This window comes from Brevundimonas sp. (assembly GCF_027484365.1).
Taxonomy (GTDB): Bacteria; Pseudomonadota; Alphaproteobacteria; order Caulobacterales; family Caulobacteraceae; genus Brevundimonas.
In genome coordinates this window covers 1-55465 of the sequence record NZ_JAIXTC010000030.1, presented here as the reverse complement: position 1 = coordinate 55465, position 55465 = coordinate 1, and the positions used below count along the sequence as shown (strand labels likewise).

The window sequence follows — 55465 nt, the reverse complement described above, 5'->3', positions numbered from 1 at the left end:
ATAGACCCGTGCGGTCGAGGCGTGGCCGCTCATGCATTATTCCCCTTGGCGCGCGCGGTCAGAGTTCGGACGCTGTTGTTGCGCCGCACCATTCCGGCACTCTCGTTCACTCTTCCGCGATTTTCAATCACGGAATGGTGATAACGGCACTTTTTGTTGCAAATGCGTTGTCGCGGCGCGCCCGGTCTCAGCGGACGAGGGCGCGTCTCAGGAGATGGGCCGCCACGCCCACCCAGCCGACCAGAACGATCGCAAAGGCGCGCTCCCAGTAGCCGACGTTGAAATCGTTCACCGTTCCGGGAAACACGAGATGTTTGGTCAGGACGGTCAGCACCGCCATCATCACGAAAACCCCGACCAGGAAGCGCTTCAGACGGGTCAGCTCAAGGCTCTGCCGCAGTCCGACCAGCAGGAAGACCGGCGCCAGCTGAATCCCCAGCCCGAGATTGATCGCCATGTGTCTGGGGTCAGGCCAGGGATAGAGGCTCGACATCACCAGCCCGATCCCGGCCAGAATGAACAACAGGCCGACCAGCACGGCTGACACCGGCGAGCGGGTCAGGATCACCACCGCCAGCCCGAATCCGATCCCCGCCACTCCGGTCATGACGCCGGCGGTCAGCACCCCGAAATTGAAGATCCAGGGATGGGCCGCCGTCTCGCCGCCCAGTTCGCTCAGGTACTGACGCGCGTGGTCGAACCCGGCATAGGACACGGCCGCGATCAGCACAGCCACGAGGGCGAGGATCGGCGCGGCGACCCCGACGAGCAGCAGCCCGCGCGCCGCCTGTCGCAGTTCGGGCCGGGCCAAATTCATGCGGGGTCTCCGCGCTCCGCGGCCGGCAGGCCCGGGGGCGCGGCCGGCCTGGCCTTCAACGGTTTCAGGCCCCAGATCGGCCGGATCAACGGGATGCGCCGCACGATCTCATAGATCAGCAGACTGCCGCCGATGGTGATGACGGTCAGGACCGGGGCCTCGACGAGCGCGGGCCAACCCCGGTCCTGGATCAGCCAGACCGCCACCACCAGGATGGTCTGGTGGGCGAGATAGCAGGTGAAGACCGCGTCGCTGAGGTAGTGCAGCACCCGACTGTCGGCCCGTCGCAGATACAGGCTGCCGAAGCCGAGAATGGCCGTGATCACGGCCCACTGGTCGATCGCGAACACGACTCCCCGGGGGATGCCCCAGAAGGCGCCGCCGCCCGGGTGGGCGGTCTGCATCATCATGATCGGCAGGGCGATGACCGCCAGGATCACGCCAACCCAGCGGTAGCGCTCCAGATCGCGCCAGATGCTCTCCTGGCGCACGATCAGGAAGCCGAACAGGAAGGCGCCCAGCGACAGGGCGTGGTTGTACCAGTCGTGGGTCAGCCGGTTGGTCAGGCCGAACATCGGAAACAGGGTCAGACGGATCAGGATCAGATAGACGATCGGGACCGCGATCACCCTCCAGCCCGACAACAGCCGCGTCAGCCCCGCCTCGGCCCGGTCGAGATCCGCCGGTCGCAGCATCAGCAGCACCGCCACAGCACTGTAGACCGCGATGTAGATGATGAACCACAGGTGGTTGACCGGCACCCCGTTCGAGAGGCCCGAGAGGCTGAACTCGTGCCACCACCAGCCGGGCAGCCCGCCGCTCCAGCCGCCCTTGTCCATCGCCTCGATCCACGACTGGATCGGCACCAGCACCAGGGTCCCGAAGATCAGCGGCGGAATCAGACGCTCCGCCCGCGCCCTGGCCACCTGACCGGCGGTCCGGCGCGCGGTCATGAAGCGCAGCGCGGCGCCCGAGACCAGGAACAGCAAGGTCAGCCGCCAGGGATTGGTGACCAGCACCCCCTCGCGCATCCATTCGAAGGTGTGGGTGCTGTGCATGTGCCAGTCGTAAGGCGCATAGACCAGGCCCACATGGTACAGGATCAGCAGGCCGAACGCCGACAGCCGGATCCAGTCCAGATCGAGGCGACGAACGGGACCGGAAGCGGTTTGCACGGCGCGTCTATGATCGACAGAGAGTTGTCTGTCCACGCCTCTTCCCCACCGCCGCGAGAGGGTTAGGATCAGGCCATGCCCCATCGCCCGCACGTTCTGATCATGCCCTCCCTGCTCGGGCCGCTCACGGGGTTTCTGGAGAGCGCCTACAACGTCCACCGGCTTTGGGAGCATCCGCCTGTCGCGGCGCAGGACCTGATCGAGGCGGTGGTGGTGGCAGGCGAGGATCCGCTGGACATCGCGGTGCTGGAGCGCTTGCCGAACCTCAAGCTGATCGCCTGTTTCACCTCGGGCTATGACGGCATCGATCTGGACTGGTGCGAGGCGCGCGGCCTGCCGGTGACCCATGCCCCGGCGGTGAACCACGAGGATGTGGCCGACCATGCCCTGGGACTGCTCCTGGCGGCGTCGCGCCGGATCGTGGATGGCGACCGGACCCTTAAGGCCGGCCAGTGGTCCATGGACGCGCGGCTGATGACGCCGTCGATGAAGGGGCGCCGCGTCGGGATTGTCGGCCTCGGCCTGATCGGCGAGGCCGTGGCGAAACGGGTCGAGGCCATGGGCTGTCCGATCGCCTGGTGGGGGCCTCGGGCGAAGGACTCGCCCTGGCCGCGCGCCGGATCGCTGCTGGAACTGGCCCGGGATTCGGACGTGCTGGTGGTGGCCTGCCGGGCGGACGGGAGCAATCGTGGACTGATCTCGGCCGAGGTGATCGAGGCGCTCGGGCCGACCGGCCTGCTGGTCAATGTGGCGCGCGGGTCGCTCGTGGACGAGGACGCCCTGATCGAAGCCCTGAAGGCCGGTCGGCTGGGTCAGGCGGCGCTCGACGTGTTCGAGACCGAGCCGACGCCGGCGGCGCGCTGGGCTGACGTGCCCAATGTCGTCCTGACGCCGCACACTGGCGGCGCGACCTCCGAGGCGGTGCAGGGCATGCTGATCCTGCTGATGAGGAACCTGGCCGCCGCCGTGTCGGGAGAGCCTCTGGTCACGCCGGTCGTGCAGAGCGCCTGAAACCGGCCTTGCGAAGGCCGTGGTCGTCGCGGCAGGGTGCGGCCGCCCCACACGAGACCCGCTCTTGACCGATATCGCCGCCCGGACTGAATCCTCCGCCCTGACGCTGGAATGCTATCCGATGCGGGACGACCCGCCGCGCATGGTTCCGGGCCGGCCCGAGCGCGACTGGATGGACGAATTCGCGGGCCGCCATCCCTATCGCTGCCTGCCCCTGACCATGGCCAACACCACGGGGTGGGAATTGCTGTGCCCCTTCGGGTTCGAGGCCGAGTGGGACGGACGGATGGGGGCGGATTCCATCGCGTTCCGGCCCGATGACGACGCCACCTTCTTCGAGCATTTCGCCGCCTCTCACTTCACCGAGGGGGTGCTGACCTTCCACACCGGCTGGCTGTTCCGGACCCCGCCCGGCTGGGCCATGCGGGCCTCGGGCGTGCCGAACCGGTTCAAGCACGGGATCCAGGCTCTGGAGGGTCTGACCGAGACCGACTGGCTGCCCTACCCCTTCACGATGAACTGGCGTTTCACCGCGCCCGGCGTGATCCGGTTCGAGAAGGACGAGCCCTTCTGCTTCCTGCAGCCGGTTCAGCATCACCGGGTCGAGGCCTTCGTCCCGGTGCGGGCCTCGATGGACCCGGACGGCGACCTGGCCCTGCAGTACCGGAAATGGTCGGAGGTGCGGACCGACTTCAACACCCGCATGGCCGCTGGAGACCCCGAGGCGATCAAACAGGCGTGGCAACGGTTCTATTTCCGCGGCGAATTCCCCGACAGGATCGCTGAGGCCCCGGCCGAACACGTCAACAAGCGCCGTCTCGCCCCCCTGCCCGATGCCCCTTCGCCGGAGCCTGCGCCGCCGTCGAAGGCCCATGTCGGCTTCCGGACATGGACCGCTCAGACAAAGGCCTGACCGGCCGTTTCCTTCTTCACATCATATAAGGATATCCTTATATGATTATATCATGTCGCTGACCGCCGATCAGACAGTCGAAGCCCTGCGCGCCGCGGGCGAGCCGACGCGCCTGCGCATCCTGTCGCTGCTGGCCGGCGAGGAGCTTTCGGTGATGGAACTGAGCCGTGTGCTGGAACAGAGCCAGCCGCGCGTCTCGCGCCATCTGAAGCTGATGGCCGATGCTGGTCTGATCGAGCGCTTCCCTGACGGCGCACGCGTCTTCTACCGTGTGTCGCACGAACCTCTGGCGCGGCGGCTGATCGACACCGTTCTGGACCTGCTCGACGACGCCGAAGGCGAGGCGGATCACCGTCGGCTGGACGCCGTGCGCGACGAACGCGCCACTGCGGCCGCCGCCTATTTCGAACAGGTCGCCCCGAGCTGGGACCACATCCGGTCCCTCTATGTTTCCGAGACGGCGGTCGAGAGCGCCATCGAACGCGCCGCCGGACCGGGTCCGTTCGAGCGCGTCGTCGATCTGGGCACCGGATCGGGGCGGATGCTGACCCTTCTGGGGAAGAAGGCGAAGATGTCGATCGGCCTCGACCTGTCCCAGAACATGCTCAACATCGCCCGGGCCAATGTCGCCAGGGCCGGGCTGGAAAAGGTCGAGCTGCGCCACGGCGACATCTTCGCCACTCGCCTGCCCGCCCAGTCGGCCGATCTGGTGCTGGTGCACCAGGTGCTGCACTACCTCGCCGATCCCGGCGCCGCCCTGGCCGAAGCCGCCCGCGTCGTCAGCCCCGGCGGCAAGCTGCTGATCGTCGATTTCGCGCCGCACGACCTCGAGCGTCTGCGCGAGGAGCACCAGCACCGCAGGCTGGGCTTCGCCGACGACGAGATCGGGCGCTGGCTCGTCGAAGCCGGTCTCGACGCCTCCGCCTCCATCGCCCTGCCCCCCGACCAGGCAGGGCTGACTGTCACCATCTGGACCGCGACCCGCCCGCAGACGCTGGCCCCTGTCGCATCAAGGAGCGTCGCCTGATGGCCGCCAACGCCACCTCTCTCGCTGAAGCCCGCGCCCTGCTGCTGTCGCCGTTGGGGCCGGTGGCTCGTGCGGGCCAGAACGCCAATCCGGTCCGTGTTTCGTTCGAGTTCTTCCCGCCCAAGACCGACAAGGCCGAAGAGACCCTGTGGGAGGCCGTGCGTCGGCTGGAGCCGCTGAACCCCGAGTTCGTCTCGGTGACCTATGGCGCCGGCGGATCGACCCGTGAGCGGACCCACCGGACCGTGCAGCGGATGCTGACCGAGACCACGCTGAAGCCCGCCGCCCACCTGACCTGCGTCGACGCCAGCCGTGACGAGGTCGACGAGGTCATCCGCGACTACAAGTCGATCGGCGTGAACCACATCGTGGCCTTGCGCGGCGACCCGCCCGGCGCCGCCGGGATCGGCGGCGTCTATCAACCCCGCGCCGACGGCTACGCCAACGCCACGGAACTGACCCGGGCCATCAGCCGCGTCGGCGGCTTCGACGTCACGGTCGGCGTCTATCCGGAACAGCATCCGGAGAGCCCGTCGATCGACCACGACATAGACGTGCTCAAGGCCAAGATCGACGCCGGCGCCACCCGCGCGGTCAGCCAGTTCTTCTTCGACATCGACGCCTTCCTGCGCTTCCGCGACCGGGTGCGGGCTGCGGGTGTGACTATCCCCCTGATCCCCGGGATCATGCCCGTGTCGAACTTTGCCGGTCTGCAGCGCATGTGCGGATCGTGCGGCGCCTCTGTGCCCGACTGGCTGGCGGCCCATTTCGAAGGCCTCGACGACGACCCGGAGACGCGCAAGCTGCTGGCCGCCTCCGTCGCTGCCGAGACCTGCGCCCGACTGCAGGAAGAGGGTTTCTCCGACTTCCACTTCTACACCCTGAACCGCGCCGACCTGGTCTATGCGATCTGCCGCGTCCTTGGTGTCCGCGAACAGAAGGCTGACTGATGACCCGCGCCGAACGCATCGCCGCCCTGCACAGGGCCGCCGCCGAACGCATCCTGGTTCTCGACGGATCCTGGGGCGTGATGATCCAGCGCGTCGGGCTGGAGGAGGCCGACTTCCGTGGCGACCGCTTCGTCGAAGCCAATGGCTACAACGAAAAAGACCAGATGAAGGGCAACAACGACATCCTGTGCATCACCCGCCCGGACGTCATCTCTGACCTTCACGACCAGTATTTCGGCGCCGGCGCGGACATCTCCGAAACCAACACCTTCTCCGGCACGGTCATCGCCCAGGACGACTACAAGCTCGACGAACAGGCGGTCTGGGACATTAATCTGGAAGGGGCGAAACTGGCCCGCGCCGCCGCCGACCGCTGGACCGAGAAGGAGCCGCACAAGCCGCGCTTCGCCGCCGGTTCGATCGGGCCGCTGAACAAGATGCTGTCCATGTCGTCGGACGTGAACGATCCCGGCGCGCGTCTGGTCACCTTCGACCAGGTCTATGAGGCCTATCGCCATCAAATCCGCGCCCTGAACGAGGGCGGGGTCGACCTCTATCTGATCGAGACCATCACCGACACGCTGAACTGCAAGGCGGCGATCAAGGCGATCAAGGACCTCGAGGACGAGGGCATGGAAGCCCTGCCGATCTGGATTTCCGGCACCATCACCGACCGTTCGGGCCGGACCCTGTCGGGCCAGACGGCGGAAGCCTTCTGGAACTCCGTGCGCCACGCCAAGCCGTTCGCCGTCGGCTTCAACTGCGCGCTTGGAGCGGACCTTATGCGGCCCTTCATCGCCGAACTGAGCCGCGTCGCCGACACCCTGGTCGCCGCCTATCCCAACGCCGGCCTGCCCAACGCCATGGGCCAGTATGACGAGGAACCGCACCAGACGGCCCACTTCATCGAGGAATGGGCGGCTTCGGGCCTGGTCAACATCGTCGGCGGCTGCTGCGGCACGACGCCCGACCACATCAAACACACGGCCGAGGCCGTCGCGAAACTGCCGACGCGGGAAATCCCCGAGCGTCCGGTGGCGATGCGGCTGTCCGGGCTGGAACCATTCGAACTGGTAGCCTGATGCGTCCCACTTTCATCAACGTCGGCGAACGAACCAACGTCACCGGCTCGGCCAAATTCAAGAAACTGGTCGTCGAGGGCGACTACTCCGCCGCCCTGACCGTCGCGCGCCAGCAGGTCGAGGCCGGCGCCCAGATCATCGACATCAACATGGACGAGGGCCTGCTGGATTCGAAGCAGGCCATGATCACCTTCCTCAACCTGATCGCCGCCGAGCCCGACATCGCCCGCGTGCCGGTGATGATCGACTCCTCCAAATGGGAGGTGATCGAGGCGGGCCTGAAATGCGTCCAGGGCAAGCCGATCGTCAACTCGATCTCGATGAAGGCGGGCGAGGCCGAGTTCCGCGAACAGGCCGTGAAATGCCTGCGCTACGGCGCTGCCGTCGTCGTCATGGCTTTCGACGAGGTCGGCCAGGCCGACACCGCCGCCCGCAAGATCGAGATCTGCACCCGCGCCTATCGCATCCTGGTGGACGAGGTCGGGTTCCCGCCCGAGGACATCATCTTCGACCCGAACATCTTCGCCGTGGCGACGGGGATCGAGGAACACGACAACTACGCTGTCGACTTCATCGAGGCGGTCAAGGTCATCAAGGCCACCCTGCCCTACGCCCGCATCTCGGGCGGGGTGTCGAACGTCTCGTTCAGCTTCCGCGGCAACGAGCCCGTGCGCCGGGCGATCCACTCGGTCTTCCTTTACCACGCCATCGCGGCGGGCATGGACATGGGCATCGTCAACGCCGGCGACCTGCCGGTCTATACGGACATCGACCCGACGCTGCGCGAGGCCGTCGAGGACGTGATCCTCAACCGGCCCCAGCGGACCAATGTCTCCAACACCGAACGCCTCGTCGACATCGCCCCCAACTACAAGGGCGACAAGGGGGTGGCGCGCGTCGTCGACCTGAAGTGGCGCGACCAGCCCGTCGGCAAGCGGATTGAACACGCCCTGGTCAACGGCATCACCGAGTTCATTGACGCCGACACCGAAGAGGCCCGACTGTCGTTCGACCGGCCGCTGCACGTCATCGAGGGCCCGCTCATGGACGGGATGAACGTGGTCGGCGACCTGTTCGGCTCGGGCAAGATGTTCCTGCCCCAGGTGGTCAAGTCCGCCCGGGTGATGAAACAGGCCGTGGCCTGGCTGGAGCCCTTCATGGAGGCCGAGAAGGCCGGCAAGCCGCGCGAACAGGCCGGCCGGATCCTGATGGCGACCGTGAAAGGCGACGTCCACGACATCGGCAAGAACATCGTCGGCGTCGTGCTGCAATGTAACAACTACGAGGTCATCGACCTCGGCGTCATGGTCCCGGCCGACCGGATCCTTGACGCCGCCGTCGAGCACAAGGTGGACATCATCGGCCTGTCTGGCCTGATCACCCCTTCGCTCGACGAGATGGTCTTCGTCGCCCGCGAGATGCAGCGGCGCGGGTTCGACATCCCCCTTCTGATCGGCGGGGCGACCACCAGCCGGACCCATACGGCCGTGAAGATCGAGCCCGGCTATTCGGCCGGGTCGACCACCTATGTCGTCGACGCTTCGCGCGCCGTGGGCGTGGTCTCCGGCCTGCTGTCAAAGACCGAACGGGCAAAGAACGAGGCCATCACCCGCGACGAATACATCCGCATCCGCGAGCAGTATGCGCGCGGACAGGAGGTCAAGGCGCGCGCCACCCTGCCCCAGGCGCGAGAGAACCGGTTCCGGATCGACCCGGCCCAGCCCATGCCCGGCAAGCCGTCCTTCCTCGGGGTCAGGGCGTTCGACAGCTGGGACCTTCAGGACCTGGCCGACCACATCGACTGGACGCCGTTCTTCGCCAGCTGGGAGCTGATCGGTCGCTATCCCCTGATCCTCGAGGACGAGATCGTCGGCGAGGCGGCCAAAGACCTGTTCGCCGACGCCCAGGTCATGCTGAAGCAGATCATCGACGAGAAGTGGTTCACGGCCAAAGGCGTGGTCGGCTTCTGGCCCGCCAACGCCGTCGGCGACGACGTGGCCGTCTATGCCGACGAAAGCCGCACCGAAGAGATCGCCCGCTTCCACACCCTGCGCCAGCAGATCCGGAAGTCGAACGGCAAGCCGAACCTGGCCCTATCCGACTTCGTGGCCGAGACGGGCCAAGACCATATCGGCGCCTTTGCGGTCACCACGGGCCACGGCGAGCTGGAAGCCTCGAAGCGGTTCAAGGACGCCGGCGACGACTACTCCGCCATCATGGCGGCGGCCCTGGCCGACCGTCTGGCCGAGGCCTTCGCCGAGCGGCTGCACAAGGAGGTCCGGACGCAGTTGTGGGGCTATGCGGCCGACGAGGTGTCGACACCCGATGAGCTGATCGCCGAACAGTACCAGGGCATCCGCCCGGCTCCCGGCTATCCGGCCCAGCCCGACCACACGGAAAAGGCCACCCTGTTCCGCCTGCTGCAGGCCGAACAGAACGCGGGCATGGCCCTGACCGAAAGCTTCGCCATGACCCCGCCGGCCTCGGTCTCGGGCCTCTATTTCGGCCACCCGGGCAGCCACTATTTCGGTGTCGGCAAGATCGATCTGGACCAGATCGAGGACTACGCCGCTCGCAAGGGCTGGGACGTGGCGACCGCCGAACGCTGGCTCGCGCCGATCCTCAACTACGAGCCGGGCGCAGCGGAGCGCGTGGCGGCGGCCTGATCGGGTCTCCTCCCTGCGCCGCAGGCGTGGGGAGGTGGCTCGGAGCGCAGCGGAGAGACGGAGGGGTTCTTGCCGCCGTCAGAGCCCCTCCGTCTGCTCGCGAAGAGCTCGCACCCACCTCCCCATCGCTAAGCGACAGGGAGGAGACTGCAAAACCTACTCCGCCTTCGGTACGCCGACCTCGTCCAGACCGGCCTGATCGAGCGTCACCGGCGGGGTCGTGATATTCTCGCGGACCCGGCGGGCGGCGTGTTCGCAGCGGCCGGGCAGGCCGAAGAACAGGCCGAAAGCCTCACTGCGGGCCCGTTCGTCTTCCTGGGCCTGCAAGGGCAGCCATCTGGCGGCGGCGTCCGCCTCTGCGGCGCGGGCGGCGGCGAGGGTCGCAGGCGTCTGGCGGCCCTGACCGGCGCGGAGCGCATCGCGGAAATCCGCCGCCTCAAGACCACCCAGACGGATGATGTCGCGATCCAGATCGTCGGCGGTCGTCAGGCTGCGGCCGAGCGCGATATGGCCCTCCACGAGAGCGGCGCACCAGGCCACCAGCGGATAGTCCTGTTCCGGCGCACCGCGCGGCAGCGGTGTCTCATAGGCGATGGCCTCGCGCGCCCGCAGCGAGTCTGTGCTTTCGCCGGCGTCCCGGGCCGTGACGACCGGGCCGTCGTCCTGGCGAGCGAGGGCCGGGGACTGGGCGGCGAGGGCCAGGACGAAAAGAGAGGCGGCGAGACGAAGGCGCATGGACAGTCCGTGATCTGTTTCGGGGAGTTCACCCCACCCAACGCCTGAAGCGTCCCAATGGTTTTTCTGCGGCGCCGATTGCCCAAAGAAAAGGGCGGCGGATCCGGAGATCCGCCGCCCAGTTATGCTCATGTCGTCGTCAGTAAAGGTCTAGAACTTGATCGAGGCGCTCAGACGGACGAAGCGGGGTGTCTGATAGGAGCTGACCTTGCCATAGTTCGGGTCAATATCGCCCGGACCGGGGTAGCGTTGAACGTCGATCTCACCGAACTCGTTGAAGTCGAGCTCGTTTTCGGAGTTGAAGACGTTGAACACGTCGGCCCGAAGGGTCACGCCTTCACCGGGGATGCCCCAGCGATCGGAGATCGTATAGGCGAACGTCAGGTCGACCTGGGTCAGCCAATCGCTTTCGAACACCGTGCCGCGCGGGGTGGGCAATGAGTTGAGCACACCGTCATTCGTCCGATCACAGTACCACGATGCCGCGCCGTAGAAGGCGGCGAAATCGTCGTCCAGCGAGTTCGGATCCGTCTGCGGGTGGACGCCCTGGCAGCCGAACTGGCGGGGGGACTGCACGATGATGTTCGTCCCGATGTTGAAGGCTGGAGTGACCTGCCAGTTGCCATAGGCCTTGAACGAGTGTTCGCGGTGGTTCGGCAGCTTGCCGGAGGCACCGTCGGCCAGACCGGGAACGTCATAGTCCTGGGTCAGGCCGGGGTCGGCCTGGCCGTTGTCGGACTTCAGAGCGCCTTCGTAGTTGCCCTCGTTATCCGACCAGACGTAGCTGACGCGTCCGCCCCAGACGCCGTCGAAGGCGCGTTCGAGGGTGAATTCGGCCGCCGTGTACTCGCGGACGGGTTTCGGGAAGCGCAGGGCATCGGCCGACAGGGTGACCTGACGGTCCTGGGTGATGCGTCCGCCCGAAGCCGCCGCCAGGTCGGAACCGGCCAGGGTCACGGTCACGTCCTCACCGGGGTTGGCCAGAACGTACTGGTGGAAGCCCGACCAGACCGAGTAGCAGCTCGCCGCCGTCAGACCGCCGCCGGCAGCGGCGCAGTAGGCCTGCAGGGCGCTGTCGATGGCGATGTCGTCGATCGCGCGACCCAGGTCACGATAGGTGCCCGTGACGCTGGCGGTGAAGTCACCCCAGCTGTTCGAGAACTCCTGCGAGTAGCCGAGGATGAACTCGTCCACGTACATCGGCTTCAGCTCGGCATCCACCTGGGTGTTGGTGGGGCGGGTAGTTCCGTCGGCAAACGTCGTGGCGCTCCCCGGCCGCGGCGTGCCAAGGATCGGCTGATCGTTGTCGTCGCGAATGCCGTCCTGGTTGGCGTCGATCGTCAGGTTACCGTTCGTACGGTTCAGATCGTACAGGTCGCGGAAATACAGTTCACGGCCGGCCAGACGCTGGTTCGTGTTGACCGCGACGGGCAGGAAGTAGCGGCCATATGAGCCAAACAACTTGGCGGTGCGATCGCCGAACACATCGTAGGTCGCACCCAGACGCGGAGCGATCTGGTCCTGGATGTCGACGAAGACGTCACCGGTGATGTTCGAGTTCTCGAAGCTTTCCGAACGCACGCCCAGGTTCAGGGTCAGACGGTCGGTGACCTGCCAGCTGTCCTGGATGTAGTAGGCGTTCTGGGTCGATTCCCAGGCCCCGTCGTTGTTGTAGACCTCGACGCGAACGCGGGTCGGACGGCCGAAGGCATCCGGCGTCTGGTAGCGATAGGCGACCCCGCCGGTCCGCGTTCCCGAGCACAGCAGGGCGTCAGCCCCGACCGCGCGGTTGATCGGCTGGCCGCTGTTACGGCAGATGTTGAAGCCTGAACCCGAACGCGACAGCGTCTGCGCGCCCGTAAGGTTCTCGTTGTCGATGCCGGCGCGGATATGGTGAGCGCCGAACAGGTTGAAGTACATGTCGACGTCGAAGCGCAGCATTTCGCGCTTGTCGTCATTAGTGCCCGGCGAGCCGACCAGCCAGTTGCCCCGCTGGGCACCCAACGGTGCAACAACATCCAGGGTGCCGTCGTTGTTGTAATCGAAGCCGGTGATGTCCGTGATGACCGGGTTGCCGTCTTCCGAGGAGGACGACTCAGAGTTGTTGTTCGTCTCTCCATAGGCCAGCGAGGTCGTCAGCCAGTCGGTCCACTGACCGGTGTAGCGCATGACCCAGTTATCGCCGCCGTTCTTGACCTGATAGGTGCCGTCGTCGCGCGATCCACCCGTCGTGCCGGCGAAGAAGGTGCGCTGGTTGATGTCGGTTTCGGTGGCGTCCGAGAAGTAGGTGCCTTCCAGGCGGTGGCCATCGGCGATAATGAAGTCGACCTTGCCGCCGTAGATCGGGCTGTCGTCCTCGTTACGGAACCCGAGGTTCGAGGCGCTCTGGTTATAGGTTTCGCGGTAGCGCTGGTTGTACAGGCCGTACACGAACAGGCGATCCTCAATGATCGGGCCGCCGGCTTCCAGGATGACGTCCCAGCTTTCGACGCTGTCGAACTCGTTCAGCGCCAGATAGGTGTTCGGCGAATAGTTGCGGAGCGATTCCGGCTCCCAATAGGTGGTCAGGCCGAATTCCCACTCGTTGCCGCCGGACTTGGTCGTGGCGTTGACCACGCCGCCGGTGCCACGGCCGAACTCCGCAGAATAGCCACCAGTCTTGGTCTCGAAGGTCTCGTAGAACTCGAACGGGACGGTCGCGCCGCCCAGGAAGCTGACGAAGTCAGTGGTGTTCAGGCCGTTGACGAAGAAGGTGTTTTCACCCGCCGACGAACCCGAAATCGACGGGATGCCGCCGAAGGCCGCGTCGCCCGCGGTCACGCCGGGGGCCAGCAGGGCCAGGGCCGTGCCGTTGCGGGCCAGAGGCACGCTGGCGGACAGGGTCTCGACGTCGACGCTCAGGCCGGTCGTGGTCGTGTCGAAGTCCGACACGGCGGTACGGACACCCACGACAACGATTTCGTCGACGTTGGTGGCCGACGAGTCACCTGCGCGTCCAACGGTGAAGACGGCCGAGGTCGTGCCGCCCACGCCGACGGTCACGGAGTCGGAGAAGGCGTCGTAGCCGCTCGCAGTGATGGCGACAGTGTAGCTGCCGGGAGGCAGGGCGACAGCGCGGAAGTTGCCGGACGAGTCCGAGGTCAGAGTGCGGCTGAAGCCCTGGGCGTTCGAGGTGACGGTGACCGACGCGCCGCTTACCGGAGCACCGCTCTGGCTGCTGACAGTCCCCGACAGGGCGCCCTGGGTCGCCGAGGCCTGGGCCATCGCTACGCCAGGAACGGCCATCAGGGCCAGGGAAGGAACCATGGCTGCAGCGAACAGCGCGGCTCCACCGATCATGGTCGACGCCAGCAGGCGCCCACGGACGGTTTCAACTTTCAAGGTATAGTCTCCAGCTGCGCAAACGGGCCCTCCCGCGAGGTCCACCCATTGCTCCGTCGCAATGCAACATCGCGACTCCCTGACAGAACTGTAATCTTCACATCGATTACGTCCACGTAAATGCTTCGGCAGGGCCACATTCCGGCCTCACCTGTCACCATAGCGCCACATCCTTGATACGCGGGCGTAAAGGTAAGATGGGTGCTGACCATCACCGGATTCCCGCGCGGGACAGGAAACGCTCCTTGTTGAACATTCGCCCCACCCTGTCGCTGACCCCGGCTGATCACGTGAATGCGGCCCTGGCGGCCTTCCAGCGGAGAGATCGGGACGCAGCGGCCGCCCATCTCGCACATGCGGTAAAAACCGACGGCGATTTCGGGGCCAAGTGGGGCGCAGTCTCGCGGCTGGCATCGACCATCGGCGCCATCTCCGTCGCCCTGACCGCGGCCGAGCGCTATGCGAGGGTCAACCCGGCAGACCCCGGCCCTCGGCTGGCGTTTGGGCAGATGCTGGCGCTGCACGGACGGGTCCAGGCCGCCTGCGACGTGGGGCGCGCCCTGACCATCGAACAGCCAAAAAACTCTGCAGGGTGGCATTTCCTCGGGACCTGTCTTGCCCAGATCGGCGATACCGAGGCGTCGAACGCCGCGCTCCGTCATGCCATGTCGCTGCACACCGATGCCTCGGCCATGGCCTGGTCGTGGCAAGCCCTGGCCGAGTCCAAGAGCTTCGCGGAAGGCGACCCCGATCTGCAGTCGATGCTCGACCTGCTGCGGCAGCTCCCGAGCGGGCCGGCGGGCGAGGAAGCGCGCAGCGTTCTGAAGTATGCACTGGGCAAGGCCTGGGATGATCTTGGCGATATCGACCGAGCCTTCGCGGCCTATTCCGAAGGCGCTGCGGTCATGCAGAGACTTCGTGGCTACAAGGCCGCAGATACGGATGCCTTTGTTGAGCAGGTGATCCAGGGCTGGACCCCTGATTTCGCGTCCCGTCTGCCCGCCGTGGAGGCCCGGTCGAAGAGGCCGATCTTCGTGTTCGGCCTGCCCCGCTCGGGCACCACCCTGATCGAACAGATTCTGGTCAGCCACGCAGACGTGGCCGACGGCGCCGAAATCAATTATTTCAGCACGGCGGCAATGCCGATCCAGGGTTTCACCCCGGCGGCAGTGGCGACCTTCGCGGCCTCACAGGGCGCCGCAGGCTTCGAGGCCATCGGCCGCGCCTATCTGACGATGCTTGACGAACGGTTCGGTTCCGCAGGCCGTATCGTGGACAAGACACTGAACCACAGCCGCTACCTGGGGCTGATCCGACACGTCCTGCCCGATGCGCGCTTCATCTGGCTGAAACGATCTCCCGGCGCGGTGGCCTGGTCCTGCTTCCGAACGCGTTTCTCGCAGGGCGTGGACTGGAGCTGGTCGCAGGAGGATATGGGTCGTTACTTCCGGGGCGAGGACCGCCTGCGGGAACACTGGGCGGACCAGTTGGGCGACTCCGTTCTGACGGTCCCCTACGATGAGTTGGTGGGCGACATAGAGCCGTGGATTGACCGGATCATCCATCATGTCGGCCTGCCTCCCCAGGCCGGCCTCAGCGACTTCCACAAGACGAAGCGCGCAGTCACGACCGCCAGTTTCGCCCAGGTGCGAAAACCGCTCTACACCAGTTCGCGGGAAGCATGGCGGCGCTATGAGAGCCACCTGGAGCCCTTCTTCAAGGCCTATCAGGGCTGAACGCCTTCGCAGGAACGCTCGCATGACCACTCCCTACCGGACCCTCGACGACAGGACGCTTGTCGCGCCCCAGATCACCCTCGACAGCCTCGCGGGGTTCGCCGACGCCGGTGTCGTTATCGTGATCAGCCATCGTCCGGACGACGAGGAACCCGGTCAGCCCTCGGCCAATGAGATGGCCGCAGCCGCGGAGGCTGCGGGCATGCGGTTCGTCCATGCCCCCGTGACGGGCCTTCCGGATGCGACGGCGGTGACAGCGACGGCAAAGGTCCTGGCGGACCTCGCACCTGAGGACCGGGTCCTGATGTTCTGCCGCTCGGGCACACGGTCGACGGTGACCTGGGCGCTGGCGATGCGGGCTCTGGATCGGGCCGCTCCCGACGAACTGCGCGAGGCGGCGGCGAACGCCGGCTACGACCTCAGCCGGTTGCCGCTCTGAGGTTGGCCCGGCCTAGCGCTGGATCGCGACACGCGTGGCATAGGGTATGGGTTCGGGATCACCGCAGGACGCAAGGACGAGTTGCGCCGCCATGAGACACAGGATGGCCGCCGCGATGGGCTGGAGCCGATTTGAGACACTGAAGGCGATGCTGCGGGCCACGAGGTACGCTCCGGACGGGATTTACCTTTCGTTAAGGCAAGGATCGCGCCGGATTTCGGGGACGCGCGCATGATTCCCTTCGTCCGTGCGTTCGATTTTGCCTACGGCCGCCGCGACCAGGTCTCGCCCCTGATCCAGCGCGTGATCTGCGACAATCCCGGCCCCTTCACCTTCACCGGCACGGGGACCTATATCGTCGGGCGTCCAGACAACGGCGCGGCGGTCGCCGTGATCGATCCGGGCCCCCTCGATGACGCGCACCTGCAGGCGCTGCTAGCGGCGGTGAACGGACGAACGGTCAGCCATGTGCTGGTGACCCACACCCACCGCGACCACTCTCCCCTCGCCCGCCCGTTCGCGGACCGGGTCGGGGCTCCCGTCCTGGCCATGCGCCCGCCCACCCGCCAGACCCACGCTTCGGGACCGCTCGATGAGGAGGAGGACGAGGTGTTCGCGCCGGACACGATCCTGTCCGGCGGGGAGCGGATCGAGGGCGACGGCTGGACGTTCACGGCCATGGCCACGCCGGGCCATGCCTCCAACCACATGGTTTTCGCGCTGGAGGAGGAGAATGCCCTGTTCTGCGGCGACCACGTCATGGGCTGGTCGACCACCGTGGTCGCGCCACCGGACGGGAATATGTCGGACTATATGCGCAGCCTCGACGCGGTGATCGCCGCCGGGTTCTCGACCCTGTGGCCGACCCACGGGGCGCCCGTGACCGAGCCCGAACCCTTCCTCACCGCCTATCGGGCCCACCGGCTGGAACGGGAGGCGCAGATCCTGTCACGGATCCTGACGGGCGACCGGACGATCGCCGAGATTGTCCCGGTCCTCTATGCTGCGGTCGATCAACGCCTCTGGCCGGCCGCCGGCCTGTCGGTGCTGGCGCACCTGATCAAGCTGGTCGACGAAGGCCGCGTGACCGCGAACGAACCACCCGGCCTCGCCTCTTCCTACGGCCCCGTCTGAAGCGCGGCGACCAGTCGGGCGGCGATCTTGCAGGTGGCGCCGCCGTCGGTGTGGTCATAGCGCGCTACGACCCGGACGTCGGTGCGGTCCGGACGGATGCGAACCACGGCCTCATGGCCCATGCCGAACCAGAAGCCGTCCCGAACGCCGCGTGAGCGGAACAGCTGCGACTCTGTGACGGAAAAGCCCGCTGCCTGCAGCGCCTCTGTGGCTTTGGCCGGCGCGACCTGGGTCAGGACGGCCGGCACGCCCTCACAGGCGACGGGCGCACCCGTAGCGCCGGGCACTGCCGGCGGCTCCGTCAGGTCGGTCGAGACGTCCATCGGCCCCGCGAGCGCGATCGTGCGGGACTGAACGAAAAAGGCGCCCGCAACGGCGGCGCAGATCACGACGATGGCGATACTGACGAGGCCCAGCCGACCGAACTGCGGCAAGGCCAGCACCAGTGACAGCAGGGCGAATCCCAGCGCCACCCAGGACACGATCTGGGCGATCTGGATCGTCAGCAGGTCCAGTCCGGTGTCCAGCGACACGATCCCGTTCCGCGTCAGGAGGACCGCGATGAAGGTCATCAGCGGCGCCAGGACGGCCAGACCTGCGGCGATCCGCACCTTGCCCATGCCGGTCTTCACCCGCGAGCGCGGACCGCTGGCCATGCCTCAGCCCCGCTCGGGCGAAACGGCCGTCGGCAAGGTGTAGTCCTTGAGCCGCTCGCGCAGCAGCTTTTTGTCGATCTTGCCCGTCGCGCCGAGCGGAATGTCGTCCACGAAGACCACATCGTCGGGCATCCACCATTTCGCGATCTTGCCGACCAGGAAGTCTAGGTGCTCCTGCTTGTTCTCCGTCTCGCCGGGCTTCAACTTGATGACCAGCACCGGCCGCTCGTCCCACTTGGGATGCGCGGCACCGATGACGGCGGCCAGCTCGACCCTGGGATGGCCCACGGCGATGTTCTCGATCTCGATCGAGGAGATCCACTCGCCGCCGGACTTGATCACATCCTTGGCGCGGTCGGTGATCTGCATGAAGCCGTGTTCGTCGATGGTCGAGACGTCGCCGGTGTCGAAGAAGCCTTCGTGGTCGAGGATGTCACCACCCTCGTCCTTGAAATAGCCCTTGGCGATGGTCGGGCCCTTGATCATCAGCCGGCCGTAGGTCGTCCCGTCGTGCGGCATCTCCTGACCGGCGTAGTTCTTCAGCTTCAGCTCGACGCCCAGGGGCGGAATGCCCTGTTTGATCCGCCACTTCATGCCCTCGTCATAGGGCAAGGCCGCCAGTTCCGGCGTCAGATTGCTGAGCGTGCCGATCGGCGAGGTCTCGGTCATGCCCCAGCCCTGGAGGACCTCGATGTCGAACTCGTCGTGGAAGGCCCGGATCAGGCTCTCCGGCACGGCCGAGCCGCCGATCAGGACTTTCTTGACCGTCGGGATCTTGAGGTTGTTCTCGCGCAGGTGCGTGAGCAGGCCCTGCCACACCGTTGGCACGGCGGCCGAGAAGGTCACGCCTTCGGACTCGATCAGTTCGTAGATGGCCGCCCCGTCCATCCGGGCGCCCGGCATGACCAGGCGCGCGCCCGAAGCCGGGCCGGCGAAGGCGATACCCCAGGCGTTGGCGTGGAACATCGGCACCACCGGCAGGATCACTTCGGCAGGCGACGGAGCCAGCACCGTGGCCTGCATGCCCAGCAGGGTGTGGATGAAGTTCGAGCGGTGGGAATACAGGACCCCCTTGGGGTTCCCGGTCGTGCCCGAGGTGTAGCAGAGGCCGCACGCCGTCTGTTCGTCGAACCCGCCCCAGACGACATCGTCCGACACGCCCGACAGGACCTGTTCGTAGCATTCCGCCTTGGGCAGCTTGGTCGCCGGCATATGCCATTCGTCGGTCATGACGACGACGCGCTCCACCGACGGGCAGTGCGGCAACACCGCTTCCAGCAGAGGCACGAAGGTCAGATCGACGAAGATGATCCGGTCTTCGGCGTGGTTGATGATGTAGATCAACTGCTCGGGGAACAGGCGCGGGTTCAGGGTATGGCACACAGCGCCCATGCCCATGATGCCGTACCAGACTTCCATATGGTTGCCGGTGTTCCAGGCCAGGGTCGCGATCCGGTCGCCCGACTTCACGCCCCAGTCCTTGAGCGCGTTGGTGACCTTGCGGGCCCGACTGTGAATTTCGCCATAGGTTGTGCGGACGATCGGTCCCTCGACCGAGCGTGTCACGACTTCGCGATGACCGTGCCAGTTTCTGGCGTGGTCCAGGATCCGATCGACCGTCAGCGGCCAGTCCTGCATCAAACCGAGCATTGCATTCCCTCATTGCCCCGGCTGGATGCGGAGCTTGGCGTCAGGCTAGCCGAGGTGACCGCTGATAAGCAACGTGACGCTAGGTCACTGTAGGGCCGTTTCAGGCTTTGCCGTTGCGTCCCCATGGCTTTTGCCGTCTGTTCCGCTGCCTGAGACATCGAAAAGGACGCCCGGTCATGCGTATCGCCATCCGCACCGCCCTCGCCTTCGCCGCCCTGACGGTGCTCGCCTCCTGCGATCGAACCGCGACGCCGCCGGTCCCCGCCGAACCCGCAGCGCCGGCTGCCGCGCCCGCGGAAAGCGCACCGGCCCAGTCAGCCGGCGGACTTGCGATCGAGGGCGAAGGTCTGAGGCTGTTCGACGCGACGGGTGCGGCCCGCGCCATCCCGTTCGGCACCCCCCAGGCCACGGCCATCGCTGCAGTCGCCGCCTCGGTCGGCGGCGCCGCGCCGCAGGTCACCACCAACGAGGAATGCGGGGCCGGCCCCATTCAGTTCGCCGAGTTTTCGAACGGCCTGCAGCTGCTGTTCCAGAACGAAACCTTCCAGGGCTGGTTCATCGACAAGGCAGGCCTGACCACGGCGGACGGCATGGGCGTGGGATCGACACGGGCCTCGGTCGAGGACTCCCGCACGATCGAGATGGTCGCGGATTCGACGCTGGACGGCGAGTTCAGCTCGGGCGACATCGGCGGCTTCCTGACGGCTGCGACCCCGCAAGGGACGGTCTCCGCCCTCTACGCCGGTCTGACCTGCTTCTTCCGCTAATCGATATGGGTCTCAGACCTTGATCGGCTGAAGAGAGATCGCTTCGCGATCTCGCTGATGCCGTGAATCAAGGCACGACATGACTCTGGGACCTGATCCGACCGGAAAACCGCTCACACTTTTCCGGATCAGGTCCTAGAAGGCCCGCCATGACCATTCTGATCGCGATCACCGGCGGCTCCGGCTCGGGCAAGTCCACCCTGGCCGAGGCCCTGGTCAGCGCCCTTCCGCCCGGCGCCGCCGCCTTGATGCGCGAGGACTCCTACTACCGGGATGCGGCCTCCCTGCCCGGGTTCGACGCTTCGACCTTCGACTTTGACGACGTGGCGGCGCGCGACCATGAGCTTCTGTTCGACGACCTGACCCGTCTGAAGGCGGGCAAGCCTGTCACCGCGCCCGTCTATTCCTTCATCCACCACGGCCGCGAGCCGGAGGGCGAAACGATACCCGCCGCCTCGGTCGTGATCGTGGAAGGCACCCACGTGCTGTGCACGCCGCCGGTCGCCGACCTGTTCGACATCCGCGTGTTCGTCGATACCCCGGCCGACATCCGCTTCATCCGTCGACTGCTGCGCGACCAGGCGGAGCGGGGACGGACAGCCCAGTCAGTCATCGACCAGTATCTGAAGACTGTGCGCCCCGGACACGAACGCCTGACCGAGCCGTCGCGGACCCGTGCGGACTTCATCATCGCCGACGCCACGGCCGCCGTGCGCCTCGACGACCCCCAGGCCGTCGTCCGTCTGGCGGCTCCAGTTCTGGCCCATCCGCTGCTGGCGGCCCTCCGGCCTGTCGAAACCTGACGATTCCTGACGGGGTATCGCCAGCTTGGGCATATGGGCTATCGGTGGCGTTCCGATGCAAGCGAACGCCACTATGCAAAAAGACGGAGCCCACTCCGCGCGCCCGGCAAGCGACCCCAGACGCGACAACATCGTTCGCGAGGCGCGACGACATTTCATGTCAGAGGGGTATGCGGCGACCCGCATCGAGCCCATCGCCCGCGCGACCTCCGTCTCTACGGCGACCCTCTATGGCTATTTCCCGTCAAAGGCCGACCTGTTCGCGGCGGTAATCGCCAATGCGTCGGACGACTTCTCTGAACAGATGAAGAGCGTTCGCTGTGACGAGGGCGACGCGCGGACCCGCCTGACCCGGTTCGCCCTCGCCTATGCCGGCTTCATGGGCGATCCGTTCGTGCGGTCGGTGTTCCGGCTGGTCATGGCCGAGCGCCCGCGCTTCCGCGACGTGGCCATGGGGTTCTTCGAGAAGGGCCGGCAGGATTTCGGCCTGCCGTTGATCGAGGCTCTGACCGCCCTGGCGACGAGCGGTGATCTGCGCTTCGACAAGGCCTCCTGGGCGGCCGGTCAGCTGATGGGGATGATCGAGCATCCCGTCTTCTTCATGCCCCTGGTCACCGGCGACGAGGTCCAGGCGGCGCGCACGCCCGAGTCGATCGCCGCCGACGCCGTCGAGACCTTCCTGGCCCGCTACGGAACCGGCTAGGGCTGGAGCCGGGTCCGACTCCAGCCGTCCCCGTCCCGGGCGAAGAGCAGCCTGTCATGCAGGCGGAACGGCCGGTCGCGCCAGAACTCCACCGTCTCCGGCAGCACACGCCAGCCCGTCCAGCGTTCGGGGCGAGGCACGTCCTGGCCCTCGAACCGCTCCATCTCGCGCGCCACGGCCGCCTCGAGCTCGGCACGGCTCGCCAGCGGCCGGGACTGATCCGATGCCCAGGCCCCGATGCGGCTCTCCCGCGCCCGGCTGGCGAAATAGGCGTCGGCCTCGTCCGCGCCGACCGGCTCAACCGTCCCTCGGACCCGCACCTGACGACGCAGCGACTTCCAGTGGAACAACAGGGCCGCGCGCGGCGTGGCCTCCAGCGCGACACCCTTGGCGCTCTCCCGGTTCGAGTAGAAGGTGAAGCCGCGCCGATCGACGTCCTTCAGCAGCACCATCCGGCTGTCCGGCGCGCCGTCGGCGTCCACGGTCGACAGGGCCATGGCGTTGGCGTCGTTCGGCTCATGGCCCCGGGCGTCGCCCAACCAGTCGACGAACAGGCCGATCGGCTCGACGCGATCGAAGATCGTCTCGTCTCCGTTGGCGGCCAGGGCGGCGGCATAGTCGCGGGCGTACTCTTCGCGGGTCGGGCTGGGCGGAATGGCGGCGTTGGTCATGGAGGGGGCTATAGCAAGCCGGTCGCCCGTCCGCACGGTTAACCCGACATTGACCATGGTCGCGGCCTATGGGCCGGATGATCGCGCCCGGCCCCAGCCTGAACGAAGCCTTCGCCGTCCTCGGCCTGCACGGTCCGGCCGAACAGGTCGCGGTGACCCGCGCCTTCCGTCTGGCGGTCAAGAGCGCGCGACCGGACCAGCCCGGCGGCGACGCCGAACGCTTTCGCCGCGTCATCGCCGCCTATCGGCTGATCCAGAACACAGGCGCCGCCCGTCCCGCCCTCGCGGCGCCGGTGTGCCGCCCCGCCGCACTGCCGGTCGTCGGCCTGACGCCCGTTCAGGCTGTGTCGGGAGGCCAGACGACGGTGCGCCTCGATAACCGGACACTGCGTGTCCGCGCCCCGGCCGGGATGCGGACGGGCGAGCATCTGCGCCTCAGGGGCGGCGCCGTCGATGGCTCCGATCTCTATCTGCCGGTCCTGATCCGTCCCGCCGACGGCCTCGTGGCGCTCGGCGACGACCTCTTCATGAGCTGGCCGGTGCCAACCCGCCTTCTGAGCGACGGCGGCCGCGTCGAGATCGAGACCCACGCCGGGGTTCGCGGCGCCTGGGTCACGCCGGGCCTGACGGACCCGGTCCGCCTGCGCCTGCGCGGCCTGGGGCTTCCCGCCCGAGGGGCCCGGCCGGAGGGGCATCTTTTCGTGTCGCTGAAACCGTCCGAGGACGCCCCTTCCGCCGCCGAGGACCTGCTGGCCCGATTCACCCGCGTCTGGACGCCGGACCGCCTCGCGGCCTAAGCGGGAGCCGCGATGTCTCACAACACCTTCGGCCATCTCTTCCGCGTGACCACCTGGGGTGAAAGCCACGGCCCGGCGATCGGCTGCGTCGTGGACGGATGTCCGCCGTTGATTCCGCTCACAGAGGCCGATCTCCAGCCCTGGCTCGACCGTCGCAAGCCCGGCGGCAGCCGCTTCGTGACCCAGCGTCAGGAAACCGACGTCGCCCGTATCCTGTCGGGCGTCTTCGATGACGGCGCGGGGCCGGTCACGACCGGCGCCCCGATCGCCATCCACATCGACAACGTCGACGCCCGCTCGAAGGACTACGGCGAGATCGCCCGCGCCTATCGTCCCGGTCACGCCGACATGACCTACCAGGCCAAGTATGGCGTGCGGGACCATCGCGGCGGCGGTCGCTCTTCGGCGCGGGAAACCGCCGGCCGCGTCGCCGCCGGGGCCGTGGCCCGCCGGGTGCTCGGCGAAGACGTCATTATCCGCGCCGGCGTCGTCCAGCTCGGTCCGCACAGGATCGCGCCCGAGGCCGTGGACTTCTCCGCCGTCTACGACAACCCGCTGTTTGCAGCCTCGGCCGAGGTCGTTCCCGCATGGGAGTCCTATCTGGACGGCGTGCGCAAGGCCGGGTCCTCCATCGGCGCCGTCGTGGCGCTGGAGGTCACGGGCGTACCCGCCGGCTGGGGCGCGCCCCTCTATGGCAAGCTCGACGCCGAACTGGCCGCCGCGATGATGTCGATCAATGCAGTGAAGGGTGTGGAAATCGGCGCGGGCTTCGGCTCGGCCGAATTGTCGGGCGAGGAGAACGCCGACGAAATGCGTTTGGGTCCGGACGGGGAGATCATCTTCGGATCGAACAACGCAGGCGGCGTTCTCGGCGGCATATCGACCGGCCAGCCCCTGACGGCGCGGGTTGTCTTCAAACCCACCTCCTCCATCCTTACGCCGCGCCAGACGGTGACCCGCGACGGGACCGAGACCGACGTCCGCACCAAGGGGCGTCACGACCCCTGCGTCGCCCTGCGCGGCGTTCCCGTGGTCGAGGCCATGGCCGCCTGCGTCCTCGCCGACGCGATGCTGAGGCATCGCGCCCAGATCGGCTGACACGGCTCAGGTCATCTTCCGTTCACCCTGTTCGGACTAGATTCTCGCCATGACCCAGACCTTGTCCCGCACCGCCGCCCTCGTCGCCGTCCTGGCCGGTTCGCTGATGCTCCAGGGCTGTCTGGTCGGCGCCGTGGTCGGCACGGCCGGCGCGGTCGTGGGCGGCGCCGCCAAGGTCACCGGAGCCGTCGTCGGCGCCGGGGTCGACTCCGTCACGACCTCCGACGAGGAAACCCGCGCTCGTCGCGAGCGCGAGCAGCGCGACTACGACCGCCAGCAAAGGCGCTGCGAACAGCTGCGCTCCCAGGGCCGGACCTGCTGACTATCGCACCCCGATATACTTGTGGGTCTGGACGCTGAGCCGCCATTTGGGGTGGCGCAGGCAGTAGTCCATGGCCGCCGCCGTATTCGCCGCCTGATCCGGTCCGTCCATCGGCTGCAGCCAGAACCGCTCGAAATCGAGGTCATCGAACCGGTCGGGCATGGCCAGCGCCTGCGGATAGACCAGTTTAAGTTCCTGCCCTGAGGTCTGCACCACCGGAGCGGCGGCCTTCGGACTGACGCAGATCCAGTCTATGCCGTCGGGCGCGGCAAGCGTTCCGTTGGTCTCCACGGCGATGTCGAAACCGCGATCGTGCAGGGCCTCGATCAGCGGCGCGTCCAGCTGCAGAAGCGGCTCTCCGCCGGTGCAGACGACCAGTTTGGGATCGCCGTCGCGCCCGATCCAGAACGACGCGACATGGTCCGCCAGCGCCGGGGCGTCCCGAAACTTGCCGCCGCCTTCTCCGTCCGTGCCGACGAATTCGGTGTCGCAGAAGGTGCAGATCGCTGCGGCCCGGTCCTGTTCCCGCCCGCTCCACAGATTGCATCCGGCAAAGCGCAGGAAGACCGCCGGACGCCCCGCCTGACCGCCCTCCCCCTGCACCGTCAGGAAGGCTTCCTTGACCGAATAGGTCATCGCGAGGCCAGCCACTCGCGCCAACCGGCGGCGCGCAGTTCGCAGGCCGGGCAGTCGCCGCAGCCATAGCCCCAGTCATGCCGGTGGACGCGATCGCCACGGTAGCAGGTGTGGCTCTCCTCGATGATCAGATCGACCAGGGCGTCTCCGCCGATCCCGTGCGCCAAGTCCCAGGTCTGGGCCTTGGTCAGGTACATCAGCGGCGTCTCGATCGGCGACGGCTTGTCGAGGCCAAGCTGAAGCGCCCGCTCCATGGCGTTGATCGTGTCGCGCCGACAGTCGGGATAGCCGGAGAAGTCCGTCTCGCACATTCCGCCCACCAGCACCGCGAGACCGCGCCGGTCCGCCAGCGCCGCCGCACAGGTCAGGAAGACCAGGTTCCGCCCCGGCACGAATGTGTTGGGGAGGCCCCGCACCCCGACCTCGATGGCCCGGTCCGTGGTCATGGCCGTCTCGCCGATGGCCCCGAACCCGGTCAGGTCGATCACATGGTCGGGCCCCAGCCGGTCTGCGAACTGCGGCAGGACCTTCGCCATCCCGTCGCGCACCCGCAGACGGGCCGCCATCTCCACCGCATGGCGCTGGCCATAGTCGAAGCCGACGGTCTCGACCCGTGCATAGCGTTCCAGTGCCCAGGCCAGGCAGGTCGCGCTGTCCTGCCCGCCCGAAAACAGGACGAGGGCGTCGTGGGCGATGTCGTCTCGGGCTTCGGTCATGGCGGGCCTGCGGTCGGCCGGTCGGCCGCGCGCATCGGGTTCAGTACAAGGATGAATAGTGTTTCCGGTCCCTACACCAGACCGTCTCACACCGCAAAAGAGACCGGCGTCTTGCGAGTGGCGAAAACAGACCTTTTTGGGACTTAACGCTTTTGCAAACGGTTATCCCCCATTGTCCACTGGTATCACGGGAGTTTCGGCCAGTATGCCGACGATCGAAGTTCTGACGGAACGCGCCGAACCGGTCCTGCCGACAGCCTCGGCCGCCGATGTGTTCGCACGCTTTCAGCGCGAGCCGGACACGCTGGTCATCCCCGTTGTGGAAGACGACAGGCCGGTGGGTCTGGTTGAACGCAACGCCTTCCTTCTCAAGATCGCCGGCCCCTTCGGCCACGCCCTTTACGGCAATCGCGCCGTAACCCACGTGATGGATCCCGAACCGGCCGTGGTCGACGCCGGGGTCCGCATCGACACCTTCTGCGACATTCTGATCAAGGGCGGCGCGGGCTCGCTGATGCGTGGCTTCATCGTTACGCGTGGCGGCCGCTATCGCGGCGTCGGCACCGCCGTCTCCCTGCTCCAGGCCGTCAACGAACAGCAGCGCAGCAAGAACACCGAGCTGGCCGAACAGTCGCGCGCCCTGACCGACAGCCGCACCCAGGCCCTCGCCTCGGCCCGGGCCAAGAGCCAATTCCTGGCCATCATGAGCCATGAGCTGCGCACCCCCATGAACGGCGTGCTCGCCGTCGCCGAACTGCTGCGTCGCCAGCCCCTGACCGATGCGGCCCAGGCCCACGTCCAGACCATCGTGGATTCTTCCGAGACCCTGCTACGCATCCTTCAGGACGCGCTGGACCTGTCGCGCGCCGAGGCCGGCGAACTGGAGATGAACCCGGTCCCGACGCCGCTCCGCGCCATGGTCGACGACATCGAAGCCATGTGGGGCCCGCGCGCGTCCCAGGACGCCGTCCGCCTGATGGTGGGCTATGAGGGCGACACCGAACTGACCGCCGACATCGACGGCGTGCGCCTGAAACAGGTGTTCAACAATCTGATCGGCAACGCCCTCAAATTCGCCCGCAACGGCGTCGTCGAGGCCAGCCTCAAGGCCTGGTCCGAGAACGGCCGTGTCCACATGGAGGCCCGCGTCCGCGACGACGGGCCGGGCGTGGACGGCGACCGTGTGGACGCCATCTTCGAGCCCTTCGTGCACGGCTCGGGTCCAGACGGAGCGGGTCTCGGCCTGTCGATCTGCCGCCAGATCGTGGACCGCATGGACGGTCACATCTGGGCCGAGAACAACGCCGGGCGCGGCGCGACCTTCGCCTTCGACGTCTCCGCCCCCCTGTCCGAGCCGGTAGAGCACAACGCCTCCAACGTCTCGGCCCTCGCCGAGCTGGAGCTTCAGTCCAATCCCCACATCCTGATCGTCGACGACAACGCCACCAACCGCGTCGTCGCCCAGGCCCTGTGCGAGATGTTCGGCTGTTCGTCCGAGACCGCCGAAGACGGCCTGGAGGCGCTCGAGGCCGTTCAGGCCCGTCCGTTCGATCTGATCCTGATGGACATCAAGATGCCGCGCATGGACGGCGTCCAGGCGACCCAGGCCATTCGCGCCCTGTCCGGCCCGGAGCGCGACATTCCCATCGTCGCCCTGACCGCCAACGCCGATCCGGACGATGCGAAACACTATCTGTCGATCGGCATGGCCGCTGTGGTCGAAAAGCCCATCAAGCCGGAACGCCTGCGCATGGCCATGAACGCCGCCCTGGCCGCGCCGGCCGAGGTCGCCGTGGCCGAGCCTGTCCGCAAGGGTCGAGCGGCCTAAGCCTTCCCCGCCGCCCGCTCGTCCAGCGCGCTGAGGATGGTGATCTTCTGCCAGATCTTGCGGCCGAGGTCGGTGCACAGACCCTCGACGTCGTTGACGGCGGCGACGATCTGCGGGTCCTGGGTCCTCGCAGCATACAGGGCCGCCAGCTTGCCGATCAGGGCCAGCATCTCTGCGCAATAGTCGAGGTATCGGGTCAGCTGGAACTGGTCCATCGACCGCGTCGGCGACGCCGCCGTGGTCGATCCTGCCGACAGGATGAGAGTCGGATCCTTGGTCAGCTGATGCATGTCGATGACGTGGGCCAGCGAACGCAGACCATGCAGCGCCTGAAGCGTCCGCTTCCGCTTGGCCCGCGCCTCGGAGTTGATCAGGAACCACAGGGCCAGCGACCCCAGGATGGCCAGGTTGACGAGGGCCTCCAGGCCCGCCGCCAGGCCCAGAGGATCGAAGGCCGCACGCTGCAGGCCGCGCGGCCCCATGCCCGCCAGCCAGTCCAGCCCGGGCCCGCCGCCCAGCCACCACAGTTCCAGCGCCGTCGCGGCGATCGCCAGAATCACGAGGCCGGTGAAGATCCGCGTCACAGGGAAAGGGCGGGCGATGGCCTCGGCCTGATCCGCCGTCCGCCGCGCCTCGACCACCAGTCCGGTCGCCACCCCCTCCAGGCCCGAGCCCGGAAACCGCGCGCCGACGCGCGCCTTCAAACGCTAAAGGGTCTGCACGACCTGTTCGGGATCCAGTCTGGCCATGGCTCACCCTACCGCGCCAGGGCGACAGGGAGAACTCCATCAAAGGTCAGAACCCGCCGACCCGCCGGATTTCGCCCGTAGCGACCCGGCAGGAGCGTTGCCCCCAACCTCGTGATCGCCGGAATCCGGCGGCGACGCCGGGAGACGTCCACCCGGCCGCCTCGCGTGCGGGCCGGGAGGCCTTGCCCGCGATTTTGTCGCAGACCCGCTGCATTGCCTCGCCCCCCACCCTCCCGGCTATTCGGGGGCGAACAAGGGGAGCGAGACGGATGAACACAGGCTCTGGTTTTCTGGGCGTGGTCGAGCGCATCGGCAATCGGCTGCCCGATCCGGTGTTCCTGTTTCTCTGGCTGATCGGGGGACTGGTGGTGCTCAGCCTGGTCGGTTCGGGTCTGGGCTGGTCCGCGGTCAATCCGGTCACCGGCGAGACCCTGCAGGCCCAGAGCCTGCTCTCGCGCGAGAACCTCGAGAACCTGATCATCGGCATGCCGCGCACCCTGGCGGACTTTCCGCCGCTCGCCATCGTGGTGACCATCATCTACGGGGCGGCCGTCGCCGAGCGGACCGGACTGTTCGACTCCGCCATTCGGGGCGCCCTGCTCAACGCGCCCAGGGCCGTGCTCACGCCCGTCGTCGTCGTGGTCGGTATGATGTCCCACCACGCGTCGGACGCCGCCTATGTCGTGGTCATTCCCCTGGCCGCCGTGATCTTCGCCGCGGCCGGACGGCACCCGCTGGCCGGCCTGGCGGCCGGGTTCGCCGCGGTGTCCGGAGGCTATGCCGGAAACCTGTTCCCGGGATCGCAGGACGCCCTGATCCTCGGCATCACCGAGCCGGCGGCCCGGCTCATCGATCCGACCTATTCCGTGAACATCGCAGGCAACTGGTTCTTCATCATCGGCGTCGTTCTGGTCTTCACACCCATCGTCTGGTTCCTGACCGACCGGGTGATCGAGCCGCGCCTGGGTCGCTGGACGCCGGCCGACGGCACCCGCCCGCCTTCCACGCCCGAAGAACAGGCCCTGACGCCCGCGCAGAAGAAGGGGCTGGCGTGGGCCGGGCTGGCGATCCTGGCCATGCTGGCCCTCTGGACCACCCTGACCCTCATGCCGGACTCGCCTTTTGTCGATCCCGAGGCCGAGCCGGGGCAGGAGTTCAACCCCCTGTATCGTTCTCTGGTCGCCTTCTTTGCGATCACCTTCTTCGTGGCCGGCGGCGCCTTTGGTGCAGGAGCAGGCACGGTGAAATCCCACCGGGACATGGTTCGGATGATGGGCGAAGGCATCGCCCAACTGGCCCCCTATATCGTGCTCGCCTTCTTCGCAGCCCACTTCGTGGCCATGATCAACTGGTCGGGTCTCGGCCCGATCCTGGCCGTCAACGCAGCGGCGGAGCTTCAGCGGATCGCCCTGCCGGCCCCGGTGCTGCTGATCGCGGTCGTCCTGGTCTCATGCGTATTCGACCTGTTCATCGGCTCGGCCTCGGCCAAGTGGTCCGCCCTGGCCCCGATCGTGGTGCCGATGTTCATGCTCCTGGGCATCAGTCCGGAGATGACGACCGCCGCCTATCGCATGGGGGATTCGGTCACCAACATCGCCACGCCCCTGATGAGCTACTTCCCGCTGATCCTGACCTTCGCCCAGCGCTGGGACCCGCGCTTCGGCCTGGGATCACTGCTGGCGACCATGTTGCCCTATGCGGGGTCCTTCCTGGTGGCTGGCCTGCTGATGGTGGCCGCCTGGGTCGCGCTGGACCTGCCGCTAGGGCCGGGGGTAGGCGTCCACTACGAGCCCCCGGCCGCCGTGGGACCCGCCGCCTCGTCGTCCTCCTCATCGTAGCCGACCAGCCGCAGCGCCCTCGCCTTCATCCCGTTGAGTTCGGCCCAACGCAGCAGGCCTTCCTCGCGGCCGTGAGTGATCCAGACCTCCTCGGACCGGATCTCCTCGAAGGTCGCGATCAGTTCCGGCCAGTCGGCGTGGTCGGAGATGACGAGAGGCAACTCCACGCCGCGCTGCCGCGCCCGCGCCTTGACCAGCATCCAGCCCGAGGCGAAGGCGGTCACCGGATCGGCGAACCGCCTCGCCCAGCGGTCCTGGATGGCACTGGGCGGGGCGATCGCGACCTCTCCACCGAGGGCGTCCTTCTTCAGCCCCGTCGCCGGCAGGATCGCGCCGAGGTCGACGCCCTCGCGCTCGTAAAGCCGGTTCAGCCGCTCCAGCGCCCCGTGGACATAGATGGGCCGCTCCCAGCCGGCCTCCCGGAGCAGCCGGATCACCCGTTGCGCCTTGCCCAGGGCATAGGCCCCGACCAGATGCGCCCGTTCCGGGAACTGGCCCAGCGACTGGATCAGACGGGCAATTTCCTCGGAATCCGGCGGATGGGTGAAGACCGGCAGGCCGAAGGTCGCCTCCGAGATGAAGACGTGGCACGGCACCGGCTCGAACGGGACGCAGGTCGGGTCGCGTCGGCGCTTGTAGTCGCCGGAGACCACCATGGTCAGGCCCTGATACGTCACCACCGCCTGGGCCGAACCCAGGACATGCCCGGCCGGGACCAGCTTCACCTCGACGCCGCTGTGCGAAACCGTCTCGCCATAGGCCCCAGCCTGACGGCGCCCGGTGAAATCCTCACCATAGCGCTCGGCCATGATCGCGAGGGTCTGGTCCGTGGCCAGCACCGCGCCGTGACCGGATCGCGCATGGTCGGAGTGGCCGTGGGTCACCACCGCCCGGTCCACAGGACGCACCGGGTCGATGTAGAAATCCCCTGGAGGGCAATACAGGCCGGCCGCGGTGGGCCTCAACAGGTCTTCGGGGCGGATCATGGGTCGGATATGGGCCTGCGTCGGGACTTGCGAATAGGCGCCCGCCGGATAAGGACGGTTTCATGAGCGAGATGTTCCTGACCACCCTGATGCCGCAGCTGGCCTCCGGCGCCGCCCACACCCATGCGCTGGGCTTCGTATACGAGGGGGTGAACGGCGATCGCGTCCGGCTGCGCACGCCGTGGCGACCCGATCTGGTCGGCGATCCGGAGACGGACGTCTTCGCGGGCGGCCTGGTCACCGCCATGCTGGACCACGTCGGCGGCCTTGCGGTCTGGACCAGGCTCGGGCGGTACGAGCCCATCGCCACCCTCGACCTGCGCATCGACTACATGCGGCCGGCCCGTCCCCGCGTGGACCTGCTGTCCGAGGCCCGCTGCTATCGGGCCACCCGCACCATCGGATTCGTGCGGGCCTGGGCGTTCGAGGACGATCCCGCCGACCCTGTGGCGGCGGCCCAGGCCACCTATGTCATCTCCTCCGACGGAGGCCGAAAGCCCGGCGCCAATCTCAAGCCACGGGGTGACGGCGCATGACCCCTCTTCTCGACACCATCCCCTATGCCCGCTTCCTCGGCCTGCGCACCGAGATGGACGGCGATGTTCTGACCGTCGTCATGCCGTTCGCCGATCACCTTGTCGGCAATCCCATGCTGCCGGCCCTGCACGGCGGCTCGACGGCAGCGATGCTGGAGCTGACCGCCGTGGCCCAGGTGGCCCACACATGGCCGCGCCTGCGTTTGCCCCGGCCGATCACGGTGACCACGGCCTATCTCCGATCCGGAAAGCCGATGGACGTCTATGCCCGCGCCCGAATCTCCCGCGCCGGCCGCAGGGTGGCGCACGTCCTGGCCGAAGCCTGGCAGGAGGATCCCGCCCAGCCGATCGCCAGCCTGACCGCCCACTTCTCGATGGATGAGCAGGACTCCTAGCCTCCGCTGCCTGGCGGCCGGCCACCATCGTTCAACCGATCTCTCTCCAGCCGGACAGGCTGATCCTCGTCGTCGAATGATGGCGAGACGACCTCTGGCCGCTCCCGTCAATGGTTAAAGAAGCCCTACCCAACTCGCTCCTGACGTGTTAACCATCTCTTTACCACTGTAACTTTTTGGAAGGGGCTAACATGGATCGGACTGAAGTCGTCGCCAGCGTTGCTGGAGACCTTTACGCGACCGAGAAGGCGGTTGACGCTGCGATCACCTCGGCAACCACCCTCGTTCAATCCATGATCGGCGCCCGGGCCCTGCTCAATGCTTCGCCGGTCGCCGGCGCGGTGTCCCAGGCCAGGGCCATTGAGGCGATCACCGCCCTGTCGGCTGCGCGCGACGCCATCGTCGCCTGCCACGCCGAACTGGCCAAGGATCACCGTCGCATGGGCTATGGCGTCTACAGCGTCGGCCCGATGGACAAGCCCGATGACGACTGGGGCACCCCGCCGCCCCCGCCGCAGGTCGAGAACGAACTCGTCACCATGCGACCTGCACGGCCTGTCCGGGTCGCGTGAATTCGGGTTAATGTCGAGGACTTCGGTTTTCGACAGACCAGACTCGAAGCAGTATCGCCCTCGCGTCCTTCGACGCGGGGGCGATTTCATGCTGGACACCCTGTATTCGCAGATCGGCCTCCTGCCGATGGTGCTGGTCGGGATCTTCGCCTTCACCAAGGGCGACGAGCCCGAGCGCCTGGCCATGGGCGCCTATCTGCTGGGCTGGATGGCCGCCCTGCTGCTGCAGGACGACCAGGGCCTGCGGTCAAGCTGGCAGCCTGGAATGTTCGCCCTGGACGTCGTCATGCTGCTCGTTCTGGGAGGGCTCGCATGGAAATTCCATCGCAGTTGGCCGATCTGGGCGGCATCGTTGCAACTCATCATCGTGATGAGCCACATGGTCACCCTGTTTGACCTGCGGCCCGGGATGACCGCTTTCTACACAATCGTGAATCTCGCGGGTTACGGTATTCTGGCCGCCATCGGCCTGGGCACATTCTGGGCCTGGCAGGAGCGACGAGCCGCAGGGCTGGAATAGGCCATTATTCCTAGATAAGGTCGCCGCTCAACTCTTTCGGCGGATCCCATGTCCCTCACCCATGCCAATGTCTGGGCCGCGCTCGACGCCATCGCGGGGCGCGAGGGTCTTTCCGTATCGGGCCTGGCCCGGCGCGCCGGTCTCGACGCCACCTCCTTCAATGTGTCCAAACGGTTCGGTCCGGGCGAGGCCCGTCGTCCCCGCTGGCCCTCGACCGAGAGCCTGACCCGCGTGCTGGAAATCGCAGGCCTGTCTCTGGCAGACTTCGCGGCCCTGGCCGAGGACGGCGACCGTCGCGCCCCGACCATTCCCCTCATCGGCTTGGCCCAGGCGGGAGCCGACGGCTTCTTCGACGATTCGGGGCTGCCGACCGGCGAAGGCTGGGATCAGACGGACCTGCCCCTGCCCCACCCGGGCCTGTTCAGCCTGGAGATCTCCGGCGATTCCATGGCCCCCCTCTACCGTCAGGGCGACCGCGTCCTGGTCGATCGGGACCGCACCGACGTCCGCAAGGGCGATCGCGTCGTCGTTCGCACCACGACCGGCGAGACCATGGCCAAGGAAGTCGCCTCCCTCACCGCCAGATCGGTGACCCTGGTCTCGGTCAATCCGGCCTACGAACCGCGTGTCATCGCGCGCAAGGACGTCGACTGGATCGCGCGCATCCTCTGGGTCAGTCAGTAGGGCACGCGAAAAGGGCCGCCCCCAAGGGCGGCCCTCTCATCCGTTCAGGTGATGGCGGCGTTCAGGCAGCGAGACTACCCGAGCGGGCGACACCGCCCCTTCAGCCCTCAATAGGGCTGGACGTAGTTCGCATTGACCCAGCCGCCGCCGGCGATCTGGACCCATTCGCCCTGCGAGCCGATGGCCGTGAAGGGCTGGCCGGCCGACAGGCTGCCGGCCTGGCGATAGCTGGTGCCCGGGCCCGAGCGGATGCGCAGGTTCGACGAGGCGCGATACTGGGCTCCCGACGAATTGGCTTGCGAGTTGGCGCGGGCGCGTTGCTGGTTGCAGCCGATGTAGGAACCGGCTGCAGCGCCGGCGGCGCCGCCGGCTACCGCGCCGAGGGCGCGTTCGTTGCTGGAAATCCGGCTGCCGGCCAAGGCCCCGAGCACGCCGCCGATCACGGCGCCGGTCGTCTGACGGCCGCCGGGGGCGTCACAGCTGGTGATGCCATTGGACTGCTGGGCCTGGGCGGCCATGGGCGCGGCGGTGATCAGGGCGGCCAGGGCGGCCGCCGTGGCCAGGGTGGTGTTCAATGTCTTCGACATGGCTCTCTCCGTTTCATCGAGGTTGGTCGATGTCACGGATAATGCGCGATGCCGTATGAAGGCTCCCGGAGCTTCACCGTTATTTTCGGTTCATCTTTGCTGGGCGCTACCGCTTGCGGCGCCCCCCGGTCCGATCTTCGATCGGCCGGAGGACAGGCTCTGGCTCGCTGCCTGAGCGCCGCGCTTGGTGTGTAGGCCTTTACCCCGCCAGATCCCCATTCGCCCCGGCCTCGATAAGCTGGATCGTGTGGGCCAGGCCGTAGATCGCCGCGAACGAGCCGAACCGCGGCCCCTGGGACGCGCCCAGCAGCACCTCGTACAAGGCCCCGAACCACCCGCGCAGGGGCTCGAACGCGTGTTCCTTGCCCACGGCATAGACCTCGCCCTGGATCAGCTCGCCGTCGGTCGTGTCCGCCGGCAAGGCCTTCAACCGCCCCGCCAGATCCAGCAGCGCGGCCTTCTCTCTCTCATCAGGCAGGCGATAGGACTTCGTCGGCTTCACGAAGTCCTCGTAGTAGTTCAGCGCCCGGTCCATCAGCCCGTCCAGCACGGGCTCGTTCTCCGGCGTCGCCTCCGGCAGGTACTTGGCGAAATAGGCCCACAGCTGCGCCTTGGACGAGGCATTGGCCACGCCGACCAGGTTCAGCAGCAAGGCAAACGACACCGGCGAGGCGACCTTGGGCGGCGCGCCTGCGTGGATCGACCAGACGGCGTTGTCGATCTGTTTGGCCGGTTCCTGCGTCCCGTAGGCGTCGATCGCCCCCAGATAGTCGTCGATGGCGCGCGGAATGACGTTGAAGTGCAGGCTCTTGGCCGACTTCGGCGACTGGAACATGTACCAGCTGAGGCTTTCGGGCGTCCCGTAGCGCAGCCACTGCTCCATGGTCAGGCCATTGCCTTTCGACTTGGAGATCTTCTTGCCCTCGACGTCCAGGAAGAGCTCGTAGTTGAACCCCTCCGGCGGCACCCCTCCCAGAGCCCGACAGACCTTGGACGACTCGCGCACGCTCTCGATCAGGTCCTTGCCCGACATCTCGTAATCGACATCCAGCGCGGTCCAGCGCATGGCCCAGTCGGGCTTCCACTGCAGCTTCACATGGCCGCCGGTGACCGGCAGCTCGGTGCGCCCGCCGGCCGGGTCGTCGAAGACGATCGTCCCCTTCTCGATGTTCCGCTCCAGGGTCGGCACCTGCAGCACGTGACCGGTGATCGGGCTGACCGGCAGGAAGGGCGAATAGGTCTCGCGCCGCTCCGGCCCCAGGGTCGGCAGCATGATTGCCTGAACCGCGTCGAACCGCTCCAGCAGCCGCAGCAGCGTCTCGTCGAACCGACCGCTCCTGTAGGTCTCGGTCGAGGACATGAACTCGTAGTCGAAGCCGAACCCGTCGAGGAAGGCCCTCAGCCGCGCATTGTTGTGCGCGCCGAAGCTGTCGTGCGTCCCGAACGGATCACGCACCCGCGTCAGCGACAGGTGCAGGTCCTCGCGCAGCATCTCCGGATTGGGCACCCCCTCCGGCACCTTCCGCAGCCCGTCCATGTCGTCCGAAAACGCAATCAGTCGCGTCTGCCAGTGGTCGCCGGTCAGGGCCCGGAAGGCGTTGCGCACCATCGTCGTGCGCGCCACCTCGCCGAAGGTCCCCATGTGCGGCAGGCCGGACGGGCCATAGCCGGTCTCCAGCACCACCGGCTTCACCAGGGCCTCGAATGTCGCCACCGCCTCGTCCGCCTTGCCGGCGTCGATCAGCAGTTTCGCCGAGTCCCGCTCCGCGTCCGACAGACGCTTCTTCAGGACGTGGTCCAGCAAGGCGCGGGCCTGTTCAAAGGGCCAGGACCTGGCGTCGCGGGCGAGGGTTTCGAGGTTCTGCAACATGGGCGCGGGTTTGGCCGCTCGCGCCCCCATCGTCAACGTCGGCTCAGTACCCCAGGCCGTTCCGGACCTGCTGTTCGCGACCGTTGGTGAACAGGTCAGCGGCCTTCAGCTTGGCATCGTAGGGGTCCGAAAAGCCCCAGGTCTCGGCCAGGATCTGGGCGTCCGAATAGGACAGGCCGGTGTCTTCCCAGTCGCAGGCGTTGCCGTAGCCCCGGCTCTCCCGAATCACGACCGGCACATTGGTGCCGATGCCGTTGAGGATCTTCTGGCCGATGATGACCTTGCCGCCGTCGGGGTCCTGGCCATAGAGGGCGCCCACCAGCTTGGCGTCGCAGTAGTTGTAGCGTGACGAGAAGAAGGCGTCGTACTCGCGCTGCTGTGGCATGGCCTGGGCCGGCTGGCCGAACAGGACCAGGGCGACGGCGCTGGACATCAGCAGTCCGGCCGACAGACGACGCACGCGCGCCTTGAAAGTGCTGGTCATGATGGGTCTCCGACAGGGATCACGGCCGCCCCCCGGCCGAAGCGGACTATAGCCGGTTGGCGCTCAGGCGATAGCTGCGTTCTCTCGCCGCACGACTTGCAGCCAGTGGGTCCGCGCCGTTTCGTCCATCGGCGACTGGATCAGCAGATCGACGAGACTGTGCGGCGCCGCCTCGCCCGGTTCCCGATCCCGGCACCAGCCCAGCACGCCTTCGAACAGGGCTGCGGCGGCCATCAACGGCTCGACCTCCTGCAGGGCCGGCAGCACCCGCAACTCGATCGTGTGTTTCTCCGGCCGTCCGGTCAGCAGGTTGGCCAGATTCAGGTCGCAGTATTTGGACAGGCCCACAGCACCCAGCGCCGCCTTCGCCTCGGCCCAGGCCATCGCCTGAAACGCCTCGCTCCCGGTCAGTTCGGCCAGACCCGCCGGCCAGTCGCCGAGCCGCACGCAGCGCGGATTGACCCCGACCAGCCGCTTCAGCGCCGCCCCATGCTGTGTCCACACCTCGACCAGACCGGTGATCGCCCGCGCCGAACACAGGGCCTCCCCGTCGAAATGCACATGGGTCGCACCCTCGATCGGGACGGTGAAGCCGAGCGCCCGCGCCTCGCCCAACAACCGTTCCAGCACGGCCGCATGATCCGTCTCGATCGGTGCCGTCACGATCTCGCAGGGCCGTTCCCGCTCTCCGGGCAGGGGCGCATCGATGGCCACCGAACGCCCGTTCGCATCCACCACCCGCACCATCCCGGCCTCATGGCGCTGCGCCTCCGTCCCGAACAGGGTCGCCAGCGGCTCCAGCGTCCGGTCACTCTCTGCATCCGGATCGCAGTGCCGTTCGACCAGCCGCAGCAGCCTCCCGTCGTCCGCCACGATCCGCCGCCAGCCCGCCAGCGGCACCCGCTCCCGATCCAGGTCGCGTTGCAGGGTCAGGTCGTCGACGAAGGAGGCGATCCAGGCGCCCTCCCCGTCCCGCACGCGAAATCCGGGCGTCAGATTCTCGAACACCGGACGTCCCTCGACGGCGCTGGGCTCCGACTGCGGATGGAAGAAGCGTTCGACCGTCCCGCCGACGCGTGTGGCCACGGCCTGCGCCAGATCGCGCCGCGACAGGCCCGGCGGCGCCATCAGCTCGATCTCGAAGCCGGTCTTCCAGTCCAGAGTCACGGCCAAGGCGAGGTCCCCAATCGGGTCCAGCCTAGCAGCAAGCGCCCGCCTGTCAGCCCTCGGCTTCGGCCTCGGCCTCCGCGGCGACCGGTCGCGCTACGCCCGGAATTGCGACGCAGCGTTGTTGCGTACCGCCGCCCGGGGCGGCTTCCACACGCGGCGCGATCGAGGTGACGGTGGTCCCGTCAGGTCCATAGGTGCCCAGGAACTGACACCCGGTCTGCAGGTCCGTCAGCACATAGACGCCCGGCTGGTCCGTCGCCGTCTTCGTGAAGGTCGCCCCGACGGCCGCCAGCAGGGCCCCGCCCGGATTGTCGATCGCCTGCTGTACCTGCGCCGTGCGCGTGTTGACGGTTTCCAGCGTCGCCTCGGCCTGGGCGGCGGTGTCCTGGATGTCCTGCAGGGCGGAGGCGCCGTCCTCGCAGGCGGCGACGGACATGGCGAGGGCGGAGGCGGCGATCAGGGTCAGGAGTTTCATTCGCCCACTATGACGTGAGGGCCACGCCGCGTCGCCCGGACACATGGTCGCCCTTGGCCTTGACCCGGCCTTCTCTGCGTGGCCATTCGCGCCGACCATGAAGACCGCCGATTTCGATTTCGACCTGCCCGAAGACCGCATCGCCCTGCGGCCCGCCGAACCGCGCGATTCCGCCCGTCTGCTTGTAGTCCGGGACGGCGATCTCGCCGATCACATCATCTCCGACCTGCCGGGCTTGCTGCGCCCCGGCGACGCCCTTGTCTTCAACGACACCCGCGTCATCCCCGCCCGGCTGTCCGGCGTGCGTCAGCGCCCCAACCCTGTGATCGGAGGTCCCGAGGGCGAGACCCTGACCGTCGAGGTCGAGGCCACCCTGCATCACCGTGACGCCCCTGACACCTGGTCCGCCTTCATGAAGCCGGGCAAGCGGTTGAAGGTCGGAGACCGCGTGATCTTCCTTCTCCACTCGGGGGAGAAGGTGGGCCCGAAGGGCTCGGATGAGGGGGCTCTTTCCGCCCGCCCGGTGGATGCCGGTTCGGACTCCGCCAGCCCCCTCATCCGTCAGCCTGCGGCTGCCACCTTCTCCCCCGAGGGGAGAAGGGCGCTTGAGGCGACCATCACGGGAAAGCACGACGACGGCCTGATCGTCCTAAGGTTCGACCTGTCCGGGCCCGCTCTGGACGACGCCATCCGCGACGTCGGGGTCATGCCCCTGCCGCCGTACATTGCGGCAAAGCGCCCCGAGGACGACCGCGACCGTTCGGACTACCAGACCGTCTTCGCCGAACACGACGGCTCCGTCGCCGCGCCCACGGCGGGCCTGCACTTCACTCCATCCCTGCTCGACGCCATCCGGGCGAAGGGCGTCACGACCCACGCCGTGACCCTGCACGTCGGGGCCGGCACCTTCCTGCCGGTCAAGGCCGACGACACCGCCGATCACAAAATGCACTCTGAATGGGGCACGGTCCCGGCGGAGACCGCCGCCGCCCTCAACGCCGTCCACGCCGCCGGCGGCCGCATCGTCTGCGTTGGCACCACCTCGCTGCGCCTGCTCGAATCCGCCACGACGCCGGAAGGCGAGATCCGGCCCTTCCACGGCGACACGGCCATCTTCATCACCCCCGGCTATCGTTTCCGCGCCGTCGACGTCCTGATGACCAACTTCCACCTGCCGAAGTCGACCCTGTTCATGTTGGTCTCGGCCTTCGCGGGCCTCGAGACGATGAAGGCCGCCTACGCCCACGCCGTGGCCGACGGCTACCGGTTCTATTCCTACGGCGACGGCTCCCTGCTTCACAGGGAAGCATAAGGAGGGGCGACCCTTGACCTGACGGCGCCCGCGTCGTGATCTGCGGCTCCCCCGCCGTCAGTCCCGGATCGTCTTCATGTCGCGTCTCGCCGCCTCCGCCTGCCTCGCCGCCCTTCTGATCGCGAGCGCCTCGCCCGGAGCGGCCCAGACCGTCAGCCCGCGTGGCCCGACCACCCCCGACATCGGCGGCTTCCCCGACAGCCCCCTGATCCCGGCCCCGACCCAGGAGACCTATCCCGGCGTCATCAAATACGAGGTCGACGCCACAGACCTCGACCACCGCGTCATCTCGGTGCGCCAGACCATCCCGGTCGCCAGCCGCAGCCTGACGCTCCTCTATCCGAAGTACCTGCCGGGCAACCACGCCGACTCCGGGCCGATCCAGCTGTTCGCCGGCCTGACCCTGACCGCGAACGGCCAGCGCGTCGAATGGCGCCGCGATGCCGTCGACCCCTACGCCTTCCACATCGACGTGCCCGAAGGCGCGACCGAGATCGTCGCCGAGTTCCAGTGGCTGACCCAGCCCGACAACGCCGTCTGGCGCGTGGTCATGACCCCGTCGATCGTCAACATGGAGTGGGAGAAGGCCCTGCTCTATCCGGCCGGCTACCGCTCGACCGGCATCACCTTCGCCCCCAGCATCAAACTGCCCGAGGGCTGGCAGTACGGCGTGGCCCTGGAGACGACCTCGTTCGAGAACGGCGTCGCCACCTTCGCCCCCGTCGATCTCTACACCCTCGTCGACAGTCCGATGTTCGCGGGCGAGCACTATCGCCGCATCGACATCGACGCCGACGGCGAGGACGTCCACCTGAACATCGTCGCCGACACGGCCGCCAACCTGGCCCCCACCGACGAGCAGATCGGCTTCTACACCGACATGGTGACCCAGGCCGACCGCCTGTTCGGGTCGCGCCACTTCGACAAATACGAGTTCCTGCTGGCCCTGACCGACCAGCTCGGCGGCATCGGCCTGGAGCACCATCGCAGCTCGGAGAACACCGCCGGTCCCAACTTCTTCACCAGCTGGGGCGCCTCGGCGGGCAACCGCGCCCTGCTGCCGCACGAATACACCCACTCCTGGAACGGCAAGTTCATGCGGCCTGCCGACGAGCTGACCGCCAACTACAACGTCCCGACCGAGAACAGCCTGCTGTGGGTCTATGAGGGCCAGACGGAATACTGGGGCGATGTCCTGTCGGCCCGCTCGGGCCTGCACACGAAGGAACAGGCCCTGATCGGTCTCGCCGACCGCGCCGCCTTCTACCAGAACCAGCCGGGCCGCGAATGGCGGAACCTGCAGGACACCAACAACCACAATCTGCTCGGCTATCGCGTCCCCGGCCAGTGGGCCTCGTGGATGCGCGGAACCGTCGACTACTATGACGAAGCCGCCCTGATCTGGCTGGACGCCGACACATTGATCCGCGAGCTCAGCCGCGACCGGAAGTCGCTCGACGACTTCGCCCGTACCTTCTTCTCTCCCGAAGGCACGGACGGATCGTGGACGCCGCAGGGCTATACCTTCGCCGACGTCGTCGCGGCCCTGAACGCGGTCCAGCCCTACGACTGGGCCACCTTCCTGCGCACCCGCCTCGACGCCGCCGGCCCGGACGCCCGCGCGCCGCTCGACGGGCTGGAGCGGGGCGGCTATCGCCTGATCTATGTCGAGGAGCCGAACGCCGACGAGAAGGCGATGAACGGCAATTGGGGCTCGGACTTCCGCTATTCCCTGGGCTTCAGCCTGACCGGCCCGACCCAGCGCATCAGCGCCATCCAGTGGGGCGGTCCGGCCTTCGAAGCCGGCATCGGCGTCGGCTGGGACCTGATCGCCGTCGGCGACCGCGTCGCCACGCCTGAGGTCCTGCGCGAGGCCGTCACCGCCGCCAAATCCGGCGAGGCCCCCATCCGCCTGATCCTGAAGAACGGCCAGCGCATCCGCACCCTCGAGCTCAGCTACACCGGCGGCCTGCGCTACCCGCGCCTCGAGCGGATCGAGGGCACGCGCGACCGGATCGGCGACATCATGACGGCGCGGGGGCGGTAGGGCCTCTCCCTTTCGTCATCCTCCGGCCGAGCGAAGCGGAGACCGGGGGACAAGGAAGTTCGCCGCCTCGGTATTGCGGTCGGCGCAAGGCTGGCGGGCGGACGTAGCCAACGTCCGTCAGGGCTGGCTACCAGACACGAAAACGGCCCCGTCTGTCGCCAGACGGAGCCGTTCCTCAGACTACCGGTATGCCGATCAGGCCGTGAGCTGACGACGCTGGATATAGAGGGCCGCACCGCCCGCGAGAAGAAGGCCGAACAGGATCATTGCCCATTCCGACAGGGTGGGGATGGCCGACAGGTAGGTATAGTTGTCGGCCGCCGTATTGGCCGACGTCCCGTCCGGCGTGGTGACCCGCACATCAACCACACCCGCGAAACTGCTGATCGGAGTCGTGGCCGTGATCTGGGTGGCGCTATTGACAGTGAAGCTGCTGGCAGCTCTTCCGCCGAAGACGACGGCGGTGGCGCCCGTCAGGTTGGTACCGGTGATCACGACCGTCTGGCCGCCCGAGCCCTCGCCGGAGGCCGGTGCCAGGCTGGTCACGGTCGGCGTGGGAGTGCTCGAAACCACCACCGTGCTTGCGACGAAGGCGTTCAGCTCGGCGTCCGTGGCACAGGCCCCGGCCGGGCCGGTCGGGGTATAGGTCAGGCTGCCGCCCAGCGGATAGGCCGCCCCGTTCGAGATCCATGTGCCACGGTTTCCCACCGTGGACACATAGAGGAAGCCTTGGGTGCTGATGCCGCTGATGCACCCGCCCGCCGAAATCGTTTCGACCAGAACATCACCCGAAGTGTATCGCCGAATGCCGACCGAGCCTTCGGCTGGGCCGCCGTTGTCGAAGAACTGGATATAGTCGGTGCCGAGCGTGTAGCGGGTGAAACCCGTGTCCGGCAACGGACGGGCGAAGCTGGACACCGTGAAGGTGTTGCCCGTGACCGGATTGGCGGGGCTGCGCTGGACGTCATAGACTTGATCTTGGCCGTATTTGCCGGTGATCAGACCGCCCGTGACCTGGGCAACACCCGCCGTCGCATACAGCGAGATCGCCATGCCGAAACACATGGCAATGGCGTGACGGAGTCGCCGCCCGAAACTCGTCTTGAACATGAAACCATCCCCCTGAGGCCCATAGCGCGGCCATTAATCATTGGTCAGCCATACATTGCGGGCCGTCGAGCGCAATCCTCGGCTTCCGGCAAAGGGACAAATCCGGTAGCTTGACCTTAATGCGCCGGCACGCTGTTCACCGGACCTTGGACGACCGACTTCGGGGCTGTGGGTTCGAATGACCTGAAACAAGGCCGAGCCCGAGCGACCGCCACGGCCCGGGCTACAATCGCACCCCGAGGGCCTTCAGGTCACGGATCATGCGATAGAAGGCCGAGACGATCGCCGCCGCTCCGGCCCGGATTTCAGGTCCATTCATGTAGTCGATACTGACAAGGAAGCCGCCTCGCAGACGCGTGAGGCGGCCCGCATCCACCAGATCATGGGCTTTACGGCGCACCAGCTTTTCGCCCAAGCCGGTCAGTCGGGCGACCTGAGCGATGGAGGCCGGTGCCTGAAGGGAATCAGGCATCGGGCTTTTCGCTTTCGAGAAAAGCCAGGCCTGCTCCGGATCGAGCCTCCAGGCCGCGCTGTTGGCCATGATGAATCCGGTAGAGACCTGGCCCATCACCCAGTCGTCGCCATGCTGCGCATTCGCCTCGACCGCACTGCCCAGGTAAAACTCGGATATAACGCGCGAGACCAGCCGCCGCGGTGACCGGGTCGAAAGCGAGGGCATGAAATGGTCCTGGATCACGACCGCGCTGGATTCAACGGCCTCACCAAGGACTACGCTGAAATCGAAATTCAGTGATTTGAGGCTGGCGATCATCTCGCAAAAACTGCGCCAGAGCCTGTCGTCCATGGCCACCACTAAGTCGGACAGGAGCACCTCCGTCGGCACGATCACGCCGCCTTCTTTTTTCACCACAAGGCCTTCGCCTATCAGCGCGTTGACATTCTCCCGGGTGGTCTCGAACGGCCTGTGCAAGGACTGGGCGAGGCCGAGAATGCTGACCGGACGCCGCTCGCTCTCCGGCGCAATCTGGTCCAGCCGTGCGTAGCGCCAGGTCCGAACGGCCGACCGGGTGATGTGCTGGACATTGGCCGTAACGATGGCCTTGAAGAAGATCGCACGCGGGAGGCTGCCGAACGTCCGGATGCCTTCCGCCGAAATCGCCAGCAGAAATTCGCACCCGGCCCGGGAGATCACGCGGGACGGCGCCTCGGGAGAGTCCGGATCGATCCGGCCGGCCGGCCAGGACCTCTCTACCCCTCGGTCGATCATGCGCCTGCCCTCCGGGCGACAAGCTTGACAGTAAATTTTCCATCTGGAAACGCCGGGTCTGGTTCTGGACGACACCGGCGAACGGGCCTTGCCGGCCAATGTCCGGGAGGACGCCTGTCCTCGGCTACCGGGCCGATCCCCACCTTCCTTCAGGGCCCGGTTCAGACAGCCCGGACCACCAAAACAAAAAGGGCCGAGGTTTCCCCCGGCCCTTCCCAGAATAACCCGTGAGGGGTCTTCTTACTTGATCTGCACCTTGGCGCCGGCTTCCGTCAGCTTCTTGGCGACTTCGTCGGCGTTCTGCTTGGAGACGTTCTCGACGACGTTCTGCGGAGCGCCTTCGACCAGGTCCTTGGCTTCCTTCAGACCCAGGTCCGAACGCACGCCACGGACTTCCTTGATGACGTTGATCTTCTTGTCGCCACCGTCCAGCAGGACGACGGTGAACTCGGTTTGCTCTTCGGCGGCTTCAGCCGGAGCGGCGGCGCCGCCACCGGCGGCGACGGCCATGGCGACCGGAGCGGCGGCGCTGACGCCCCACTTTTCTTCCAGCAGCTTGGACAGTTCGGCGGCTTCGAGGACGGTCAGCGAGGACAGGTCTTCGACGATCTTGGACAGGTCGGCCATATCAGTAGTTCCTTCGGAGGATGGGGTTGGTTTGGATGTTTGCAGAGATGGAAGAGGCTTGGCTCGTAAGCGCGGGGCTTACGCGGCGTCCTTCGTGGCGTACGCGTTGAACACGCGGGCCAGTTGGGCGGCCGGGGCTTGCGTGATGCCGGCGATACGGGTCGCAGGCGTATTGAGCAGGCCCAGGAACGAAGCGCGGATCTGATCCAGCGACGGCAGCTTGGAGAGAGTCTCCACGCCCTTCGCGTCCAGAACCTTGTCACCCATGAAGCCGCCCAGAACGACGAACTTGTCGTTGCCCTTGGCGTATTCGGCGGTGACCTTGGCGGCGGTCACGGCGTCGGGTGCGAAGGCGATGCCCACCGGACCCTTGAACAGGGCGTGGTGTTCGGAACCTTCAGCGGCGTCGAGAGCCTTCAGCGCCAGGCGGTTCTTGACCACCTTGAACGCTCCGCCGGCGGTGCGCAGACGGCCCCGCAGGTCTTCCATTTCCGCAACGGTCAGACCCAGGTTGTGGGTCACGACCACGGCGCCGGCGTCGGTGAAAACGCCCTTCAGCGTTTCGATCGACTCGGCCTTTTGTGCGCGGTCCATTGCGGTCTCCAGTCTTGAGGTTCGACGTCGGGCTTATTCCCGACGGCGAGTGGCCAAAGCCCAATGCGTCGCCGCATTGCGTTCAGGCCGGTAGCGATGTCCGAAAGGATGCTCTGACGGGGGTCCGTCCCGGAAACCGGGCCGACCGTTCGTCGTCTGCGTCGCTATCTCCCCACGGCGTCAGAGGGCTCTCTGACATTTATGGCCCGGGTGACCCCCAGACCCCGAAGTTCTCGGACAGGACCGTCAGGGCCGAAGCTCCGACGGGAAGGCGCGCTCTATACAGGACGGGGCGCGGAAAGCAACCGGGGCCGGTTCATGCGACGAAGGCCCCTGCTATTCGCGGGCTCCGGGTACGGCGGGCATTTGAAAGAAGATGATGTCCAGAACGTTCCGCGTGGACCACGCCAGCGCACGGCGCGTGTCGGCGGAGTCCATGTCCGTGGTCGTCACGACGCAAACATGACGAAGGTAGGGGGTCACGTCTCCAGAAACGGACAGAAGCAATACCGTCCTGTCCTCGACGGTGAATTTCCGGACGCGCAGAGGCTTTCCTGCGTGATCCTCCGCAAACTCCCCTTCGGGCGGAGCCTCCGGCGTCAGGGACGCCAGAAGACCGTCCTGGGCGAGGCCGGCAGGCACAGGGGTGCAGCGCGCATCAACGCCTGGCCCCAGGCCAGCCAACACAAGAGGCTCCCACAGCAGGACCGAGACGACGCTCGCAATCATGTAAAGCATGACAAAACTCCCGCCTCTCTTTGCGGAAAGCAACCTCAGTGGGCGCCCTTGCCCATCTCGGCCGCCGATGTCGGCCCGGGACAGTCGAACGCGGCGCAGTATTTGGCGAGGTAGTCCGCGACATAGGCCTGCATGAATGCAATCAACCCCTCGCCTTGGCGCGCGCCGACATCGGTCTGCTTGGCGGCGATGACACGGCCCTCGGGCGTCTCATAGAATTCTACGAGCGCCCGCAATTCGGCGGTCGTGAACGTCTCCGCATACTGTCGCTCCATATCGTCGATCATGACGGTGATGTGTCGCTCCATAATCGTGGGCACGTTCGCGACGTTCCAGGCCCGCTGCTCCTCCGTCAGGTTGGGCATCGCTTCCAGCTGACGGGCAACCACCTCATCCATCATCTTGTCCAGACCGTCGCGCGCCGTCGCATCGATCAGCCGTTCGGCGAGCGCCGCGCGGACCTCGATGTCGGCATCCTGGGCAAGGGCGCCCGGAGCGAGGGCGCACAAGCCGGCGGCCATAAGGGCGATCAGGATGGTGCGCACGGGGCTACTCCAGCAACGCGACAATGACGGCCGACACAATGCCACCCTGCCCGGCGGTGCAACAGTGGGTTGTGGCCACACTCAGGAAGAATGACTCGCCGCTCACGACCGGTGGGCCAGCCGGCTCGCGCGCATCGAACGCGCCCCGCCTGAGTGGGTCTCCGGCCGGACGCCTCTGTGCGTCGTCAGCCCGGGTCGCCGGTTAACGACTCCTGAAGGGGCTTGACTGAACGCGGAGTTCTGATCGATTAGCCGGCAATCGTTTGTATTTGGACAAGATCATGACAGTTCGCTTGAGGATGCCCACGGTTCGAGAGTGGGCTGCGAGAAGCATCGCCGTTTTGATGGCGCTTGGATTGCTGCTTTGCGCACCCGCATTGGCGTCGGCCCAGTCGATTACCCTGGCCACGCCGCAGCCGGGAAACAACGGTAACACTGGCGTCATGTTCGACGTGACAGCCGTGAACGACGTGACTGTCACCTCTCTTGCAACGAACATTTCGTCGGGTGCCTCGACCATAGAAATCTACGGCCGAAGCGGCACACATGTCGGATTCGAAAACAGCAACGTCGGCTGGACACTCCTGGGCACCGCGGGAGCTCTTGCGGTCGGGGCTAACCAGACCATTCCCGTCACCCTGAACGTCGCAGTTCCCGCCGGCCAGACCTATGCATTCTATATCCATACCGCTGGGACTGTCGGGTACCGGAACGGAACCAGCGTGGGCGCCGTCGACGCTTCGGACGCCAATCTGCAAATCAGGCAAGGGCGAGGCGTGGGTGCGGCCTTCGGCAATCTCATTGGCTCTCCCCGGATCTTCACCGGCAGCATTACCTATGTGACCGGTCTGGCGCCGCCGCCGGCGCCGGTGGCTGTGCCGACGATGTCGGAGTGGGCGATGATCCTGTTCGGATTGATGCTTGCCGGGGGTGCGGCTCTGTACATTCAACGTCGCCGTCTCGCCGCCTGAAGACAGGCCGGCCGGCAAGACAGAAGGGCTCCGACCGGTAACGGTTGGAGCCCTTTTCATGTCTGACCCGACTGTCCGCTCCCCCAACCAGAGGACCCTGTCAGTGTCCGTTTCGAGGAACGGCACCCGGGCTCCTGGACCCGCTCACGCCCAGCCGGCCGGCTCCCGCGCATCGAACGCCGCCCGCGCCGCCGTCACCTCTCCGATCCGCCCCTCGGACCAGGCGATCAGCGGCGTCAGCGCCCCGACCAGGGTCAGGCCCAGCGGCGTCAGGGCATACTCCACCGTCACCGGCGTCGTCGCGAACACATGGCGCGACACAAGGCCGTCGCGCTCCAGATGCCTCAGGGTCTGGGCCAGCATCTTCTGCGACACCCCGCCGATCCGCCGCTTCAGGCCGTTGAACCGCATCGGCGCCTGGGCCAGCACCTGCACCACCAGCACCGTCCACTTGTCCCCGATCCGGTCCAGCATCTGGCGGGTCGGACAGTCGGGGGCGAAGACGTCGGGCAGGCGCAGGTCGGGCGGCGGTATCTCTGCGGTGACCTGCTGACCGGAAAGTGCGTTCTTGTGCATCCGGTATGAATAGCACACCTGGTATCCATTGGATACCATAGGAGCCTTCCATGAAAGTCACCGTCCTCGGCGCCAGCGGCCGCGCCGGATCAGAGATCACCCGTGAACTCGCCACGCGCGGCCACACGGTCACCGCCGTGGCCCGCAAACCCGAAGCCATCCCGACCGGCGCCGGCATCACTGCGGTCAAGGGCGACGCCTCGGACGCGTCCGCCCTCGCCGACCTGATCAGGGGTTCGGACGCGGTCATCAGCGCCCTGCACTTCGACGTGCCGGCCGCGACCCTGCTGTCCGCGCTGAAGTCCGCGGGCGTGCCGCGCCTGCTGGTCACCGGGGGTGCCGCCAGCCTCGAGGTCGCGCCGGGCGTCCGCCTGATCGACACGCCGGAGTTCCCCGAGGAATGGAAGGTCTTCGCCATGGGCGGCATCGCCTTCCTCGACGCCCTGCGTGCCGAGACCGACATCGACTGGACCTTCTTCTCTCCCGCCGCCGTCATCGAGGAGACGCCGCGCCTCGGCACGTTCCGGACCGGGACGGATCAGCTGATCGTCGACGACAAGGGCGAAAGCCACATCGGCTTCTCCGACTACGCCATCGCCATGGTCGATGAACTCGAACAGCCGAAACACAGCCGCGCCCGGTTCACCGCCGCCTACTAGGCCGGGTTTGCGGTCACGGCGCTCGTGATTGCGGTGTCGGCGGTTCAGGTCGGCCGAAGATTGCCGTTCACGGTTACGCCCCGCGCACCGCAAAGACCGCAGTCCGCAACGAAAACGGCCCCGGAGATCGCTCTCCGGGGCCGCCTTGCGTTCAATCGTTCAATCGTAGTCTGGCGATCAGGCCGTCAGCGAGGCCGGATCGACCTTCACGCCCGGTCCCATCGTCGAGGACAGGGTGATGCGCTTGACGTAGGTGCCCTTGGCGCCGGCCGGCTTGGCGCGTTGCAGCGCGTCCACATAGGCCTTCACGTTGGCTTCGAGGGCTTCCTGGGTGAAGGAGGCCTTGCCGATGCCGCCGTGGGCGATACCGGCCTTCTCGACGCGGAACTCGACGGCGCCGCCCTTGGCGTCCTTGACGGCCTGTCCGATGTTCGGGGTCACGGTGCCGACCTTGGGGTTCGGCATCATGCCGCGCGGGCCCAGGACCTTACCCAGACGACCGACCAGGGCCATCATGTCCGGCGACGCGATGACGCGGTCGAAGTCCATGAAGCCGCCGTTGATCTTCTCGTACAGATCCTCGGCACCGACGTGTTCGGCGCCGGCCGCACGGGCTTCATCAGCCTTGGCGTCCTTGGCGAACACGGCGACGCGAACGTCCCGGCCCGTGCCCGACGGCAGGTTGACGACGCCACGGACCTGCTGGTCGGCGTGACGGGGGTCGACGCCCAGGTTGACGGCGATCTCGATCGACTCGTCGAACTTGGCGGTGGCGTGTTCCTTGACCGTCTTGATGGCGTCGGCGAACGACACCAGGGTTTCGCGGTCGACGGTGCGCGCCTGGATGCGCTTGGATGGCTTGCTCATGTTCAGCGCTCCACGATGTTGAGGCCGATGGCCTTGGCGGAACCTTCGATGATGCGCGCGGCGGCATCCAGATCGTTGGCGTTCAGGTCCTTCATCTTCTTCTCGGCGATCTCACGCAGCTGGGTGCGGGTGATCGAACCGACCGTCTCGCGGCCCGTCAGCTTGGAGCCCGAGGTGATGCCCACGGCCTGCTTGATGTAGTGGGTGGCCGGCGGGGTCTTGGTGACGAAGGTGAAGCTCTTGTCCTGATAGACCGTGATCACGGTCGGCAGGGGCGTGCCTTTGACTTCCTTCTCGGTGCGCGCGTTGAACTCCTTGACGAAGCCCATGATGTTCACGCCGCGTTGACCCAGTGCGGGCCCGATCGGCGGCGAAGGCGTGGCCGAACCGGCCGGCACCTGCAGCTTGATATAGCCCAGAATCTTCTTGGCCATTGGTCTCTCCTGTGAATGACCCCGACGGTGGTCGGGGCCGGTGAGCCGTGGTCGGGCATGGCTGCCTCCCACGGATTTACCGCATCGTCCGGCGGGCCGGGCGAAGCGAAGGCGCGCGTATAGCGGAGGCGGTGGCTCGAGTCACCTCCCTATCGCCGAAGGGCGATGGGGAGGACAGGTCGACGTCTTCGTCGACCAGGAGGGGGCGACCGGGTCTCGAAGCAGAGAATTGAAAAAGGGGCCACTCGGCATCACCGAGTCGCCCCCCTCCTGATCGCTTCGCGATCGGTCCTCCCCATCCGCCTTCGCGGATAGGGAGGTGATGACTTACGCTGCGCTCTTCTCGACCTGGCTGTATTCCAGATCCACCGGCGTCGGGCGGCCGAAGATCGACACGGCGACGCGCAGACGGGCGGCGTCCTCGTCGACGCTCTCCACCTGGCCGTCGAAGCTGGCGAACGGACCGTCGATGACCTTGACGGTCTCGCCGATGTCGAAACGGATCGTGGGCTTCGGACGTTCGACGCCCTCTTCCACCTGACCGATGATGGCCTGGACTTCACGTTCCGAGACCGGCAGGGGCTTGGTGCCGCCCGCGGCGCCAAGGAAGCCCGTGACCTTGGGCGTGTCCTTGACCAGGTGATAGGCGTCGTCGGTCAGCTCCATCTTCACCAGGACATAGCCCGGGAAGAATTTGCGTTCCGAGTTGACCTTGCGGCCCCGGCGGATCTCGACGACGTCCTCGGTCGGCACCAGGATCTCGGAGAAGCAGTCCTCCAGATCGCGCTGCTTGGCCTGGTCGCGGATATGCTGGGCGACCTTCTTCTCGAAGTTCGAATAGGCGTGGACGATGTACCACTTGTGGCGCGGGTTGGAGGCCACTTTGGTTTCGGGCGCTGCATCCGTCATGGGCGCGTCTCCTTCTTTCTTATTGGCCGAGGGCGAGGATGTAGCGCGAGGCGAAGCCCAGGCCCGTATCCACGACCCAGAAGAACAGCGCGGCGATGAACACCATGATGAAGACCATCACCGAGGTGATCCAGGTCTCCTTGCGGCTCGGCCAGATGATCTTGCGACCCTCCGCGCGCACCTGGCTGAAGAACTGGGCCGGCGAGGTGCGCGGCTTGGCCACAGGCGCGTCGACGGTGACCGTGGAGGCCGATGCCGAGGAGCCGGCCATCTGCGGCTTGGCGCCGGCGGCAGGATTGCCGGTGCGGCGTCCGCCGGGGAACTTGGACTTGGCCATGGGCTCTAGGGGTCTCTTCGTAAACGCTTGATCCTGTCCCCGCAGATGGGGATGCCCAGTCTGCGGGAACAGGGGGAAGTGGCAGGAGCTGGGGGATTCGAACCCACGACCCCCGGTTTTGGAGACCGGTGCTCTACCAGCTGAGCTAAGCTCCTAGACAATACAGAAGCGCGCCGTGGGAGAACCCAACGGCGCGTCTGCTCGCCAGACCGGGGGCTATGCCTCACACGGCGGCCTATTTCAAGGCTATTCCTCCCCCATCGGGGGAGGATCGGTTCAGTGATCCAGATGGGCCGCGACCGCTTCGGCCTCGTCTTCCTTGTTGATGACCTGTTTGAACAGCAGCTTGTCGATGCGGCGGTCGTCCATGTCGATGACCTCGACCTCGAACCGGCCCAGCTGCAGGATCTCGCCCTCGTCCGGCACGCGCGACAGCTGGTGCAGCACCAGTCCGGCCACGGTGTGGAAACCGTCCTGGTCGCCGAAGTCCTCGCCCAGCACGTCCGCCAGTTCCTCGAGATCGGTCTGGCCGTCCACCAGCCAGGATCCGTCCTCGCGCTGGCGAATCCAGGCCTCCTGGTCGTCGTGACCCTCGTCGAAATCGCCGGCGATCATTTCCAGCAGGTCGGTCGCCGTCACCACGCCTTCGAAGGCGCCGTACTCGTCGACCAGGAAGGCCATGTGGACCTTGGACGACTTCAGGATTTCCAGCGCCTTCAGCACCGAGGTCGACTGCGGGATGAAGGCCGGGGTCTGGACCAGGGCCTCGATGTCGAACGTGCCGTTGGTCAGCAGGCTGTCGAGCAGGTCCTTCTTGTGAACGACGCCCAGCGGATTATCGACGTCGTTCTCGCGCGCCACCACAATCCGCGAATAGGGGCAGTTGCGGATCTCCTCGCGCAACTCGGTCTCGGTGTCGTCCAGGGCGATCCAGAACACGTCGTGCCGCGGCGTCATCGCCACCCGGATCGGACGGTCCCCGAGCGTCAGGATCTCCTCGATCATCGTCTGTTCTTCGGGCTCGATCAGACCGGCCGAGGTGCCCTCGGCGATCATGGTCTCGACCTCTTCCTGGGTGACGTCGGACCCGTCGCGATCCTTGACCCCCATGATCTTCAGGATGCCGGAGGTGGAGGCCGTCAGCAGCGAGACGAACGGATGCAGCACGATCGCGACGGTCGAGATCGGCCCCGCCGTCTTCGACGCGATCGCCTCGGGGAAGATCAAGGCCAGCCGCTTGGGCACCAGCTCGCCCACGATCAGCGAAACATAGGTGATGCAGATGACGACCAGAGCCGTCGAGAAGATCTCGGTATAGGCGTCCAGAGCCGGGAAGGCGGCGGTCAGGATCCTGTCCAGTTCGCCCGCGATCGTCGCCTGGCCGTAGGCACCCGCCAGAATGCCGATCAGGGTGATGCCGACCTGGACCGCGGACAGGAAATGAGTCGGGTCTTCGGACAGCTTCAGCGCCACCCGGGCGCCGCGATCTCCCCGCTCGGCCCGGCTCTGCAGCTTGGATTTGCGTGACGAAACGACCGCCATCTCGGTCATGGCGAACAGGCCGTTGAGCACCACAAGGAGCAGAACGACGACAATGGCGATGAGTAACATCTAGGGGGGAGTAGACCAGCGCGGCGCAACAGTCGGCGTCCGCTGTTCCGTCCTAGCCGAACGCGTCGGATTTCGCCACGATTTCCTTGAGTCTGCCGGTCAGTGTGTCCGGCCGGCCTCGATCGAACCGTAGGCACCGCTCTGGCCATTATCCATCGACGCGCAGGCGGAGACCCCGATCAGGGTGCCGATGAACAGACCGATCCGAAGCGCGCGCCGCATAATGGTTACCAAAGTCCTAACGTCCTGAACCGAACCTAGGCCCCGCTTCGGGGTTCCGCGCAAGCCTCCGCCCCAACCGGTTGTGCGGAATGGTGAAGGTGTGGGTCGGCAGGCGACCTTCAGCCGGGCTCCACGGCGCCCAGGGCGGTCCCGCCCCAGAAGCCGCACTGGTGCCGGTCGTGGAAGGTCGCATCGACCCGATCCCCCGATGGATCGAACACGACGACCGGTCCCCCGCCCTCGCTCACACGGGGCCAGTCGGCTTCGAAGCCCGGATCATGCCCGAACCCGGCCCAGAGCCGCATCATCCGCTCCGACAGCGCCCGCTGGCTGTCCGTCCACCGGCCGGTGTCTGCGAACAGCCAGGTCGTGCCGAACACATAGGCCAGCTCGCTGGCGTGATAGGCCCCCATGTCCAGCCCGGTGATCCAGTCCGGCAGGATGAACGGCGCCTCTTCGTCAGCGAACTCGTAGCCGTAGACCGGCACGGTCCTCGCCAGCAGCCGCCTCAGGGCGTCGGCGGGACATGAGAACCGGCTGTCTGTGAAACTGCGGGCGATCGCGACCGCGGGCCCCTCTGCCCCGACCGGATAGCGCTCGAGCGCCCGCTCACCGTCTGCGCCGTAGAGCCAGACAGTCTGTCGCTGGTAGCGATCCGTGTCCCTGACCTGGACGGCGAACAGCCGGCCCTCGTCGGTGTTGGTTCCCACGATCACGGGGACCCGGGTGAAGCGACCGCTGGCGAAGGCCTCGGGCGGGCTGAGCGGCACGGTTGCGTCCGTATGCACCGGCCCCCACGACCCCGGCCCGTTGATCCCGGAGCGCAGCGACGGCGCCCGCGCGATCCGCCACGCCGGCAGCCCCCGCAAACAGGCGACCTGCCCCTGCCGGGTACACCCCAGATCGTCGGCAAACGGCGGCCCAGCCGGGACCTGGTCCTTGGCCGCGTTCAGGGATTGCGGCTCAAGGCAGGGTCCGCTCTGCAGGATGACGCGGTGGAACAGCCCCTCCGATCCCGGCGACGCCATCAGATAACAGGCGCTCCACGCCCCCGAACTCTCGGCGAACAGGGTGACGTCCCCCGGATCACCTCCGAACGCCTCGATATTCCCCTGCACCCAGCGCAGCGCCGCCTGCTGGTCCATCAGCCCCCAGTTGCCGCCGACGCCCTCCCCTTCGGCATCGAACCCCGGATGCGCCAGCCAGCCGAGCGCGCCCAACCGGAAGTTCACCGTCACCACGACCCGGTCCTGTTCAGCCGCCAGCCGCGACGGATCGTAGTTGGCCCCCGACCCGATCGTGAAGGCGCCGCCGTGCAGCCAGACCATCACCGGCCGCAGCCGTCCGGGCTCGCCGGCAGGGCCGTAGACATTGACCAACAGACAGTCCTCGGAGCCGACCACCAGCCCGCCGCCTCCGCCGAGGATGGCCTTGCGCCCCAGCGCCTGGGTGCAATCCGACCCCGGCCGGGTCGCATCCCTGACGCCGTTCCAGGCCTGGACGGGGCGCGGCCCGCGCCAGCGCAGATCGCCGAGTGGCGGCTTTGCATAGGGCACGCCGAGGAAGGCGCGGACCCCCGCGCCCTGAACCCCTCGCACGAGGCCCGCCGCCGTCCGCGCCTGCACGAACTCACGATCCGACGCGAACCGCACCCGATCGACCCCTCCCGGGTGGGTCGGCACGCAGCCGCCGAGCGCCAGTGCCATCACGGCGATCACCGCAGACCAGAATCCCGATCTAGTCATTCCGTCCGTCGGCCTCAGAAGTTGCCCTAGCTGCCGCGCTCCGGCTCGCGATCATAGACGTAGCGAGCGGCCCGATTATAGCCGCCGAAGTCTTCGCCAAAGGGGTCGTCCCGCTCAAAGTCGCGGGGGCCGTCGTCGGTGGCGGCGCAGCTGCCCACGGAACGACGCCATAAAGAAAAGGCCCCCCGGTTCGCACCGGGGGGCCTGTTCAGATCGATCCGCAGACCGGTCTTCTTTACTCGACGATCTTGGCGACGACGCCGGCGCCGACGGTGCGGCCGCCTTCACGGATGGCGAAGCGGAGCTTCTCTTCCATGGCGATCGGGGTGATCAGTTCGACGTTCAGCTCGGCGT

59 protein-coding genes and 1 tRNA gene (1 of these 60 cut by a window edge) are annotated in these 55465 nt (G+C 67.0%); 26 read left to right on the top strand and 34 right to left on the bottom strand.

Going from position 1 to position 55465, the window contains the following annotated elements:
• The 3 genes from mdoH to Q0044_RS15570 form a co-directional block, all read right to left on the bottom strand.
• On the bottom strand, positions 1-33 hold the start of the coding sequence (gene mdoH, locus Q0044_RS15580) for a glucans biosynthesis glucosyltransferase MdoH (protein WP_298163380.1). 1896 nt of this gene lie to the left of the window's left edge; 33 of the gene's 1929 nt are visible here — the first part of the coding sequence; it begins with the start codon at positions 31-33; its stop codon lies off the left edge, out of view.
• 154 nt (positions 34-187) lie between these two features.
• Positions 188-817 (bottom strand): DUF998 domain-containing protein, encoded by a 630-nt coding sequence (locus Q0044_RS15575; RefSeq protein ID WP_298163379.1) that lies wholly within the window; start codon positions 815-817, stop codon positions 188-190.
• Positions 814-1992, bottom strand: coding sequence for an acyltransferase family protein (locus Q0044_RS15570; protein ID WP_298163378.1), 1179 nt, complete (start codon positions 1990-1992; stop codon positions 814-816). The genes Q0044_RS15575 and Q0044_RS15570 overlap by 4 nt, the downstream gene beginning before the upstream one ends.
• Before the next feature lie 75 nt (positions 1993-2067).
• On the opposite strand from Q0044_RS15570, the gene Q0044_RS15565 reads away from it, so the two are divergent.
• The 6 genes from Q0044_RS15565 (at position 2068) to metH (ending at position 9641) form a co-directional block, all read left to right on the top strand.
• Positions 2068-3003, top strand: a complete 936-nt coding sequence (locus Q0044_RS15565; protein ID WP_298163377.1) for a 2-hydroxyacid dehydrogenase — start codon at positions 2068-2070, stop codon at positions 3001-3003.
• Between the two features lie 100 nt (positions 3004-3103).
• A complete protein-coding gene (locus tag Q0044_RS15560) occupies positions 3104-3916 on the top strand; it encodes a DUF6065 family protein (RefSeq protein WP_298163534.1) in 813 nt (270 codons plus the stop codon).
• 52 nt (positions 3917-3968) lie between these two features.
• Positions 3969-4943, top strand: coding sequence for an ArsR/SmtB family transcription factor (locus Q0044_RS15555; protein WP_298163376.1), 975 nt, complete (start codon positions 3969-3971; stop codon positions 4941-4943).
• Positions 4943-5893, top strand: coding sequence for a methylenetetrahydrofolate reductase [NAD(P)H] (gene metF, locus Q0044_RS15550; protein ID WP_298163375.1), 951 nt, complete (start codon positions 4943-4945; stop codon positions 5891-5893). The genes Q0044_RS15555 and metF overlap by 1 nt, the downstream gene beginning before the upstream one ends.
• Entirely contained in the window at positions 5893-6975 is a 1083-nt protein-coding gene (locus Q0044_RS15545) for a homocysteine S-methyltransferase family protein (protein WP_298163374.1), read from the top strand. Before metF ends, Q0044_RS15545 begins: the two co-directional genes overlap by 1 nt.
• On the top strand, positions 6975-9641 hold the full coding sequence (gene metH / locus Q0044_RS15540) for a methionine synthase (RefSeq protein ID WP_298163373.1): 2667 nt from the start codon (positions 6975-6977) through the stop codon (positions 9639-9641). Before Q0044_RS15545 ends, metH begins: the two co-directional genes overlap by 1 nt.
• A gap of 156 nt (positions 9642-9797) precedes the next feature.
• Here the strand turns inward: metH and Q0044_RS15535 are convergent, their stop codons facing one another.
• Both Q0044_RS15535 and Q0044_RS15530 read right to left on the bottom strand, forming a co-directional pair.
• Positions 9798-10376, bottom strand: coding sequence for a hypothetical protein (locus Q0044_RS15535; protein WP_298163372.1), 579 nt, complete (start codon positions 10374-10376; stop codon positions 9798-9800).
• 150 nt (positions 10377-10526) lie between these two features.
• On the bottom strand, positions 10527-13757 hold the full coding sequence (locus tag Q0044_RS15530; protein WP_298163371.1) for a TonB-dependent receptor: 3231 nt from the start codon (positions 13755-13757) through the stop codon (positions 10527-10529).
• A 245-nt stretch (positions 13758-14002) separates the two neighbouring features.
• On the opposite strand from Q0044_RS15530, the gene Q0044_RS15525 reads away from it, so the two are divergent.
• The 3 genes from Q0044_RS15525 to Q0044_RS15510 all read left to right on the top strand — a co-directional run bounded on the left by Q0044_RS15525 (position 14003) and on the right by Q0044_RS15510 (position 17066).
• Positions 14003-15493 carry a tetratricopeptide repeat-containing sulfotransferase family protein gene (locus Q0044_RS15525; protein ID WP_298163370.1) on the top strand — a complete coding sequence of 497 codons (1491 nt, stop codon included), beginning with the start codon at positions 14003-14005 and terminating at the stop codon, positions 15491-15493.
• Positions 15494-15515: 22 nt separating this feature from the next.
• The gene (locus Q0044_RS15520) at positions 15516-15932 is read left to right on the top strand and encodes a protein tyrosine phosphatase family protein (protein ID WP_298163369.1); all 417 of its coding nucleotides are present in this window, start codon (positions 15516-15518) and stop codon (positions 15930-15932) included.
• 231 nt (positions 15933-16163) lie between these two features.
• A complete protein-coding gene (locus Q0044_RS15510) occupies positions 16164-17066 on the top strand; it encodes an MBL fold metallo-hydrolase (protein ID WP_298163368.1) in 903 nt (300 codons plus the stop codon).
• Here Q0044_RS15510 and Q0044_RS15505 read toward each other — a convergent pair.
• Complete coding sequence (locus Q0044_RS15505) at positions 17051-17722, bottom strand: DUF1499 domain-containing protein (RefSeq protein ID WP_298163367.1); 672 nt, start codon at positions 17720-17722, stop codon at positions 17051-17053. The genes Q0044_RS15510 and Q0044_RS15505 overlap by 16 nt on opposite strands.
• A gap of 3 nt (positions 17723-17725) precedes the next feature.
• Entirely contained in the window at positions 17726-19372 is a 1647-nt protein-coding gene (locus Q0044_RS15500; protein ID WP_298163366.1) for a long-chain-fatty-acid--CoA ligase, read from the bottom strand.
• A 176-nt stretch (positions 19373-19548) separates the two neighbouring features.
• Between Q0044_RS15500 and Q0044_RS15495 the strand changes: the two genes are divergently transcribed.
• The 3 genes from Q0044_RS15495 to Q0044_RS15485 all read left to right on the top strand — a co-directional run bounded on the left by Q0044_RS15495 (position 19549) and on the right by Q0044_RS15485 (position 21645).
• On the top strand, positions 19549-20139 hold the full coding sequence (locus Q0044_RS15495; protein ID WP_298163365.1) for a hypothetical protein: 591 nt from the start codon (positions 19549-19551) through the stop codon (positions 20137-20139).
• 149 nt (positions 20140-20288) lie between these two features.
• Positions 20289-20942 carry a uridine kinase gene (gene udk / locus Q0044_RS15490; RefSeq protein WP_298163364.1) on the top strand — a complete coding sequence of 218 codons (654 nt, stop codon included), beginning with the start codon at positions 20289-20291 and terminating at the stop codon, positions 20940-20942.
• 55 nt (positions 20943-20997) lie between these two features.
• Positions 20998-21645, top strand: coding sequence for a TetR/AcrR family transcriptional regulator C-terminal domain-containing protein (locus tag Q0044_RS15485; protein ID WP_366941132.1), 648 nt, complete (start codon positions 20998-21000; stop codon positions 21643-21645).
• Here Q0044_RS15485 and pdxH read toward each other — a convergent pair.
• Positions 21642-22316, bottom strand: coding sequence for a pyridoxamine 5'-phosphate oxidase (gene pdxH / locus Q0044_RS15480; RefSeq protein ID WP_298163362.1), 675 nt, complete (start codon positions 22314-22316; stop codon positions 21642-21644). The genes Q0044_RS15485 and pdxH overlap by 4 nt on opposite strands.
• Positions 22317-22384: 68 nt before the next feature.
• Between pdxH and Q0044_RS15475 the strand changes: the two genes are divergently transcribed.
• The 3 genes from Q0044_RS15475 to Q0044_RS15465 are packed head-to-tail and all read left to right on the top strand — an operon-like array spanning position 22385 to position 24533.
• On the top strand, positions 22385-23113 hold the full coding sequence (locus tag Q0044_RS15475) for a DnaJ C-terminal domain-containing protein (RefSeq protein ID WP_298163361.1): 729 nt from the start codon (positions 22385-22387) through the stop codon (positions 23111-23113).
• Between the two features lie 12 nt (positions 23114-23125).
• Positions 23126-24211, top strand: coding sequence for a chorismate synthase (aroC, locus tag Q0044_RS15470; RefSeq protein ID WP_298163360.1), 1086 nt, complete (start codon positions 23126-23128; stop codon positions 24209-24211).
• A gap of 49 nt (positions 24212-24260) precedes the next feature.
• Positions 24261-24533 (top strand): hypothetical protein, encoded by a 273-nt coding sequence (locus tag Q0044_RS15465; protein ID WP_298163359.1) that lies wholly within the window; start codon positions 24261-24263, stop codon positions 24531-24533.
• Here the strand turns inward: Q0044_RS15465 and queE are convergent, their stop codons facing one another.
• Together queE and queC are read right to left on the bottom strand one after the other, a co-directional pair.
• A complete protein-coding gene (queE, locus tag Q0044_RS15460; protein ID WP_298163358.1) occupies positions 24534-25169 on the bottom strand; it encodes a 7-carboxy-7-deazaguanine synthase in 636 nt (211 codons plus the stop codon).
• The gene (queC, locus tag Q0044_RS15455) at positions 25166-25885 is read right to left on the bottom strand and encodes a 7-cyano-7-deazaguanine synthase QueC (RefSeq protein ID WP_298163357.1); all 720 of its coding nucleotides are present in this window, start codon (positions 25883-25885) and stop codon (positions 25166-25168) included. The genes queE and queC overlap by 4 nt, the downstream gene beginning before the upstream one ends.
• A gap of 205 nt (positions 25886-26090) precedes the next feature.
• On the opposite strand from queC, the gene Q0044_RS15450 reads away from it, so the two are divergent.
• Positions 26091-27713, top strand: a complete 1623-nt coding sequence (locus tag Q0044_RS15450) for a response regulator (RefSeq protein ID WP_298163356.1) — start codon at positions 26091-26093, stop codon at positions 27711-27713.
• Here Q0044_RS15450 and Q0044_RS15445 read toward each other — a convergent pair.
• On the bottom strand, positions 27710-28369 hold the full coding sequence (locus Q0044_RS15445) for a hypothetical protein (protein WP_298163355.1): 660 nt from the start codon (positions 28367-28369) through the stop codon (positions 27710-27712). The genes Q0044_RS15450 and Q0044_RS15445 overlap by 4 nt on opposite strands.
• A gap of 362 nt (positions 28370-28731) precedes the next feature.
• Here Q0044_RS15445 and Q0044_RS15440 point away from each other — a divergent pair, with 362 nt between their 5' ends.
• Positions 28732-30300, top strand: a complete 1569-nt coding sequence (locus tag Q0044_RS15440; protein ID WP_298163354.1) for an AbgT family transporter — start codon at positions 28732-28734, stop codon at positions 30298-30300.
• On the opposite strand, the gene Q0044_RS15435 is transcribed toward Q0044_RS15440, so the two are convergent.
• Entirely contained in the window at positions 30246-31286 is a 1041-nt protein-coding gene (locus Q0044_RS15435; RefSeq protein ID WP_298163353.1) for a ligase-associated DNA damage response exonuclease, read from the bottom strand. The two genes, Q0044_RS15440 and Q0044_RS15435, sit on opposite strands and share 55 nt — an antisense overlap.
• 62 nt (positions 31287-31348) lie before the next feature.
• Between Q0044_RS15435 and Q0044_RS15430 the strand changes: the two genes are divergently transcribed.
• From Q0044_RS15430 to Q0044_RS15410, 5 genes are all read left to right on the top strand, one after another.
• Positions 31349-31822 (top strand): PaaI family thioesterase, encoded by a 474-nt coding sequence (locus tag Q0044_RS15430; RefSeq protein ID WP_298163352.1) that lies wholly within the window; start codon positions 31349-31351, stop codon positions 31820-31822.
• Entirely contained in the window at positions 31819-32217 is a 399-nt protein-coding gene (locus Q0044_RS15425) for a PaaI family thioesterase (RefSeq protein ID WP_298163351.1), read from the top strand. The genes Q0044_RS15430 and Q0044_RS15425 overlap by 4 nt, the downstream gene beginning before the upstream one ends.
• A 191-nt stretch (positions 32218-32408) precedes the next feature.
• Entirely contained in the window at positions 32409-32789 is a 381-nt protein-coding gene (locus tag Q0044_RS15420) for a hypothetical protein (RefSeq protein ID WP_298163350.1), read from the top strand.
• Positions 32790-32877: 88 nt separating this feature from the next.
• The gene (locus Q0044_RS15415; RefSeq protein WP_298163349.1) at positions 32878-33309 is read left to right on the top strand and encodes a hypothetical protein; all 432 of its coding nucleotides are present in this window, start codon (positions 32878-32880) and stop codon (positions 33307-33309) included.
• 48 nt (positions 33310-33357) lie between these two features.
• Entirely contained in the window at positions 33358-33993 is a 636-nt protein-coding gene (locus tag Q0044_RS15410; protein WP_298163348.1) for a S24 family peptidase, read from the top strand.
• 107 nt (positions 33994-34100) lie between these two features.
• Here the strand turns inward: Q0044_RS15410 and Q0044_RS15405 are convergent, their stop codons facing one another.
• From Q0044_RS15405 to Q0044_RS15385, 5 genes are all read right to left on the bottom strand, one after another.
• Positions 34101-34580, bottom strand: a complete 480-nt coding sequence (locus Q0044_RS15405; protein WP_298163347.1) for an SH3 domain-containing protein — start codon at positions 34578-34580, stop codon at positions 34101-34103.
• A 199-nt stretch (positions 34581-34779) separates the two neighbouring features.
• The gene (locus Q0044_RS15400) at positions 34780-36450 is read right to left on the bottom strand and encodes a lysine--tRNA ligase (protein ID WP_298163346.1); all 1671 of its coding nucleotides are present in this window, start codon (positions 36448-36450) and stop codon (positions 34780-34782) included.
• A gap of 43 nt (positions 36451-36493) precedes the next feature.
• The gene (locus tag Q0044_RS15395; RefSeq protein ID WP_298163345.1) at positions 36494-36934 is read right to left on the bottom strand and encodes a hypothetical protein; all 441 of its coding nucleotides are present in this window, start codon (positions 36932-36934) and stop codon (positions 36494-36496) included.
• Positions 36935-36997: 63 nt separating this feature from the next.
• Complete coding sequence (locus Q0044_RS15390; RefSeq protein ID WP_298163532.1) at positions 36998-38101, bottom strand: amidoligase family protein; 1104 nt, start codon at positions 38099-38101, stop codon at positions 36998-37000.
• A 52-nt stretch (positions 38102-38153) separates the two neighbouring features.
• A complete protein-coding gene (locus tag Q0044_RS15385; protein WP_298163344.1) occupies positions 38154-38579 on the bottom strand; it encodes a phage tail sheath protein in 426 nt (141 codons plus the stop codon).
• A gap of 97 nt (positions 38580-38676) precedes the next feature.
• Here Q0044_RS15385 and queA point away from each other — a divergent pair, with 97 nt between their 5' ends.
• Both queA and Q0044_RS15375 read left to right on the top strand, forming a co-directional pair.
• On the top strand, positions 38677-39891 hold the full coding sequence (queA, locus tag Q0044_RS15380; protein ID WP_298163343.1) for a tRNA preQ1(34) S-adenosylmethionine ribosyltransferase-isomerase QueA: 1215 nt from the start codon (positions 38677-38679) through the stop codon (positions 39889-39891).
• A gap of 76 nt (positions 39892-39967) precedes the next feature.
• The gene (locus Q0044_RS15375; RefSeq protein ID WP_298163342.1) at positions 39968-41938 is read left to right on the top strand and encodes a M61 family metallopeptidase; all 1971 of its coding nucleotides are present in this window, start codon (positions 39968-39970) and stop codon (positions 41936-41938) included.
• A gap of 195 nt (positions 41939-42133) precedes the next feature.
• Here the strand turns inward: Q0044_RS15375 and Q0044_RS15370 are convergent, their stop codons facing one another.
• The 6 genes from Q0044_RS15370 to Q0044_RS15345 form a co-directional block, all read right to left on the bottom strand.
• Positions 42134-43048: an IPT/TIG domain-containing protein gene (locus Q0044_RS15370; RefSeq protein ID WP_298163341.1), complete on the bottom strand. Its 915-nt coding sequence runs from the start codon at positions 43046-43048 to the stop codon at positions 42134-42136.
• 223 nt (positions 43049-43271) lie between these two features.
• Positions 43272-44276, bottom strand: a complete 1005-nt coding sequence (locus Q0044_RS15365; protein WP_298163340.1) for a hypothetical protein — start codon at positions 44274-44276, stop codon at positions 43272-43274.
• A gap of 240 nt (positions 44277-44516) precedes the next feature.
• Positions 44517-44903 carry a 50S ribosomal protein L7/L12 gene (rplL, locus tag Q0044_RS15360; protein WP_298163339.1) on the bottom strand — a complete coding sequence of 129 codons (387 nt, stop codon included), beginning with the start codon at positions 44901-44903 and terminating at the stop codon, positions 44517-44519.
• A 78-nt stretch (positions 44904-44981) separates the two neighbouring features.
• Complete coding sequence (gene rplJ / locus Q0044_RS15355) at positions 44982-45497, bottom strand: 50S ribosomal protein L10 (RefSeq protein WP_298163338.1); 516 nt, start codon at positions 45495-45497, stop codon at positions 44982-44984.
• A 336-nt stretch (positions 45498-45833) separates the two neighbouring features.
• A complete protein-coding gene (locus Q0044_RS15350; RefSeq protein WP_298163337.1) occupies positions 45834-46235 on the bottom strand; it encodes a hypothetical protein in 402 nt (133 codons plus the stop codon).
• Between the two features lie 35 nt (positions 46236-46270).
• Complete coding sequence (locus Q0044_RS15345; protein WP_298163336.1) at positions 46271-46780, bottom strand: DUF2059 domain-containing protein; 510 nt, start codon at positions 46778-46780, stop codon at positions 46271-46273.
• A 281-nt stretch (positions 46781-47061) separates the two neighbouring features.
• Here Q0044_RS15345 and Q0044_RS15340 point away from each other — a divergent pair, with 281 nt between their 5' ends.
• Positions 47062-47751 (top strand): IPTL-CTERM sorting domain-containing protein, encoded by a 690-nt coding sequence (locus Q0044_RS15340; protein ID WP_298163335.1) that lies wholly within the window; start codon positions 47062-47064, stop codon positions 47749-47751.
• Positions 47752-47895: 144 nt separating this feature from the next.
• Here the strand turns inward: Q0044_RS15340 and Q0044_RS15335 are convergent, their stop codons facing one another.
• On the bottom strand, positions 47896-48366 hold the full coding sequence (locus Q0044_RS15335) for a winged helix-turn-helix transcriptional regulator (RefSeq protein ID WP_298163334.1): 471 nt from the start codon (positions 48364-48366) through the stop codon (positions 47896-47898).
• An 11-nt stretch (positions 48367-48377) separates the two neighbouring features.
• Here Q0044_RS15335 and Q0044_RS15330 point away from each other — a divergent pair, with 11 nt between their 5' ends.
• Positions 48378-48986: an NAD(P)-dependent oxidoreductase gene (locus Q0044_RS15330; protein ID WP_298163333.1), complete on the top strand. Its 609-nt coding sequence runs from the start codon at positions 48378-48380 to the stop codon at positions 48984-48986.
• A gap of 177 nt (positions 48987-49163) precedes the next feature.
• On the opposite strand, the gene rplA is transcribed toward Q0044_RS15330, so the two are convergent.
• The 10 genes from rplA to Q0044_RS15280 form a co-directional block, all read right to left on the bottom strand.
• Entirely contained in the window at positions 49164-49853 is a 690-nt protein-coding gene (gene rplA, locus Q0044_RS15325) for a 50S ribosomal protein L1 (protein WP_298163332.1), read from the bottom strand.
• Positions 49854-49855: 2 nt separating this feature from the next.
• Positions 49856-50287, bottom strand: a complete 432-nt coding sequence (rplK, locus tag Q0044_RS15320) for a 50S ribosomal protein L11 (RefSeq protein ID WP_298163331.1) — start codon at positions 50285-50287, stop codon at positions 49856-49858.
• A gap of 327 nt (positions 50288-50614) precedes the next feature.
• Entirely contained in the window at positions 50615-51196 is a 582-nt protein-coding gene (gene nusG / locus Q0044_RS15315) for a transcription termination/antitermination protein NusG (protein WP_298163330.1), read from the bottom strand.
• A 19-nt stretch (positions 51197-51215) separates the two neighbouring features.
• Positions 51216-51533, bottom strand: coding sequence for a preprotein translocase subunit SecE (gene secE, locus Q0044_RS15310; RefSeq protein ID WP_298163329.1), 318 nt, complete (start codon positions 51531-51533; stop codon positions 51216-51218).
• 79 nt (positions 51534-51612) lie between these two features.
• A tRNA-Trp gene (locus tag Q0044_RS15305) sits at positions 51613-51688 on the bottom strand.
• A 121-nt stretch (positions 51689-51809) separates the two neighbouring features.
• On the bottom strand, positions 51810-53144 hold the full coding sequence (locus tag Q0044_RS15300) for a hemolysin family protein (RefSeq protein WP_298163328.1): 1335 nt from the start codon (positions 53142-53144) through the stop codon (positions 51810-51812).
• 99 nt (positions 53145-53243) lie between these two features.
• Entirely contained in the window at positions 53244-53366 is a 123-nt protein-coding gene (locus tag Q0044_RS15295; RefSeq protein WP_298163327.1) for a hypothetical protein, read from the bottom strand.
• Positions 53367-53485: 119 nt separating this feature from the next.
• Positions 53486-55111 carry a carboxylesterase/lipase family protein gene (locus Q0044_RS15290; RefSeq protein ID WP_298163326.1) on the bottom strand — a complete coding sequence of 542 codons (1626 nt, stop codon included), beginning with the start codon at positions 55109-55111 and terminating at the stop codon, positions 53486-53488.
• A 26-nt stretch (positions 55112-55137) separates the two neighbouring features.
• Positions 55138-55269 (bottom strand): hypothetical protein, encoded by a 132-nt coding sequence (locus Q0044_RS15285; RefSeq protein ID WP_298163325.1) that lies wholly within the window; start codon positions 55267-55269, stop codon positions 55138-55140.
• A 77-nt stretch (positions 55270-55346) separates the two neighbouring features.
• Positions 55347-55465: EF-Tu C-terminal domain-related protein (locus Q0044_RS15280; RefSeq protein ID WP_298158600.1), on the bottom strand; the 119-nt coding region annotated here is incomplete at its 5' end.

Coding starts and splice junctions, on each gene's coding strand:
- Q0044_RS15575 (WP_298163379.1), bottom strand. CDS start 817: ATGAATTTGGCCCGGCCCGAACTGCGACAGGCGGCGCGCGGGCTGCTG.
- Q0044_RS15565 (WP_298163377.1), top strand. CDS start 2,068: ATGCCCCATCGCCCGCACGTTCTGATCATGCCCTCCCTGCTCGGGCCG.
- Q0044_RS15555 (WP_298163376.1), top strand. CDS start 3,969: ATGTCGCTGACCGCCGATCAGACAGTCGAAGCCCTGCGCGCCGCGGGC.
- metF (WP_298163375.1), top strand. CDS start 4,943: ATGGCCGCCAACGCCACCTCTCTCGCTGAAGCCCGCGCCCTGCTGCTG.
- Q0044_RS15545 (WP_298163374.1), top strand. CDS start 5,893: ATGACCCGCGCCGAACGCATCGCCGCCCTGCACAGGGCCGCCGCCGAA.
- metH (WP_298163373.1), top strand. CDS start 6,975: ATGCGTCCCACTTTCATCAACGTCGGCGAACGAACCAACGTCACCGGC.
- Q0044_RS15535 (WP_298163372.1), bottom strand. CDS start 10,376: ATGCGCCTTCGTCTCGCCGCCTCTCTTTTCGTCCTGGCCCTCGCCGCC.
- Q0044_RS15520 (WP_298163369.1), top strand. CDS start 15,516: ATGACCACTCCCTACCGGACCCTCGACGACAGGACGCTTGTCGCGCCC.
- Q0044_RS15510 (WP_298163368.1), top strand. CDS start 16,164: ATGATTCCCTTCGTCCGTGCGTTCGATTTTGCCTACGGCCGCCGCGAC.
- Q0044_RS15505 (WP_298163367.1), bottom strand. CDS start 17,722: ATGGCCAGCGGTCCGCGCTCGCGGGTGAAGACCGGCATGGGCAAGGTG.
- Q0044_RS15500 (WP_298163366.1), bottom strand. CDS start 19,372: ATGCTCGGTTTGATGCAGGACTGGCCGCTGACGGTCGATCGGATCCTG.
- Q0044_RS15495 (WP_298163365.1), top strand. CDS start 19,549: ATGCGTATCGCCATCCGCACCGCCCTCGCCTTCGCCGCCCTGACGGTG.
- udk (WP_298163364.1), top strand. CDS start 20,289: ATGACCATTCTGATCGCGATCACCGGCGGCTCCGGCTCGGGCAAGTCC.
- Q0044_RS15485 (WP_366941132.1), top strand. CDS start 20,998: ATGCAAGCGAACGCCACTATGCAAAAAGACGGAGCCCACTCCGCGCGC.
- pdxH (WP_298163362.1), bottom strand. CDS start 22,316: ATGACCAACGCCGCCATTCCGCCCAGCCCGACCCGCGAAGAGTACGCC.
- Q0044_RS15475 (WP_298163361.1), top strand. CDS start 22,385: ATGGGCCGGATGATCGCGCCCGGCCCCAGCCTGAACGAAGCCTTCGCC.
- aroC (WP_298163360.1), top strand. CDS start 23,126: ATGTCTCACAACACCTTCGGCCATCTCTTCCGCGTGACCACCTGGGGT.
- Q0044_RS15465 (WP_298163359.1), top strand. CDS start 24,261: ATGACCCAGACCTTGTCCCGCACCGCCGCCCTCGTCGCCGTCCTGGCC.
- queE (WP_298163358.1), bottom strand. CDS start 25,169: ATGACCTATTCGGTCAAGGAAGCCTTCCTGACGGTGCAGGGGGAGGGC.
- queC (WP_298163357.1), bottom strand. CDS start 25,885: ATGACCGAAGCCCGAGACGACATCGCCCACGACGCCCTCGTCCTGTTT.
- Q0044_RS15450 (WP_298163356.1), top strand. CDS start 26,091: ATGCCGACGATCGAAGTTCTGACGGAACGCGCCGAACCGGTCCTGCCG.
- Q0044_RS15440 (WP_298163354.1), top strand. CDS start 28,732: ATGAACACAGGCTCTGGTTTTCTGGGCGTGGTCGAGCGCATCGGCAAT.
- Q0044_RS15435 (WP_298163353.1), bottom strand. CDS start 31,286: ATGATCCGCCCCGAAGACCTGTTGAGGCCCACCGCGGCCGGCCTGTAT.
- Q0044_RS15430 (WP_298163352.1), top strand. CDS start 31,349: ATGAGCGAGATGTTCCTGACCACCCTGATGCCGCAGCTGGCCTCCGGC.
- Q0044_RS15425 (WP_298163351.1), top strand. CDS start 31,819: ATGACCCCTCTTCTCGACACCATCCCCTATGCCCGCTTCCTCGGCCTG.
- Q0044_RS15420 (WP_298163350.1), top strand. CDS start 32,409: ATGGATCGGACTGAAGTCGTCGCCAGCGTTGCTGGAGACCTTTACGCG.
- Q0044_RS15415 (WP_298163349.1), top strand. CDS start 32,878: ATGCTGGACACCCTGTATTCGCAGATCGGCCTCCTGCCGATGGTGCTG.
- Q0044_RS15410 (WP_298163348.1), top strand. CDS start 33,358: ATGTCCCTCACCCATGCCAATGTCTGGGCCGCGCTCGACGCCATCGCG.
- Q0044_RS15405 (WP_298163347.1), bottom strand. CDS start 34,580: ATGTCGAAGACATTGAACACCACCCTGGCCACGGCGGCCGCCCTGGCC.
- Q0044_RS15400 (WP_298163346.1), bottom strand. CDS start 36,450: ATGTTGCAGAACCTCGAAACCCTCGCCCGCGACGCCAGGTCCTGGCCC.
- Q0044_RS15395 (WP_298163345.1), bottom strand. CDS start 36,934: ATGACCAGCACTTTCAAGGCGCGCGTGCGTCGTCTGTCGGCCGGACTG.
- Q0044_RS15385 (WP_298163344.1), bottom strand. CDS start 38,579: ATGAAACTCCTGACCCTGATCGCCGCCTCCGCCCTCGCCATGTCCGTC.
- queA (WP_298163343.1), top strand. CDS start 38,677: ATGAAGACCGCCGATTTCGATTTCGACCTGCCCGAAGACCGCATCGCC.
- Q0044_RS15375 (WP_298163342.1), top strand. CDS start 39,968: ATGTCGCGTCTCGCCGCCTCCGCCTGCCTCGCCGCCCTTCTGATCGCG.
- Q0044_RS15370 (WP_298163341.1), bottom strand. CDS start 43,048: ATGTTCAAGACGAGTTTCGGGCGGCGACTCCGTCACGCCATTGCCATG.
- Q0044_RS15365 (WP_298163340.1), bottom strand. CDS start 44,276: ATGATCGACCGAGGGGTAGAGAGGTCCTGGCCGGCCGGCCGGATCGAT.
- rplL (WP_298163339.1), bottom strand. CDS start 44,903: ATGGCCGACCTGTCCAAGATCGTCGAAGACCTGTCCTCGCTGACCGTC.
- rplJ (WP_298163338.1), bottom strand. CDS start 45,497: ATGGACCGCGCACAAAAGGCCGAGTCGATCGAAACGCTGAAGGGCGTT.
- Q0044_RS15350 (WP_298163337.1), bottom strand. CDS start 46,235: ATGCTTTACATGATTGCGAGCGTCGTCTCGGTCCTGCTGTGGGAGCCT.
- Q0044_RS15340 (WP_298163335.1), top strand. CDS start 47,062: ATGACAGTTCGCTTGAGGATGCCCACGGTTCGAGAGTGGGCTGCGAGA.
- Q0044_RS15335 (WP_298163334.1), bottom strand. CDS start 48,366: ATGGTATCCAATGGATACCAGGTGTGCTATTCATACCGGATGCACAAG.
- Q0044_RS15330 (WP_298163333.1), top strand. CDS start 48,378: ATGAAAGTCACCGTCCTCGGCGCCAGCGGCCGCGCCGGATCAGAGATC.
- rplA (WP_298163332.1), bottom strand. CDS start 49,853: ATGAGCAAGCCATCCAAGCGCATCCAGGCGCGCACCGTCGACCGCGAA.
- rplK (WP_298163331.1), bottom strand. CDS start 50,287: ATGGCCAAGAAGATTCTGGGCTATATCAAGCTGCAGGTGCCGGCCGGT.
- nusG (WP_298163330.1), bottom strand. CDS start 51,196: ATGACGGATGCAGCGCCCGAAACCAAAGTGGCCTCCAACCCGCGCCAC.
- secE (WP_298163329.1), bottom strand. CDS start 51,533: ATGGCCAAGTCCAAGTTCCCCGGCGGACGCCGCACCGGCAATCCTGCC.
- Q0044_RS15300 (WP_298163328.1), bottom strand. CDS start 53,144: ATGTTACTCATCGCCATTGTCGTCGTTCTGCTCCTTGTGGTGCTCAAC.
- Q0044_RS15295 (WP_298163327.1), bottom strand. CDS start 53,366: ATGCGGCGCGCGCTTCGGATCGGTCTGTTCATCGGCACCCTGATCGGG.
- Q0044_RS15290 (WP_298163326.1), bottom strand. CDS start 55,111: ATGACTAGATCGGGATTCTGGTCTGCGGTGATCGCCGTGATGGCACTG.